Here is a 56,469-nt window from a genome sequence, read left to right as displayed (position 1 = left end):
GGTTGGCCCCCGCCAGCACGTAAAGGATTCCCTGGCCGATCAGGGACAGGCCGACGATTTCGCACAGCAGCTTGAGGATGGAGAAAAACTGGAGCATGGAGGTCTCGTCAGCGGGAAAAGGATAGCACAACGGCCCGCGGCGCTGGAGCCGCACCGCGCCATGGGCGGCGTGGGAGGTTTTCGCTTGCGGGAGCGGGTTCCAGTGGAGAAAATGTAATGGACTTTTGAGAGGGGCCCGCCCAGGACCATGGACTTCGACACCCTGCGCTATTACTTGCGGGCGCGCATGTTCGAGCGGTTGCGCCGCTACGACCAGGCGGAGCGGGAATACCGCACCGCCCTGCGCTACGATCCCCGTTCCCCCAAGGTGGTGAGCGCCCTGGGCTATCTGCTCGCCCGGCGGGAGCGCTACGAGGAGGCCCTGGGGTATTTCGAGGAGGCGGTGCGGCTCAACCCGAAAAACGCCCATCTGCTCTTCGACCTGGGGTTCGTGCGGGAGAAACTGCGCCGCATCCGGCCGGCCATCGAGGCTTTCCAAGCGGCGGTCAGGCTGGATCCCAAGCTGGATCGGGCGTGGTACGGCATGGGCATGTGCTACGCCATGCTGGGCCGGCACGAGGAAGCGGTGGGGGCGTTCCAGCAGGCGGCCGAGCTGCAGCCCATGAACCCCCATGCCTGGTATGCCCTGGGGATGGCCTACCATCATACCCACAAGCCGGACAAGGTCAAAGAAGTGGTGCATCACCTGTTCCGCTTCGATCCCCTGATGACCCGCCAGCTCATCCGGGACGCGGAGCGGGCCGACCTGGCGCACCTGGTGAGGGATTTGAAGGTGTAGGGGAGCCCGTTGCGCAATAGAAAAGGCCCGCGCAAGCGGGCCTTTTCTCGGTGGGGCTGGCCGCCTAGGTCAAGTCGCCCGGGTATCGATGTCCCCCGCCAGGCTCGGATAGCGCACGTGGTCCACCAACTCGATCACCTCCTTATTGGTGTTGGGAGCGATCAGGCTGCCGATGATGGCGGCGATGAAGCCCGCTGGGATGCCGAAGACCCCGGCCGAAATGGGCTGGATGCCGAACCACATGTAGTCCGAGATCGGGCCGGTGACCCCGAACAGGCCCCGCATCCACGGCTGGGTGGTGGCCATGTAGTAGAAGCACACCCCCAGGCCGATCACCATCCCCAGGATGGCCCCCAGCTTGCTCGCCTTCTTCCAGAACACCCCCAGGACCAGGGCCGGGAAGAAGGCGGAGGCGGCGAAGGAGAAGGCCGCCGACACCAGGAACAGGATGTCGGCCGGCTTCTGGGCGGCCACGTAGGCGGCGAGCAGGGCCACGATCAGGAGCAGGGTCTTGGCCACCGCCAGGCGCCGGGAGGTGGGCGCGTTGGGGTCGATCATCTTGTAGTAGACGTCGTGGGAGAGGGCGTTGGCGATGGTGAGCAGCAGCCCGTCCGCGGTGGAGAGGGCCGCCGCGAGTCCCCCCGCCGCCACCAGGCCGGAGATCACGTAGGGCAGCCCGGCGATCTCGGGGGTTGCCAACACCACGATGTCGCCGTGGATGGCGATCTCGGCCCGCTGGATGATGCCGTCGCCATTTACATCCGAGAGGAAGAGCAAGGTCGGGTCCACCGCCTGCCATAGGGACACCCACCGGGGCAACTCGGCGAAGGCCGAGCCCACCAGGTTGGCGTAGATCTCGTATTTCACCAGCACGGCCAGGGCCGGCGCGGTGAGATAGAGCAGGCAGATGAAGAACAGGGACCAGAAGACCGATTGCCTTGCCTCCCTGACGCTCGGCGTCGTGTAATAGCGCATCAGGATGTGGGGCAGGGCCGCGGTGCCCACCATAAGGCAGAAAATGAGGGCCAGGAAATTGCGCCGTTTGACGGCGACGTCCTGTTCGTCCTTGCCGGCGAAGATCTCGGCGTGGCGCTTGAGCGGCGCCGCCCGGGCAGCCAACTTCTCATCCTTTTTCCACTGCTCGACGGCGGCCTCCAGGGTGGCCGGGTACTTCTTGAGCGCTTCCTCGGCCTTGACGATCTCCTCCGCCGGAGCGTTGGCCGCCTTCAAGTCGGCGAGCCGCTTCTCCAGCGCGGCTTTGCCGTCCGCATAGGCCTTAGCGGGGTCCTTTAGCGCCGCCTTGGCCGCCTCGGACTTCTGCTTGAAGATATCCCGGACTTCGTTTTCCTTGGGATCGGCGAGGATCTTGTCTTCGAGCTGGGTCACTTTCTGGAGCTGGTAGCCGTAGACCACCCACGGGGCCGGCACGCCGGTCTGCTTGGCCGCCAACCAGATGGGGGGAATCAGGTAGGCGATGATCAGGATGATGTACTGGGCCACCTGGGTCCAGGTCACCGCCCGCATGCCGCCGAGGAAGGAGCACACCAGGATGCCGGCCAGGCCGACGAACACCCCGATGCCGAACTCCAGGCCCGTGAACCGGCTGGTGATGATGCCCACGCCCATCACCTGGGCCACCACGTAGGTGAAGGAGCAAAGAATGGCGGCGAAGACCCCGATCAGGCGTGGGACGTGACCGCCGTAACGGGCCCCCAGGAAGTCGGGGATGGTGAACTGGCCGAACTTGCGCAGGTAGGGCGCGATGAACAGGGCTACCAGCACGTAGCCGCCGGTCCATCCCATGATGAAAGCCAGTCCATCGTAGCCCAACAGGTAAAGGCTACCGGCCATGCCGATGAAGGAAGCCGCCGACATCCAGTCTGCGCCGGTGGCCATGCCGTTGAAAAAGGCCGGCACCCGCCGCCCGGCCACGTAGTACTCGGCCACGTCCGCCGTGCGGCTCATGATGCCGATGCCGGCGTAGAGGGCGACGGTGGCGAACAGGAAGATGTAGCCGATCACCCGGTTCGGAATGCCCAGGGCTTCCAGAATGGCCAAGACGATCACGAAGGCGATGAAACCGCCGGTGTAGAAGCTGTAGTACTTCTTCAGCGCCTGGTTAAATTGAGCCTGACTCGAGACGGCCATCGGTCATTCCTCCCCTTCCGCGACCCCATACTCCTGGTCGAGCTTGTTCATGTAGCGGGCATAAAACCAGATGATGATCACGTAGATGATCAGGGCTCCTTGGGCGCCCACCCAGAACGGGAACGGGAAACCCAGGATCGTGATGGAACTCAGGCCCTTGGCGAAGAAGCCGATCACGTAGGTGACGAAGAACCAGATGAACAACAGAATTCCTGTAAGCCTCAGGTTCTTGCGCCAGTACTCCCGGTGTCGCTCGGTGAGCTGCATGGGCGTCCTCCTCTTGCGGTCAGTTGAATGAGGCGAAGTAGCTTGATGTTTTTATTGAATCCTAAGCTAGAATAGCTTACAGAATCCTTACGCCCGCCGGACCTTTTCTAGGGCGCCTTAACTTAGCTCTTTCAATGTAGCAACGGCCCGGGGCAAAGGCAAACGGTGGAGCGGGGAGCGCTGGGGGCCTAGGACCGCTGGAGGAGCCGTGAGAATCCTGGTGGTGGAGGACGACCCCGTGCTGGGGGAGGCGATCGAATTCGCCTTGAAAATCTCCAATTACGCGGTGGACCGGGTGGGCACCGGGGAGACCGCCGACCAGGTGCTCAAGCGCCATCCCTTCGACCTGGTGATCTTGGACCTGGGGCTGCCCACCGTGGACGGGTTCGAGGTGCTGCGGCGGCTTAGGGCCCGCTTGAGCGCCACCCCCGTGCTGGTCCTTTCGGCCCGGGACGCGCCGGACGACAAGGCCCGGGTCCTGGACCTGGGCGCCGACGACTACATGGCCAAGCCCTTCAGCGTGAACGAGTTCCTGGCCCGGGTACGGGCGCTGCTGCGCCGCAGCCGGTACAGCCTCCCGTCCCAGATGCTGGGGGAGGGGGTGAGCTACGACGCGGTCACCCGGACCCTGCAGGTGAAGGGCAAGACGCTGCCCCTATCGCCCCGGGAAGTGAGTGTGTTCGAGGTGCTGCTCCAGCACTTCGGCCGGGTGGTGAGCAAGGAGCAGCTTCTGGAGCGGCTCTGCGGTTTCGACGACGGGGTCACGTTCAACGCCATCGAGGTCTACGTGCACCGCCTGCGGAAGAAGCTGGAGAATAGCGGCGTCACGGTGCGCACCTTCCACGGGCGGGGCTACCAGCTCGACCACGGCGACGCCTCTTGAGCGCTCGGGCCTCAGCCGGTCAATCCCGAGACCTGATACTCCAGGGCCAGGCGCGCCTGCAGGGCTTTCGCCTGCCGCAGCGCCTCCTTGAGGATGCGACGCTCGAACCGGTTGAGCGCATAAGGGTTCAAGCGGTTGTTCGGCGGCAGGCCCTCGAGGATTCTCTGGTACTGGTGCTGGAGCCGCAACCGCTGGATGTGGTAGAACGCCTCGACCCAGGCTTCCACTTCGTCCCGGGGGAGGTGCAACTTTTCCGCCGAGCGCCGCAGCCGTTCCGCCGTGTTAGTGGCGGGCACCTGGGTGTGCAGGCTCAAGATGCGAGCGGCGTCCACGAACAGGGTGGCTCCGTTCAGCTTCAGATCGATGGTGTTGCGGTGCTCGCCGCTAGCGTCCACGGCGAAGTCCCGGAAAAAGCCCAGGGGCGGCCGGTTGCGCAGGGCGTTTTCCGCCATCTGGTGCAGGAAACGGCGGTTCGCGCTGGCATGGGGGAGCAGCCACTGCCGCAACTCCAGGGCGAGGCGGGCTTCCCCGTGCAGGGGACGGAAGTCGAAGAAGATGGAGCCGTGCAGCAGGGCTTCCGGGCTGCCGCTGTCGATCCAGGCGGCGAATTTCCCCCGCCACTCCTCCGCGCTCAGGCACCAGTGGGGGTTGCCCGCCATGATGTCGCCGCGGCACAAGGGGAAGCCGCAACGATCCAGGGTCAGGTTGATCCGCTGGGCGATCGGCAGCAGCCGCTCGCGCACCTCCCCTGCGGTCGTACCCCGGGGCACCTCGAAGAGGATCCCGTTGTCCTGATCGGTGCTTAGGGTCTGCTCCAGGCGCCCCTCGCTGCCCAGGGCGAGCCAGCACCAGCGGATCGGCTCCAGGTCCGCGCCGCGGAACTCCAGGTCGATCGCCCGCTGGGTGAGCAGATCGTTCAGCGAGGCGATGAACTGGGTGAGCTGCTCCGCCGCCACGCCCTGGACGAGCATGCTCTGGGCCAGCTTGCGCACCTCGGCGCTGAACTGCTGCAGGCTCTCCAGGCTGTCGGCGTTGCGGATGTCCTGGGAGAGCTGGCGCATGCTCACCCGCTGCAGGCTGAACAGGTCTTTTTCCGAAACGACCCCCACCAGCCGCCCGGCATCCACCACCAGAAGATGGCGGATCCCGTGGCGCACCATGGCCAGGGCCGCCTCGTAGGCGGTGGCGTGGGAAGGCAGGGTGGTGAGGCTGCGGGTCATCACCTGCTCGATGGGGTCGGCGAGGCTCCGTTGGGGCAGGGCGACCCGGCTCAGCAGGTCATGCAAGGTGAATATACCAAGGGGCCCGCCGGCCTGGTCCACCACGATCATGGAGCCGATGCCGTGCCTTTGCATGGTTTCCAGCACCGATCCGATGGAAGCGTGGGGCGGGCAGGTGACGGGCTTGTGGGCGAGGGTGGAGAGCAGGCGGTCCATGGGCGGCAGTTCCGCCGCGCCGGTGCGCCCGCCGGGCGGCGCCGTTTCCTGCCGCGTCTTTTCAGTACCGGACGCGCGCATAGTAGGTCCGCTGGGACGCCTCTCGGGCCTGCCGCAGGGTGTGGATACCCCGCTCGGCGAGGAGCGGAATCATCTTGAGGAACACTTCCGCGGTCACGATGGCGTCCCCGAGGGCCGTGTGCCGGCCCACCACGGGGACTCCCAGCCGTGCGGCGATCGCCTCCAGCTTGTGGTCTTCCTGATTGGGCTGGATCGCGGCGGAGAGGAGCAAAGTGTCCAGCACCGGTTGGTCGAACTTCACCCCCGCCTGGGCTTCCTTCATCTGCAGGAAGCGCAGGTCGAAAGCCGCGTTGTGGGCGACCAGCACCGAGTCCTCGCAGAAGCGATGGAACGCCGGGAGGACCGCCTCGATGGGGGGCTGGCCCCGGAGCATGGACGGGTCGATGCCGGTCACCTTGATGGATTCGGGCGACATGGGCCGGCGCGGGTCCACCAACTGGTCGAATACCTCGTGCAGGAGCAGCCGGCCGTTGACGATGCGCACCGCGCCGATGGAGATGATCTCGTCGCCCGCCGAAGGCTCCAGCCCCGTGGTCTCGGTGTCGAACACGGTGTACTTGAGCTCCGTGAGCCTGCGCTCGTCCAGCGCCGGGCTGGAGGGCTGCTGGCGGAAGAGGTCGAAGTCGTAGTATTCGGGCCGGCTCCCGGCCGGGGCGGGCAGGGCGAAGCCCACGGTTTCCGGGGCGCTGGCCGGGATCAGCAGGCGGAAATACGACTCCTGGGCGGGGCGGTCCCGCTGGTACCAAATCTCCCCGTCGTGGCGTTCGATCACGTCTTTCACCGTAAGGGGCAGGTCCTCGCCTCCCGCGGTGAGGGGCTCGCTCTCCCAGGCGAACACGGTTTCCGCCGAAAGGGGCGCGCCGCGCCACACCAGGTCCAGATGGGCGAGCCGTCCCTCGCCCGCGAGCCGCAGGCGCAGCTCCCACACGCCGAACTCCTCCTTGAGCCGGGCGGCCAGGTAGGCCAGGACCTGGACCAGGGCGAAGCTGTCCACCCGCATCCACAGGTCGGGGGCCAGGATTTCCGCCTTGGCGGCGAGGCCGAGCCGCGTCTCGATACGCCGGCAGGCGGCGGCCACCAGGTCCTCGCCCAGCATGTCCTCCATGACCCATTGCGCCTTCATGGCGTCGGAGAATTCCCGGATGGCGCCCTCGATGCGTTCGGAGAGACGGCTGGCTTCCTGGCTAATGACGGCGATAAAGCGCCCCTGCTGCTCGGCCGGCATGTCGGGAAAGCTCTGCAGCGTCTCCACCGCGGCGCGGATGCTGGCGAGCGCCGCCCGGCTGCCCTCCGTGACGGATTGCAGCAGGGCATCCCGACGGCTGCCCTGTTCCACGGTGCGCGTCACGTCCTCCAGGGTCATGACGAACCCGGTCAGCCCCTCGTTGCCGAGCACCGGCACCACCAGCGCCCGCACGAGTTGCCCCGAGGGAGCGGTGGTGACGAACCGGGCCACCGCATGGGGGCGCTTCTGGGAGAGCAGGCTGTGGATGGTGTCCAGGGCATGGAGGATCAGCGGCCGGTCGATCACGCCGAACACCGAGCGCCCTAGCCCCACCAGGCCGCCGGTCGCCGATCCCGCGGGATTGGCGGAAAGGAGCTGCCGGGCGCGGTTGTTGTAGAGCAGGATCTGCCCCTCAATGTTGCACACGAGCACCCCCTGGGCGAGCTCCGAGATCACCGCCGCCAGGCGGTTTTTTTCCTCCTCCACCGCCCGCTTGGCCTCTTCCACCCGGGCTTCCACCCGTTCCAGCAGGGCGTGGTAGTGCTCGGCGAAGCGGTTGACGCTTTCCACCAGGGCGCGCACGTCGGCAGCCCCTTCGGCGCTCGCGCGATGGGCGGGATTGGCCTCCAGCATGACCTGGAGGTCCTCCCGCAAGCGGCGGATCGGGGTCAGGTAGAGGTTGGAAAGGAGCTCGAGCAGGATCGCCAAGGCGAACAGGACGCCCACGGCCGTCATGGCGAACAGCACCGCCTGGTCCGCCAGCGCCTCCAGCGCCGGGCCCTGCAGCTCGGTGGGGAGCCGCCGCCAGACGAGCCAGCCCAGCAGCCCGGGCAGGCCCATCGCCGCCCCGTAGCAGAGAGCCAGGACGAGGACGAACCTCCCTCGGCTCACGCGGCCTGTTCCCCCAGAAGCTTCTTCACCTGGGCGATCAGCTCCTTGGTGGAGAAGGGCTTGGTGATGTAGGCGTCGGCCCCCAGGGCGAGCCCCTTGGCCACCTCCGTCTCCCGCCCCTTGGCGGTGAGCATCACGATTTTCACCCCCTGCCAGGCGGGGTCCTCTCGCAGCTTCTGGCAGACTTCGAACCCGCTTTTGCCCGGCAGCATCACGTCCAGCAGGATCAGATCGGGGCGGAATTCCTCGACCGCCCGCAACACCTCTTCCCCGTCGGTGGCGACCCGGATCTCGTAGCCGTGCCGCTCCATCAAGAACTCCAGCGAAACGACGATGTTGGGCTCATCGTCGGCGATCAGTATCCGCTTGCCCATGCTTGGCCTCCTCCGTTGCGGCGATTTCCCCTTGTGCGCCGGTTCTCGCGTCGGCTTGTCCAGCCCGCGCGGCCGCGGCGACCCGCTCGGGGGCGAGGGGGATGGTGAACGAGAACGTCGCCCCGCGCCCGGGCGCGCTCTCGACCCACAGCCGTCCCCCGAAATGTTCGATGATCTGGCGGCTGATGGGCAGCCCTAGCCCGGTGCCCGAGGGCCGGGCCCTCATCGTGTCCCCCACCTGCCTGAATTTTTCGAAGATCACTTTCTGGTGCTCGGGACTGATGCCGATTCCGTTGTCGCTCACGTCCACCCGCAGCGTCTTGCCCTCCCGCCTCAAGGTGACGGTCACCCGGCCCCGCTCGGGCTCGCAGAATTTCACCGCGTTGGAGAGCAGGTTTAGCATGACCTGCACCAGGCGGTCCCGGTCGGCGGTGATGCGCGGCACGTTCGCCTCCAGGCGGGTCTCCAGCTTGACCCGCTTCTCCTTAAAGAGCTGGGCCGTGGAGGCGACCGCCTCCTCGATCACCTCCCGCAGGTCCAGCTCCGTGTTGTGCCAGTCAGCGTTGCCGGATTCCAGCTTGGCCAGGTCCAGCACCTGGTTGATGAGCCGGGTCAGCCGCTCGCTCTCCTTGATGATGATGCCGAGGAAGCGGGTGCGCTCGGCCGCGTCCAGGTCGGGGTTGTCATGCAGGATCTCGGTGAGGGCGCGGATCGAGGTGAGGGGGGTGCGCAGCTCGTGGGTGACGGTGGAGATGAAGTCGTCCTTCAGCCGGTCCACCTCCTGCAGGCGCTCGTTGGCCGCCTTGAGCTCGGCGGTCGCCCTTTCCAGCGCCCGGGACTTGCTCTCCAATTGGCGGCTATAGGCGATGATCTGGGAGGTCTCGTCCAGGATGTTCAGGACCTCGTCCATGGTCAGGGGTTCCTCCTTTACCGTGGAGGCCACCATGACCCGGGCCGAGGCCGCGCCGATGGCGCCGGCGAGCAGGGTCTCGGCGTAGTGGACCAGGTCCGCGTCGGCCTGCAGGTCGCTTACGTCCTCCAGCCCGCGCCGGAGGGCGTACTCGCGCAGCGCCTCCTCGGCCCGTCCGGCCCCGAGGAAGCGGCTGAGCACGGGCCGCAGGTCGTCCACGGTGGCCGACCCCCGCCAGAAGCGCGATCCGGTGGACTCCGGGGATTTCTTGAAGGCGTCGACGAACAGGGTCGCCTGGCTGTGCTCCGCCACGCTCGGACGGGTGAGGAGGCTGCCGGCCACGTAGGCGCCGATGTTGGCCAGCATGCTCCAGAAGAGGGAGTGGGTGTTCTGGTCGAGACCCCGCAGGCCGAAAAGCTCCAGGGGTTTCAACAGCTCGATGCCTAAGGGGCCCGCTTCGAGGAAGGAGATGGGTAGCCAGCCGGAACGGGCGAAGGAGGGCAGGAGCAGGGTGTAGGCCCACACCAGGAAGCCCGCCGTGAGGCCGGCGATGGCGCCGGTGCGGGTTCCGCCCTTCCAGTACATGCCGCCGAAGAACGCCGGGGCGAACTGAGCCACGCCGGCGAAGGAGATGAGGCCGATGGACACCAGGGCGTACGCTTCCCCGGCGAGGCGGAAGTAGAGGTAGCCGAGCAGCAGCACGGCGACGATGGCGCCGCGCCGGATGCCGAGCAACAGCCCGGTCAGGTCCGGGCGTTCGGTCAGCCGCAACCAGCGCAGCCGCAGCAGCACCGGCATGACGAGATCATTGCACACCATGGTGGACAGGGCGATGGTCTCCACGATCACCATGCCGGTGGCGGCGGACAGCCCGCCGATGAAGGCGAACAGCGCGAGCGCTTCCTGCTGCTCGGCCATAGGGATGGTGAGCACGAAGGTGTCGGCGTCCACACCCCCGTCGGGAAAGCGCATGAGCCCGCCGAAGGCGATGGGCAGGACGAAGATGTTGATGGCGAAAAGGTAGAGGGGAAAGAGCCAGATCGCCTTCAGCACGTGCTTTTCGTTCACGTTCTCCACCACCGAGATCTGGAATTGCCGCGGCAGGAGCATGATGGAGAGCATGGACAGCACGGTGAGGGAGGCCCAGGTGTCGTAGGTGCCCGCGGCGCCGCCCACCGTGAGCAGGGCGTTCAGCTTGGGCAGCTCCGCTGCCCGGTCGAAGATGTCGGCGAAGCCGTTGTACAGGCCGAAGGTGACGAACAGCCCCACGGCGACGAAGGCGAGCAGCTTCACCAGGGACTCGAAGGCGATGGCCGCCACCATGCCCTCGTGGCGCTCGGAGGCGTCCAGGTGCCGGGTGCCGAAGACGATGGTGAAAGCCGCCAGCAGTAGAGCGATGTAGAAGGCGCTGTCGCTCACCACCGGCTGGGCCGCGCGCGCCGCCGGGGCGGAGACTTCCGGGTAGTGCAGCAGCAGGCTGAAGGTGTTGGACACCGCCTTCAACTGCAGGGAGATGTAGGGGATGATGACGATTACCGCGGTCACGGTCACCAGACCCCCCAGGAGCTGGCTCTTGCCGTAGCGGGAGGAGATGAAGTCGGCGATGGAGGTGATGCGGTTGGCCTTGCTGATGCGGATGATCTTGAGCATCACGAACCACCACAGGGCCGCCATCAAGGTCGGGCCCAGGTAGATGGGCAGGAACCCGATGCCGGTGGAGGCGGCGCGCCCCACGCTCCCGTAGAAGGTCCAGGAAGTGGCGTAGACCGCCAGGGACAGGGCGTAGATGTAGGGGTTGGCGATGACCGAGCGCCCGGCGTCCGCCCGCTTGTCGGCGTAATAGGCGATGGCGAACAGGATGCCCAGGTAGGCGAATGAGGCGATGACGATGACCGAGCCTTGCAGCATCGGCGGAGCTTAGTGCTCCCGCCGGCCCGGACGCGCCTCCACGATCCAGGCCATCAGCCCGATCAGCAGCATCCAGGCGGCGAAGATGTAGGCGAAGAGCAGCGGTATGCCGAAGACCTCGGCGTCGCTGTTGAAGAGGTCGAGGAGGGGGTAGTTGAACAACAGGCAGCCGACGAGGAACACGGCGATCAGCCGCTCCCCGGTCACGTTCTCCCTCATGGCGGCAACCCTTTCGGCGGTGGAGCTTTTTCCAATATTAGCACCTGGTATCCACCCCGCCCCGGCGGGCGGCTTCCGTTCAGGCCTTGGCCTTAGCGTCCATCCAGACTTCGATTCCTTGGGCGTTGAGCTCGATGTCCATGGCGAGGAGCTGCGCCGCGGTCTCCTCCGGCAGAGGACTGCCGCTGGCCTGGGCCTCCTCGAGCAGCAGCTCCCGCAGGCCCTCGGTGAGCACCCGGTGGCGCGCCGGCCCCGCGGAGCGGGCCTGCTCGGCCAGCCGCCGGTACTCCTCCAGCAGCCGGTGCAGGGTGGCCGCGTGCCGCGCCACGTGGGACACCCGGCTGTAGTGGGTGAGAAAAGCATGCCTGGGCTCGAGGCTCGCCAGGCGGTCGATGGAGACATGGGCCGCGTCGGGGTCGAACTGGGCCGGGGTCGAGGTGGGGAAGATGAACTCCGTCCCCTCCCCGTCGAACTCCCGGTAGGAGATGCCGAAGGTGTCGCCGGTGAAGACCGAGCGGGAGCGCGCGTCGTAGATGCAGTAATGGTGCCGGGCGTGGCCGGGGGTGTCGAGAAGAACGAGCTCCCGCCCGGCCAGGGAAAGGCGGAAGCCGTCGGGGGCTTCGATCAGCCGCTCGGCCGGCACCGGCAGCACCTCGCCGTAGAGCCGGCGGAATTCCTCTTCGCCGTAGACTGCCTGGGTGCTGGCCACCAGCTTCCCCGGATCTACCAGGTGGCGCGCTCCCCGGGGATGGACCACGATGGGGGTCCGGGGCAGGGCCAGGGCGAGCTGCCCGGCGCCGCCCGCGTGGTCCAGGTGGATGTGGGTGACCAGGATGTAGTCCACCGCGTGCCGATCCACCCCCAGCGCCTCCAGGGCGGCCAGGAGCCCGGGGACCGAGCGGCTGGTGCCCGTGTCCACGATAGCCGCTCGGCCCCGCTCCACGATGACGTGGATCGCATCCAGGTTGGGCCGGTAATAGCCCGAGTCCACCGCGGCGATGCCATGGTCGTACTGAATCAAGGCGGGCAGCGTCACCGGACAGTGTTTGGAAAAGGAGAAAACCGGCGGGGCGCCCTCGAATGGTACCCCGCCGGAGCAGGGGTCCGCCGGCTCAGCGCGTCGGACGCTCCCGCCGTCCAGGGCCGACCGCGGACGAGACCCGCCGGCTCACTGGGTCACCTTGAGCTGCTCCAGGATCGCCGGATTCTCCAGCGTGGAGACGTCCTGGGTGATCTCCTCGCCCTTGGCGATGGAGCGCAACAGCCGGCGCATGATCTTGCCCGAGCGGGTCTTGGGCAGGTTGTCGCCGAAGCGAATCTCGTCGGGCTTGGCGATGGGGCCGATCTGCTCGCCCACCCAGTTCCTGAGCTGGGCGGCGATCTTCTGCGCCTCCTCGCCCACCGGCCGTGGGCCTTTCAGGACCACGAAGGCGACCACCGCCTCCCCCTTCACCTCGTGGGGCTTGCCCACCACCGCCGCCTCGGCCACCTGGGGGTTCGCCACCAGGGCGGACTCGATCTCCATGGTGCCCAGCCGGTGGCCGGAGACGTTGAGCACGTCGTCGATGCGCCCGATGATCCAGTAATAGCCGTCCATGTCCCGGTTGGCGCCGTCCCCCGCCACATAGAGTTTGCCGCCGAAGTCGCTGGGGAAGTAGCTCTTGACGTAGCGCTCGGGATCGCCCCAGATGGTGCGGATCATGGCCGGCCAGGGACGCCGGATGACCAGGAAGCCGCCCTTGCCTTTTTCCACCGACTGGCCGGTCTCGTCCACGATGTCGGCCATGATGCCGGGCAGGGGCAGGGTGCAGGAGCCGGGCTTGAGGGGCGTCACCCCCGGCAGCGGGGTGATCATGTGGCCCCCGGTCTCGGTCTGCCACCAGGTGTCCACGATGGGGCAGCGCTTGTTGCCCACCGTCTCGTAGTACCACATCCAGGCCTCGGGGTTGATGGGCTCTCCCACGGTGCCCAGGATGCGCAGGCTCGAGAGGTCGTACTTCTTGGGCTGCTCCGCCCCGGCCTTGATGAGGGAGCGGATGGCGGTGGGAGCGGTGTAGAACACCGTCACCTTGTGGTCCTGGATCATCTTCCAGAAGCGCCCCGCGTCGGGGTAGGTGGGCACGCCCTCGAACATCACCTGGGTGGCGCCCACGGCCAGGGGCCCGTAGGTGATGTAGGTGTGCCCGGTCACCCAGCCCACGTCGGCGGTGCACCAGAAGATGTCGCTCGGCTTGTAGTCGAAGGTCCAGCGCATGGTGAGGGCGGCGTGCACCAAGTAGCCGCCGGTGGAGTGCTGCACGCCTTTGGGCTTGCCGGTGGAGCCGGAGGTGTAGAGCAGGAACAGGGGGTGCTCGGCCTCCACCCACTCGGGCTCGCAAGTGTCCCCCTGGCCGTTCACCAGGTCGTGCCACCACAGGTCCCGGGAAGCGTTCCAGGCGATGTTGGCGCCGGTGCGCTTGTAGACGATGACGCTTTTGACCGATTCGCAGCCGCCCATCCCTAGGGCCTCGTCCACCGCGGGCTTCAAGGGGATCGCCCGCCCGCCCCGCATCTGCTCGTCCGCCGTGATCACCGCCACCGCCCTGGCGTCGACGATGCGCTCGTGGAGCGCCTTGGCCGAGAAGCCGCCGAAGACCACCGAATGAATGGCGCCGATGCGGTTGCACGCCTGCATGGCCACCACCGCCTCGATGCTCATGGGCAGGTAGATGACCACCCGGTCCCCCTTCTTGATCTTGAGGGACTTGAGACCGTTGGCGAACTGGCACACGCGCCGGTACAGCTCCTTGTAGGTGACCTTGGTGACCTTGCCGTCGTCGGCCTCGAAGATGATGGCGGTCTTGTCCGGCTGGGTGGAGAGATGCCGGTCCAGGCAGTTGTAGGAGGCGTTGAGCATCCCGTCGCTGAACCAGCGGTAGAAGGGCGCCTTGCTCTCGTCCAGCACCTGGGTGAACGGTTTATGCCACGCGATCTGTTCGCGGGCGATTCGGGCCCAGAATCCCTCGTAGTCTTGTTCGGCCTCCTTGCACAGCGCCCGGTAGGCGTCCATGCCCTTGACGTTGGCCTGCTTCACGAACTCTTCGCTGGGGGGAAAGACCCGCGTTTCCTGGAGCACTGATTCGATTGCAGCCATGGCTTCCTCCTTCAAGGTCATGGAATGATGAAAAATCCTGCCGCCGCTTCTTTCGTTTTAGAGCATTTTAGTGCGGCGCGGTAAGCGCGCGCCACGATCGTCTCCGGCCGGGCGCGGCCTTTTGGCCTATAACCTTAACCCTAATCTTATATAAGACACAAGACTTATCGACTTTTTGTAGCTCCGGTCCGCCAGCGCCATCGTCCCACCATTGGGAAACAGGGACAGGTCATGCGGCGGGGGCGGCGCGCATGTGGTACCCTACGGGGCGTTTTGGGACGGACGCCCGGAGGATTCCGGGTTTCCCACCCGGCCCGGGGAGCGGGGGTCCGCGACGGGCTACGGCTCCCGGGCGGGGGCATGATCAACGGCGGGCCTCCCCGCATTGCACGATAGTGAACCTGGTCAGGTCCGGAAGGAAGCAGCCACAGCTATTCTCTGCAAGTGCCGGGGGTCAGGCTCGCCACCCTTTCATCGCGCCGGTCAAGGGTTGCCGACCGTTGACCGCCTTCCTTCCTCTGCCCCGGGGGCGGAGAGGAAGGGAGCGTTAGGAGAACCAACAAGTGAAAAGAATCCTTGCGTTTCTGGGCGCGGTGCTGGCCGCCCCGGTCTGGGCGGTGGACGGGATCGCCCTCGAAGGGGGGGTGTCGGACTCTTCCAACGCGGACGTGAGCCTCGTGCGGGTGGCGGCCCAATGGGATTGGAAGGTGCACTGGCTAGAGCGGGCGGGCTGGTCCCTGGGAGGCTATTGGGACTTGCAGATCGGCCGCTGGATGAACGATAGCTTGAACAGGACCAACTCGGGGCTGTGGGATATAGGCTTGACCCCCGTACTGCGGCTGCAGTGGGCGGGCGCCGGCGGCTTCATCCCGTACTTGGAGGGCGGCATCGGGGCCCACTTCCTGTCGGAGACTTCGGTGAGCCGGCAGCGGCGCTTCGGGTCCAGCTTCCAGTTCGGCGATCACTTGGGGCTGGGGCTACGCTTCGGGCCGCGCCAGGCCTTCGACCTGAGCTATCGCTTCCAGCACCTGTCCAACGCCGGGATCAAGTCCCCCAACAACGGCATCAATTTCCATCAGGTTCGCTTCGGTTACTGGTTTTAGGGTTTGATCGGTGACGCAAGTCCTGGCCCGCAAATGGCGCCCCCGCCGCTTCGAGGAGCTGGTGGGGCAGGAGCACGTGGTGCGGGCGCTGGCGAACGCCCTGGAGCAGGGCAGGCTCCATCACGCCTATCTTCTGACCGGAACCCGGGGAGTGGGCAAGACCACCCTGGCCCGGGTGCTGGCCAAGGCGCTCAACTGCGAGGGCGGGGTGAGCGCCACCCCCTGCGGGGCGTGCAGCGCTTGCCGGGAGATCGACGCCGGCCGCTTCGTGGATCTGATCGAGCTGGACGCCGCCTCCAACACCCAGGTGGACCACATGCGGGAGCTGCTAGAGAACGCCCTCTACGCCCCGGTGAGCGGCCGCTACAAGATCTATATCATCGACGAGGCGCACATGCTCTCCCGCAGTGCCTTCAACGCCATGCTCAAGACCCTGGAGGAGCCGCCGGAGCACGTCAAGTTCGTGCTGGCCACCACCGACCCCCAGAAGATCCCGGTCACGGTGCTGTCCCGCTGCCTCCAGTTCAACCTGAAGCGCATCCCGGCTCCCCAGGTGGCCGGGCGGCTGCGCCAGGTGCTGGAGGCGGAGGGAATCCCCTTTGAGCCCGCCGCGGTGCAGCTCCTGGCACGGGCGGCCCAGGGGAGCCTGAGGGACGGCTTGAGCCTCCTCGACCAGGCGATCGCCCATGGGGGCGGCCGGGTGCAGGAGGCCTCGGTGCGAGCTATGCTGGGCACGGTGGCGGGGGGCGGCCTCGGCGCCATCCTGGCGGCGGTGAAGGCGGGCGACGGCGCCCGGCTGAAGGCCATCGCCGACGAAATGGAGGCCGCCGGCGCTTCCTTCGAAGGAGCGCTCCAAGACCTGGCCGCCCTGCTGACCCAGGTGGCCCTGGCCCAGGCCGCCCCGGGGGCCTTGGGCGAGGAGGTTCCGGACCGGGAGCAGGTGCTGACCCTGGCGCGCCTCCTCGACCCGGAGGAGGTGCAGCTCTACTACCAGATCGCCATCCACGGCCGCAGCGAGCTCGATCTCGCCCCGGACGAGTACGCCGGGTTCACCATGACGCTGCTGCGCATGCTGGCCTTCGCGCCCCAGGGGGAGGAGACTCCTCCGGCCCGTTCCCTCCCGCCGGCCGCCGGGGAGGCTCCCGCCCCGGCGGCCGCGTCCAGCCGGGCGGCGTACCGGACGGAGGTGGACTGGCCGGCCCTCGTGGCGAGCCTCGGGCTTTCGGGCATGGCGAAGCAGCTCGCCGAGCATTGCGAGCTGGCGGGTCTGAACGACCAGGAGCTCTCCCTTCGCCTGCCGGAGGCCCACCGCTACCTCCTGGACAAGCGCTACGAGGAGCGGGTGGCGGAGGCCGTGCGCCGGCACTTCGGGCGGCCGCTCAAGGTAAAATTCACTTGCGGCGCCGGTGCCGGCCTCTCCCCGGCCGAAATGGCCAACCGGGAGCGGCGCGAGCGCCAGCGGAAGGCCATCGAGGCGATCGAAAAGGACCCCTTCGTGCGCGAGCTGATCGAGAACTTCGACGCGCGACTGGTCGATTCCTCCATCAAGCCGCTCAACTGAAGCCACACGCGGGAGCATACCGATGAAAGGCGGAATCGCCGGGCTCATGAAACAGGCCCAGCAGATGCAGGAAAACCTGAAGCGCGTCCAGGAAGAGCTGGCGAGCCTGGAGGTGGAAGGCCAGGCCGGCGCCGGGATGGTGAAGGTGGTGATGACCTGCCGCCACGACGTCAAGCGGGTCGTCATCGATCCCAGCCTGCTGGGCGGCGAGGACAAGGACATGCTGGAGGACCTGGTGGCGGCGGCGGTCAACGATGCGGTGCGGCGGGTGGAGGCCACAATCCAGGAGCGCATGAGCGCCGTGACCGCCGGCATGGCCCTACCCCCCGGGCTCAAGCTGTTCTGAATCCCCGCCGCCCGCGGCGAAAGGCCTGCCTTTCGCTGGGCGGGGCGCTTTCCGTCCGCCGCGCGCCTCCAGTTTCCGCTTGTTTCCATGAAACCCGTCTCCAGCCTGGAAGACCTGGTGCAAGCCCTGCGCTGCTTGCCCGGGGTCGGACCCAAGTCGGCCCAGCGCATGGCCTATCACCTGCTGCAGAGGGACCGGGAGGGGGCGGCCCGGCTCGCTAAGGCGCTGGAACAGGCCCTCGCCCGCATCCGCCACTGCGAACGTTGCAACAACTTCTCCGAAGAGCCCGTGTGCGAGCTGTGCCGCTCCCGCCGCCGGGACCCCGCTTTGCTGGCCGTGGTGGAGACCCCGGGGGATCTCCTCATGATGGAGCAGGCCCAGTGCTACCAGGGTCTCTACTTCGTGCTGATGGGACGTCTTTCCCCCCTGGACGGGATCGGCCCGCGGGAGATCGGTCTGGATCGGCTGCTCAGGCGGGCCCAGGACGGGGTGGTGCGGGAAGTGATCCTCGCCACCAACTTCACCGTGGAAGGGGAGGCCACGGCCCACTATATCGGCGAGCTGCTGCGCGGCCACGGGCTCAAGATCACCCGCATCGCCCGAGGACTGCCCGTGGGCGGGGAGCTGGAGCACGTGGACGCGGGGACGCTCGCCCAGGCGGTGCGGGAGCGGCGGGGCCTCTGATGGCGGGCGCGGCCCAGGGGGAACGGCTGCAGAAGGTCCTGGCCCGGGCGGGCTTCGGTTCCCGCCGGGAGATCGAGGAATGGATCCGCCAGGGACGGGTGAGCGTCAACAGCCGGCCGGCGGTGCTGGGCGCCCGGGTCAAGCCGGGAGACACGGTGCGCCTCGACGGGCGTACCCTTCGGGTGTCCCCGGCCCAGGAAGTTCGGGTGCTCCTCTACCACAAGCCGGCGGGGCAGATCGTGAGCCGCCGGGATCCGGAGGGCCGCCCGAGCGTGTTCGAGCACCTGCCACCGGCCCGGGGCGGCCGCTGGGTGCCCGTGGGACGGCTCGATTACAACACGGAGGGGCTGCTCATCCTCACCACCTCGGGGGAACTGGCCCACCGCCTCATGCACCCCCGCTACGCGATGGCGCGGGAGTACGCGGTGCGGGTGCGAGGGGCGCTCACCGAGGAGGAAAAGCAGCGGCTCCTCTCCGGCGTGCGGCTCGAAGACGGCATGGCCCGGATCGAGGTCCTGGAAGACGCCGGCGGTTCGGGGAGCAACGTGTGGTACCGGATGACCCTGCGGGAGGGGCGCAACCGGGAGGTGCGGCGGCTCGTCGCCGCGGTGGGCCACGAGGTGAGCCGGCTCATCCGCATCCGCTTCGGCCCTGTCGCCTTGCCTTCCGACTTGAAGCGGGGCCGCTGGCGGGAGCTGGCGCCGGAGGCGGTGGAAGCCCTGCTCCAGGCGGTGGGCTTGCCAGCGCCCTCGCCCCGGACCGACGCCGGCAAGAAGAAGCCCGCAAGCCGCCGGGCCTCCCAGCCCGCCGCTTCCCCGGAGCGGCGGGAACGGTTCCGCCCGGATGGCCGGCGGACTGCCGCCCGGCGGAGCAGACCCCCGCGCCTCCGGGGCTGAATTCCGAATCGGAGATCCGAGAGGGATGACCATGGAGCAAGACCCGAAACTCGCCCATTCGATTCTCGAGCAGGCGGCGGACGCCGTGATCTTCGCCGACGGCGATGGCGTGATCCGCTTCTGGAACCGGGCCGCCGTGGCGCTCTTCGGCTTTGGGGCGGAAGAGGCGCTAGGGGCGAGTCTCGACCTGATCGTGCCGGAGCATTTGAGGCGGGCCCATTGGGTGGGCTTTCGCCGCGCCATCGAATCGGGGACGACCCGGCTCGGCGGACGCGCCACCATCACCCGCGCGCTGCACAAGAGCGGCAAGCGCCTGTACGTGGACATGAGCTTCGCCGTCGTTCGCGGACCCGACGGAAGCGTCGTGGGCTCGGTCGCGATCGCGCGGGATGCGACCGCCCGCTACGAGGAAGAGAAGGCCCGCCGCCAGCCCGCCGCGGTACGATGAAGTTTTATGACGGCGCACGGTCCCCGGGCCGGTAGGGACCGGTCGGGCCACCCTTCCCGAGCCCCTGGCGGAGGTGGGCTAGGGAAGATCATCCCGATGGAGCAGGAACACATGGCCCGCTCCGCTGCTCACCTCCGGCCAGACGAAAGGCAGCTGGGGGAACGAAGCCTCCAGGACGTCCCGGTGATGCCCGATCTCCACCACGAGAACGCCGCCCGGCGCCAGAAACGAGCGGGCCTGCGCCAGAATGCGGCGCACGAAGTCGAGGCCGTCCTCTCCCCCTGCCAGGGCCTCCCGCGGCTCGTGGAGATACTCGGGCGGCAGCGCCTCCATCGACGCCTGGTCCACGTAGGGCGGGTTCGAGACGATCACGTCATAGCGGTTTCCCTCCAGGGACTCGAACAGGTCGGAGCGCAGGAGCCGCACCCGTTCCTTGAGCCCGTAATCCCGCACGTTGCGGGCCGCCACCTCCAGGGCAGCGGCGGAAGCGTCGGAGGCATCCACCCGGGCGCCAGGGAAGGCATGGGCCAGAAGGATGGCGAGGCAGCCGCTGCCGGTGCATAGGTCCAGGGCGGCGCGCACCTCATGGGGATCGGCCACCCAGGGGGCGAGCTGGTCGCGCAGGAGCTCGGCGATGAAGGAGCGGGGGACGATCACCCGCTCGTCCACGTAGAAGCGGAAGTCCCCCAGCCAGGCCTCCCCGGTGAGGTAGGCGGCCGGCCGCCGCTCCTGCACCCGCCGGGAGAGGAGCTCGAGCACCGCGCTTCGCTCCGACGAGGTGAGCCGGGCGTCCAGGAACGGCTCCAGCCGATCCAGGGGAAGATGCAGGGCGTGGAGGATCAGGTAGGCCGCCTCGTCGTAGGCGTCGCTCGTGCCGTGGCCGAAGGCGAGGCCCGCCTCGCGGAAGCGGCTCACGGCGAAGCGCAGCAGGTCACGGACCGTGGCGAGCTCCTGCCGCGCTTCGTCGAACGGAGGGCTCAGGCGAGAAGCCGGCGCAGCGCCCGGCCGTAAATGTCGGCGAGCCGCGCCAGGTCGGCGAGGGGCACGCATTCGTCGATCTTGTGGATCGTGGCGTTGAGCAGCCCCAGCTCCACCACCTGGGGACAGATCCGGGCGATGAACCGGCCGTCGGAGGTGCCACCCGTGGTGGAGAGCTCCGGCTCGATGCCCGCCACCTCCCGCACCGCGGCCTTGAGCGCTTCGGCGAGCGGCCCCGGCAGAGTGAGATAGGGCCGGTTGTAGGGCCTCTCCCACGCGAGCTCGTACTCGAGCCCGTGGGCGTCGAGCACCGCCCGCAGCCGCTCCAAGAGGGATTCCACGGTGCTGGCGGTGGAGAAGCGGAAGTTGAACTGCAGGGTGACCTCGCCCGGGATCACGTTGGTCGCCCCGGTGCCGCCGCGGATGTTGGAGATCTGCCAGGAGGTGGGGGGGAAGAATTCGTCGCCCTCGTCCCACACCGTGCGGGCGAGCTCGGCGATGGCCGGCGCCGCCAGGTGGATGGGATTCCTGGCGAGGTGGGGGTAGGCGATGTGGCCCTGGATGCCCTTCACCGTGAGCGTTCCGGAGAGGGAGCCGCGCCGGCCGTTCTTCAGCGTGTCCCCCACCACCCGGGCGCAGGTGGGCTCGCCCACGATGCAGTAGTCGATCGCCTCCCTCCGTTCCTCGAGCAATTCCACTACCCGAACGGTGCCGTCCACGGCCGGGCCTTCCTCGTCGGAGGTGAGGAGCAGGGCGAGGGAGCCCCGGTGGCGCGGGTGCTCGCTCAAGAAGGCTTCCACGGCGGTCACGAAGGCGGCGATCGCCCCCTTCATGTCCGCCGCTCCACGGCCATAAAGAACGCCGTCGCGGATCGTGGGCCGAAAGGGATCGCTCGTCCATTGCTCTAGAGGACCCGGGGGCACCACGTCGGTGTGGCCGGCGAAACAGAGCACCGGGCCCCCGGTTCCGCGCCGGGCCCAGAGGTTGTCCACGGCGCCGAAGCGCAGCCGCTCCACGCGGAAACCCGCCCTTTCCAGCCGCTCGCCCAGGAGCTGCTGACAGCCGGCGTCGTCGGGGGTTACCGAGGGACGGGCGATGAGCGCTTGGGCAAGCTCGACGGCGGGGTGCATGGGACGGTTCTGGTTTTTGAAGGACGGCCCCGCCCCGAAGCCGGAGCCGGGCCGGGGATGCAGGGGCTCACTTGTCGATCAGGTCGATCTTGATCGGCGGCTCTTCCGGGGCGGCCGCACCCGGTCCTTTGGCGCCGGTCTCGGCCAGGCGGATCTGGCCGTAGTCGATGAGGGCCGCCAGGTTGGTGGGCGAATCGGCGTGGGCCATGGCTTCGTCCCGGGTGATTCTGCCCGCCTGGTACATCTTGAACAGGGCCTGCTCGAAGGTCTGGGACCCCGGCGAGACCGTGGTCTCCATGGCCTCCTTGATGGCGTCGATTTCCCCCTTCTTGATCAGCTCCGAGATGTAGGTGGTGTTGATCAGGATCTCCACCGCCGGCAGGAGTTTCCCGTCCACGCCCCGCACCAGGCGCTGGGAGATGATGGCCTTCAGGCTGATGGCCAGGTCCGCCAGCAAGGCGGTGCGCGCGTCGTGGGGGAAGAAGTTGATGATGCGCGAGAGCGCATGGTAGCTGTTGTTGGCGTGCAGGGTGGACACGCACAGGTGGCCGGTCAGGGCGTAGATGATGCCGTGCTTGAGGGTCTCCCGGTCCCGAATCTCCCCGATCATCAGCAAATCCGGCGCCTCCCGCATGGCGTTGGTGAGGGCGTTGGCGTAGGAGATCGTGTCCATGCCGATTTCCCGCTGGTTGACGATAGACTTGCGGTGCTTGAACACGAATTCGATGGGATCTTCCACCGTGAGGATGTGGCCGGTGCGGTTGGCGCTGCGGTGCTCGATCATGGCCGCCAGGGTGGAGGACTTGCCCGCCCCGGTGGATCCCACCACTAGAATCAGCCCGCGGCGCTCCATGATCAGGTCCTTAAGGATAACGGGCAGGTTGAGTTCCTCCACTGTGGGGATGGTGCTCTTGATGTGCCGGATGACCATCGCCAGATCGCCCCGCTGGCGGAAGATGTTGACCCGGTAGTTGGCCACCTCCGGCAGGCTGAAGGAGAAGTTCATCTCCATGGTGGCCTCGAAGGTGCGGATCTGGTCCTCGGTCATCAGGCCGTAGGCCAGCTTGATCACCTGGTCCGATTCCAGCGGCTTGTCGTTGATCGGCATGCACACGCCGTTGATCTTGATCTGGATCGGCGCGCCCACGGTGAAAAACAGATCCGAGGCCTGTTTCTCGGCCATGAGCTTGAGCAGCGGTGCGATGATCATGGGATGCTCCTTGGGTCTTCAACCGCGCCGCCGCGGCGCGCGCCGCTAGATGCCCCGCAGCAGCTCGTTGATGCTGGTCTTGGCGCGGGTCTTGGCGTCCACCTGCTTGACGATCACCGCGCAGTACAGGCTGTACTTGCCGTCCGGGGAGGGAAGGCTGCCGGAGACGACCACCGAGCCCGCGGGCACCCGCCCGTAGAGAATCTCCCCCGTTTCCCGGTTGAGAATCTTGGTGCTCTGGGAGAGGAAGACGCCGGTGCCGATCACCGCCCCCTCCTCGACGATCAAGCCCTCCACGATCTCGGAGCGGGCGCCGATGAAGCAGTTGTCCTCGATGATGGTGGGGTTGGCCTGGACCGGTTCCAGCACCCCACCGATGCCCACGCCGCCCGCGAGATGGACGTTCTTGCCGATCTGGGCACAGGAACCCACGGTGGCCCAGGTGTCCACCATGGTGCCTTCGTCCACGTAGGCGCCGATGTTGACGTAGGAGGGCATCAGCACCACGTTGGCCGCGATGTAGGAGCCCCGGCGGGCGGCCGCCGGGGGGACCACGCGGAAGCCGCCTTCGCGGAAGTCGCGGGAGTTGTACTCCGCGAACTTGGACGGGATCTTGTCGAAGTAGTTGGTGAAGCCGCCCTTGATGAAGCTGTTGTCCTCGATGCGGAACAGCAGCAGCACGGCCTTCTTGATCCACTCGTGGGTCACCCAGCGGCCGTCGATCTTCTCTGCCACCCGCAGCTTTCCCTTGTCGAGGAGGTCCACCACCTCCATCACCGCTTCGTGAACCTTGGTGGGCACGTTGCGCGGCGTGATCTCGCCGCGGCGCTCGAACGCTTCCTCGATGATGCTCTGGAGTTGTTTCATCGGCAGTGGGTCCTCGGTCGATGACGTTATCATCCCGCGGCGGCGGCCCCGCCGCGGCCCTCGGCGGCGAAGCGGCGGATGCGCTCGGCCGCCTCCACGCAGGCGTCCAGCGGAGCCACTAGGGCCACGCGCACGAAGTTGCGCCCGGGATTGAGGCCGTGGGCCTCCCGCGCCAAGTAGGAGCCCGGAAGAACGGTCACATTATAGTCGCGGTACAGCAGGCGGGCGAAAGCGGTGTCGTCGAAGGGCGTGGGCAGCCACAGGTAAAACCCGGCGTCGGGCCTCCTTGCCCCTAGGGGCTCGAGCCGGGGCAGCACGGCGTCGAACTTGGCCCGATAGAGCCGGCGGTTCTCCTCCACGTGGGTTTCATCCCGCCAGGCCGCGATGCTCGCCGCCTGCACCGCGGGGCTCATGGCGCAGCCGTGGTAGGTGCGATAGCGCAGGTAACGCTCCAGGATCTGCGCGTCGCCGGCGACGAAGCCCGAGCGCAGCCCCGGCGCGTTGGAACGCTTGGACAGGCTGGAGAAGACCACGAGCCCGCGGAAATCCCGGCGCCCCAGCCGGTGGGCCGCCTCCAGGGCGCCCAGGGGCCGGGAGGCGTCGTCGAAGTAGATCTCGGAATAGCACTCGTCGGAGGCGACGACGAAGCCGTGGCGGTCGGAGAGTTCGAACAGGCGGCGCCACTCGTCCAGGCCCATCACGCTGCCGGTGGGGTTGCCCGGCGAGCAGGCGTACACGAGCTGGGTGCGGCGCCACACCGCTTCGGGGAGCTGGGCGAAGTCCAGGGCGAAGCCGTTTTCGGGCAGCAGGTTGAGGAACTGGGGCGTTGCGCCGGCGAGGAGCGTCGCTCCCTCGTAGATCTGGTAGAAGGGGTTGGGGCACACCACGGTGGCGCCGGGGCGCGCGGAATCCACCACCGCCTGGGCGAAGGAGAACAAGGCTTCCCGGCTCCCGTTCACCGGCAGGACCTGGGTCTCCGGGTCGATCTCCGGCAGGGCGTAGCGCCGGGCGATCCAGTCGGCCAGGGCCAGGCGCAAGGCGGGCTGGCCGGCGGTGGTGGGATAGCGGGCGAGGGAGGAAAGGGCTTGCGCCAGCGCTTCCAAAATGAAGGGCGGCGTCGCATGCTTCGGCTCGCCGATGGACAGATCGATGGCCCTGAAGGCGGGGTTGGGGCTCGCCCCCTGGAGCAGAAGCTGGAGTTTCTGGAACGGATAGGGCTGCAGGCGCTCGAGGTGGGGGTTCATCGAGGATCGGGCGTGGGGCGCCGTCGTTGTCGTTAAACCGGCGAATTATATCGGCCGGGTGGCATCGGCGCCAACGCGCGGACCCGCGATCCGGGCGGGCGTTCGGTCAGCCGCGTGTGCTTGCCTCCCGAGGAAACTCCGGCAGCAGGACCGGCGCGGCGGGCTCCCATCCCGCCTTCCGGTGCTCCGCCTCCACTGTGGTGAAGATGCCGCCGCGCACGTAGAAGCGGGCCCGCAGCCGCATGTATCGGGGTTCCGTGGCGGCCACCAGGTCGTCCAGGATACGGTTGGTGACCGCCTCGTGGAAGGCACCCTCATCCCGGTAGGACCAGATGTAGAGCTTCAGGCTCTTCAGCTCGACGCACCGCCGGTCGGGGATGTAATCCAGGATCAGGGTGGCGAAGTCGGGCTGGCCGGTCTTCGGGCACAGGCAGGTGAACTCCGGAATCTCCATGTGGATCAGGTAGTCCCGATCCGGGGCCGGGTTGGGGAAGGTCTCGAGCTGCTTGGAGGGACGTGTGGCCATTCTCGCCTGCTCGTCAATTCAGTTAAAATGCCGGCCATTCTCCAAGCGGGAGTCGCCGCCCGATGGGCCGCCGTCCCGGCGGGTGCAGGCCGCGCTCCCGGGGGGGCGGGCGGCGCCGGCGCGGCGAATGCCCGTTGATTCTCGAACATTATAACGACTGGTCGGCACCCCGTTGCGCCTCGCCCACATCAAGCTCGCCGGGTTCAAGTCCTTCGTCGATCCCACCCATATTCCGCTCCCGGGCCAGTTGGTCGGCATCGTCGGTCCCAACGGCTGCGGCAAATCCAACATCATCGACGCCGTGCGCTGGGTGCTGGGGGAATCCCGGGCCTCCGCCTTGCGCGGCGAGTCCATGCAGGACGTGATCTTCAACGGCTCCCTGGAGCGCAAGCCGGTGAGCCGGGCGGTCGTGGAGCTGGTGTTCGACAACAGCCTGGGCAAGGCCGGCGGGCAGTGGTCCCAATACGCCGAGATCGCGGTCAAGCGGGTGATCGAGCGCAACGGCGAGTCCTCCTACTACATCAACAACCTCCACGTGCGCCGGCGGGACGTGCAGGACATCTTCCTCGGCACGGGCCTGGGCGGGCGTCCCTACGCCATTATCGAACAGGGGATGATCTCCCGCATCATCGAGGCCAGGCCCGAGGAGCTACGGGTGTTCCTGGAGGAGGCGGCGGGCGTGTCTAAGTACCGGGAACGGCGGCGGGAGACCGAGCTGCGGCTAGAAGACGCCCGGGAGAACCTCGCCCGGGTGGACGACATCCGCCAGGAGCTGGAGAAGCAGCTCGAGCGGCTACAGGCCCAGGCCCAGGTGGCGGCTCGCTATCACGAGCTCCAGGCGCGGCTGCGCACCGTCCAGGCCCTGCTTGCCCTCACCCGCAGGCAGGAAGCCGCGGCGGCCCGGGAGCGGCTCGCGCGGGAGATGGAACGCCTGGAGACGGCGCTGCAAGGGGAGATCGCCCGGCTGCGGGAAGCCGAGCGCCACCTGGAGGAAGCCCGGGAGCGCCACTACGGCTTGAGCGATGCGCTCCACGGCGCCCAGGGGGCGTTGTACCAGGCGAACGCGGAAGTGGCCCGGCTGGAGCAGCAGCTCCAGCACCTGCGGGCGAGCCGCAGCCGCATCGAGCAGCAACTGGGCACCACGAGGAATCTTTTGGCCCAGCACGAAGAGCGCCGGGCCAACGCCCAGGCGGGGCTCGCCCATTGGCGGGCGAAGCGGGAGCGGGCCACCGAGGAGGCGCGCCTGCGCCAGGAACGAGCCGAAGGGGAGGGCCGGGACCTGCCCCGGTTGGAAGAAGCCCACCGGGCGGCCCAAGCCCGTTACGGCGAGGCTCAGCGGGAGCGCATGCGGGCCGAGCAGGCCCGGGAAGTGGAACAAACCCATCTGAGCCACGCCGAGAGGGTGCTGGCCCAGTTGGCGGCTCGGCGCGAGCGCCTGGAGGAGGAGTGGCGGGGGCTGCCCCAAGGGAATCCGGACGAAGGCGAGCGCCTGGCGCGGGAGCTGGAGGACATCGACCGCCGGATCGCGCAGCAGGAGGCGGCCCTGGCCCAGGGCATGGAGCGGCTGCCCGCCGCCCAGGCGGCCCTTGAGGCCGCCCGCCAGGGGCTCCAGGCCCAGGAGCAGCGCTTGACCGAGGTGGAGGCCCGGCGGGCGGCGTTGGAAGAGCTCCAGCGGCGGCTCGAGAGCAACGAGAGGCTTACCGCCTGGCTTTCCGTCCAGGGGCTCCAGGGCCGTTCCCGGTTCTGGCAGGCGATCGCGGTGGGCGAGGGCTGGGAAGACGCCCTGGAGGCGGTGCTGCGGGAGCGGCTCAACGCGGTGGCGCTGGAGGCCTTGGACGAGGCCGGTCGCTGGAGCGACGGGCCGCCACCCGGAAAGCTCGCCTGCTTCGAGCCCAGGGCCGAAACGGTGCCTTCTTTGGCCCCGGACCCGGATCCGGCTCCCCGCCTCCGCGCCCAAGTGACTTGCCGGGACGAGGGGGTGGCGGCGGCCCTGGACGACTGGCTGGCGGGGGTTTTCCTGGCGCAGTCCTTGGAGGCCGCCTTGGAGCGTCGGCACCTGCTCCAGCCGGGGCAGGCCTTCGTGCTCCCCGGCGGGCACCTGGTGACTCGGGCGAGCATCACCTATTACGTTCCCGACTCCGGGCTGCACGGGGTGCTGGCCCGGGAGCGGGAGATCGAGGCCCTGGCCCGGGAGGGAATAGCCCAGCGCGCCGCCATCGAGGCGCAGGCCAGGGCCGTCGCCCAGGAGGAGGAGCAGGTGCGGGCCCTGGAGGCGGCCCTGGAGGAAGACCGCTCGGCCCTGGCCGCGGCCCGCCAGCGCCGGCACGAGGTCCAAATGGCGGCCCTCAAGGCGGCCGAGGCGGCGGAGCGGGTGAGGGCCCGCAGCCGGCAAATCGCCGCCGAGCTGGAGGAGATCGACGCCCAGGAGCGGACGGAAAAGAGCCGCCGGGAGGCGGCGATCCAGCGGCTGGAGGAAATCGCGGGAGAGATCGCCGCCGCGAAGCAGGCGGAGAGCGTCCAGGAAGAAGCATGCCGGGCGGCCGAGACCCGCCTGGGGGAACGGCGGCAGGCCCATCAGCAGGCCCTCCACGAAGCCCAGGAGGCTGTCTATCACGAGAAGCTCGCGTCAAGCAAAATCAATGAGCTTGAGGATCTTCTTAGAGTCATAGATCAAGACATGGCGTCGGCCAGGGCCTCCCTGGAAGCCCTCGAAGGAGAACTGGCCGGGTTGGATCCTGCCCCCATCGAGGCCGCTTTGCAGGCCGCCCTGGAGGAGCGCCAGTCCCGGGAGGAGGCCCTCGCCCAGGCGCGGGACGCCTTGGAAGAGGCGAGCGCCCGGTTGCGCTCCCTGGAGGAGAGCCGGCTGACCATCGAGCAGGGGCTCGAGCCCTTGCGCCAGAAGCTCGCCGAGGCCCAGCTCAAGGAACAGGAAGCGCGGCTCACGGTGGCCCAGTTCGAGGAGCAGCTCCGGGGAATGGGCGCCGACGAGGAGGCCTTGGCCGCCCAGTTGGGCGAGAAACCCCGGGCCTCGTCGCTGCAGGGGGAGATCACCCGGCTCAACAACGAGATCGCGGAGCTGGGGGCGGTCAATCTGGCGGCTCTGGAGGAACTCAAGGCCGCCGAGGAGCGCAAAGCCTTCCTGGACGCCCAGTCGGAAGATCTCCGGGCCGCGGTGGAAACCCTGGAGAACGCCATCCGGCGCATCGACCGGGAAACCCGGGAGCGCCTGATGAGCACCTTTGACCAGGTGAACAACCACCTGGCCGAGCTGTTCCCGACCCTCTTCGGCGGGGGGCAGGCCCGGCTGGTCCTCACCGGGGAGGAAATCCTGGACGCTGGGCTCCAGGTCATCGCCCAACCGCCGGGCAAGAAGAACACCTCCATCCACCTCCTCTCGGGGGGAGAGAAGGCCCTCACCGCGCTGGCCCTGGTGTTCTCCCTGTTCCAGCTTAACCCGGCGCCCTTCTGCCTGCTGGACGAGGTGGACGCGCCCCTGGACGACACCAACACCGAGCGCTTCTGCCAACTGGTGAAGCGCATGGCCCAGCAGACCCAGTTCATCTTCATCAGCCATAACAAGCTCACCATGGAGATCGCCCACCAGCTGATCGGCATCACCATGCAGGAGCAAGGGGTCTCCCGGGTGGTGGCCGTGGACGTGGAAGAGGCGATGCGCCTGCGGGACGCTGCTGCCGCCTGAGCGGGCGTGCAATCCCGGCGCCCTGGAGACCGGAGCCGCCGGGCGTTAACATGGAAACGCGATGAGCGAGCTGCAACTGGGACTGCTGGTGGTCGGCGCGCTGGTGGTGGCGGGCGTGTACGTGTTCAACCTAGTCCAGCAGCGCCGGCTGCGCCGCCAGGCCGAGCGCGCCTTCGGCAATCGCCACGAGGACGTGCTGCTCAAGGCCCAGCCGACCCGGGTGGAGCCCCGGTTAGAACCGGTGCCGGTGGCGGAAACGCGAACCGAGCCGAGCCTGGAGCCGGCGCCGGCCTCCGCCGTCCAGCCCGATACGGTCCAGCTCGACGATGACATCGACTTCGTGGCGGAGCTCGCCTTTTCCGCCCCGATCGAACCCGCCGCTCTGGCGCCCCTGGTGCAACGCAAAGCGGAATTCGGCAAGCCAGTCTCGATCGCGGTCTATGACCCCCAGGAAGACGCCTGGAAAGAAGTCCACTTGGGCATGAGAGGGCGCTACGACCGGGCGCGGGTGGCCTTGCAGCTCTGCAACCGGGACGGGGCGGTGAGCGACGTCATGCTGCGGGGCTTCCGGGACGCGGTCCAGGCCCTGGCCCAGGCTCTGGGCGCCCAGGTCGCCATGCCCAATGCCGACGAAGCGGCAGTGCGGGCGGCGCTGCTGGACCAGTTCTGCGCCGAAGTGGATGTGGTGATCGGCATCAACGTGGTGAGCCCCGGGGAGCGCCGCTTCCACGGCGCCAAGATCAAGGCCCTGGCGGAGTCCAACGGTTTGAAGCTCACGGCCGACGGTCGCTACGCCCTCGTGGACGAGCGAGGGGAGGCCCTGTTCAAAGTGGCCGACGTCCAGGCCGTTCCTTTCCGGGCGGAAACCTTGTCCCAGATGTCCACCGACGGGCTCACCCTGGAGCTGGACCTGCCCCGGGTCACGGACGGGCTGGATGCGTTCCGGCAGATGGTGCAGCTCGCCCGCACCTTCGCCACCACCCTGGGGGGCGTCATGGTGGACGACAACCGGGTGGCCTTGACCGACGCCGGCCTGGAAAAGATCCGCCTGGAAATCGCCCGCCTCCAGGCCTTGATGGAGGCGCGGCGCATTCCTGCCGGCGGCGATCTGGCCCTGCGGCTCTTTTCCTAGGCAGGAAAGACGTTTCTTTCGGGACGGGACTTCCGCCAGGAGACATCCATGAAAGCGCCGGCCGAAGCGGTGGCGGAGGCGAAACGGCTCCGGGAGGAGATCGAGCGGGCCAACTACAACTATTACGTCCTCAATCGCCCCACGATCCCCGATGCGGAATACGACCGCCTGTTCCGCCGGCTCCAGGAACTGGAAGCCCGCTATCCGGAGCTGGCTACCCCCGATTCGCCCACCCAGCGGGTGGGCGCGGCGCCCATGGAGGAATTCCCCGAGGTCCGGCACGCGGCGCCCATGCTTTCCCTCAACAACGCTTTCGACGACGAGGAGGTGAAGGCTTTCGACCGGCGGGTGCGGGAGGGGCTTGGGGTCGAGCGAGTGGAATACGAGGTGGAACCCAAGTTCGACGGCCTGGCGGTGAGCCTCACCTACCGGGAGGGCGTCTTGGTCCAGGGGGCAACCCGGGGCGACGGCTACACGGGGGAGGACGTGACCGCGAATCTGCGTACCGTGCGGGCCATCCCCCTGCGGCTTAAGGCGAAGGCGCCGCCCGTGCTCCTGGAGGTGCGAGGCGAAGTGCTCATGTTCAAGGCCGACTTCGAGAGGCTCAACGCGGAGCAGCAGGCCCGCGGGGAGCGCCCCTTCGCCAACCCCCGTAACGCCGCTGCCGGGTCCCTGCGCCAGTTGGACCCCCGCATCACCGCCAAGCGGCCCCTCACCTTTTTCGCCTATGGGATCGGCCGGGGGGAAGGGGAAGGCATTCCCCGGGACCGGCAGAGCCGGCTGCTCGACTATCTGGAAAGCCTGCGGATCCCGGTCTCCCCGATCCGGGAGGTGGTGGCCGGGGTGGAAGGACTGCTGGGTTTCTACCGCAAGCTGCTGGCGCGGCGCGACGACCTGCCCTACGAGACGGATGGAGTGGTGTACAAGGTGGACCGCCTGGACTACCAGGAGCGCTTGGGCTTCGTCTCCCGCGCACCCCGGTTCGCCGTCGCCCACAAGTTCCCCGCCCAGGAGGAGATGACCCAGCTCCTGGACATCGAGGTGCAGGTGGGGCGCACCGGCGCCCTCACCCCGGTGGCCAGGTTGAAGCCCGTGCAGGTGGGGGGTGTCACAGTGACGAGCGCCACCCTGCATAACGAGGACGAGATCCGCCGCAAGGACATCCGCATCGGAGACTGGGTGATCGTGCGCCGGGCGGGGGACGTGATCCCGGAGGTGGTGGCGGTGGTGCCGGAGAAACGGCCGGCCCATACCCGGCGCTTCGTCATGCCGTCCCGTTGTCCCGTGTGCGGCTCGGCCGTGGTGCGGCTCCCGGACGAGGCCATCGCCCGCTGCAGCGGTGGCCTAGTGTGCCCGGCCCAGCGCAAGCAGGCCCTCCTGCACTTCGCCAGCCGCCGGGCCCTGGACATCGAGGGCCTGGGCGAGAAGCTGGTGGACCAGTTGGTGGACACGGGCCTGGTCAAAACCCCTGCGGACTTGTTCCACCTGACCGAAGAGCAGCTCGCGGCGCTCCCCCGCATGGGGCGCAAGTCGGCGCAGAACCTGCTTGAGGCCCTGGAGCGCAGCCGCAGGAACGCCACCCTGGCCCGGTTCATCTATGCCCTAGGCATCCGCCACGTGGGAGAGACCACCGCCCGGGATCTGGCCCAGCACTTCGGCAGCCTGGGGGCCCTCATGAAAGCGAGCGAAGAAGAGATCATGGAGGTGCCGGACGTGGGGCCGGTGGTGGCGAAGAGCATCCACCAGTTCTTCGCCGAGCGCCACAACCGGGAGGTGATCGAGGGGCTGCGGCCTTTCTACGGTCATTGCTGGCGCATGGAGACCCGGCGAGCCGGGGCACGCGAGCTCGCTGGCAAGACCTTCGTGCTGACCGGGACCCTCTCCAGCATGACCCGGGAGGAGGCCAAGGAGCGGATCGAAGCCCTGGGGGGGAAGGTGACCGGCAGCGTCTCCCGCAACACGGATTACGTGGTGGTGGGGACCGACCCGGGATCGAAATACGATCGGGCGCGGGAACTCGGCGTTCCCATCCTGGACGAGGACGCGTTCCTGAAGCTCGTGCGCTCTTAGAGACTAAGGAGGTATTCCATGCTCCCGATCACCAAGGCGGTGTTCCCCGTGGCGGGACTGGGCACCCGCTTCCTGCCGGCCACCAAGGCGAGCCCCAAGGAAATGCTGCCCATCGTGGACAAGCCCCTCATCCAGTACGCCGTGGAGGAGGCCGCCGCCGCCGGGATCACCCAGATGATCTTCGTCACCGGCCGCAACAAGCGGGCCATCGAGGATCATTTCGACAAGAACTACGAGCTGGAGGCGGAGCTGGAAGCCCGGGGCAAGCAGCAGTTACTGGAGCAGGTGCGGCGGGCGATCCCCAGCGGCATCACCTGCATCTACATTCGGCAGGTGGATGCGCTGGGGCTGGGGCATGCCATTCTGTGCGCCCGTCCCGTAGTGGGGGAAGAACCGTTCGCGGTATTGTTGGCCGACGACCTGATCGACGCGCGCCCCCCGGTCCTGCAGCAGATGAGGGAAGTCTTCGAGGAAACCCGCTGCTCGGTGCTGGGGGTGCAGCAGGTGGCGCCGGCGGACACCGGCCAATACGGCATCGTGAAGATGGCCGCAGGCGAGGGGAAAGTCCGGCGCATCCGCGGCATCGTGGAAAAGCCGCCGCCCGGCGCGGCCCCGTCCACCCTGGGGGTGGTGGGGCGCTACATCCTGACTCCCCGGGTGTTCCACCATCTGGAGGGGCTCAAGCCCGGCGCGGGCGGAGAGATTCAGTTGACCGACGGTATCGCTGCCCTGGCCCGGGAGGAGCCCGTGATGGCTTTCGAGTTCGACGGCACCCGCTTCGATTGCGGCAGCAAGCTGGGCTATCTCCAGGCCATGGTGGCCTACGGGCTCAGGCACGGAGAAGTGGGCCAGGCGTTTGCCGGTTACCTGGCCGGGCTCGGGGGCTTTCTGGAAACGCTGGGTGCGGCGCCCGCCCGGGGACGGAAATGAGATAACAAAATCATGATAAGCTAATATAGCTATTTGGTTCCACACACCCTGTTGGAGACGCCGATGCCGAACAAGCTGATGATCGTGATGGTGAACACGGACCCGAGCGACGGCCCCGAGCTGGGGGCGCCGTTCTTCCAGGCCACCGTGGCTGCCGCCATGGACTACGAAGTGGAAGTCATCCTCACCGCCCGGGCGGGGGAGCTGGCGAAGAAGGGCGTGGCGGAAAAGCTCTACGTCAAGCCCGGCTCGCCCAAGAGCGTGTACGATTTCATCAAGGACGCCCACGAGGCCGGGGTGCATTTCAAGGTGTGCACGCCTACCCTGGAGCTGTGGGGGGACGACCTGATTCCCGAGATTGAGGAAACCGTGGGCGGGGCCTACGTGATCGAGCAGGCCATGGACGAGAACGTGGTCACTTTCACCTATTGAGGGCTTAAGCTGGATCCGCAACGCGCCCGCCAGATTCTGAACCAGGCCGAGCTGGTGTGGTCCGCCGAGCAGGTGGGAGCGGCGGTGCGGCGGCTCGCCCGGGAAATCACCGGCGCGCTGGGCGAGCGCTATCCCCTTGTGCTTCCCGTGATGGGCGGGGCGGTGGTGTTCACCGGTCAGCTCCTACCCCTGCTCGATTTCCCCCTGGATTTCGACACCCTCTACGTCTCCCGCTACCGGGGCAGGACCTCGGGGGCTGACGTGCAGTGGCGCATCGAGCCGCCGGAGCGCACCCGGGGGCGCGTGGTGCTGGTGCTGGACGACATCCTGGACGAGGGCGAGACCCTGGCGGCCATCCGGGCCCGGATTCTGGAGGCGGGCGCCCAGGACTTCTACAGCGCCGTGCTGGCGGACAAGGATATCGGCCGGGAGAAACCCGTCCGGGCCGACTTCGTGGGACTGCGGGTGCCCAATCGATACGTTTTCGGTTTCGGCATGGACGTCTACGGCGCCTGGCGCAACCTGCCCGCCATCTACGCCCTGGCGGAAAACTGAGGCAAACTCCCTTTACCGGCGCCGGCCGGCCCGATACCATGCGGCTCCTTGGCCAAATTGTTCGCATCTTCCCGCGAGCCTGAAAGTTTCGTTCACCCATGTTGGCGATCATCGGCGGATCGGGGCTGACCACCCTGCCCAATCTGCAGATCACCGGCCGCAAGGTGGTGCGTACCCCCTACGGGGAGCCTTCCTGCCCCCTCACCTTCGGCACCATCCGGGACCGCCCGGTGGTGTTTCTCGCGCGCCACGGCTACGGCCATACCATCCCGCCCCACGCGGTGAACTACCGGGCCAACCTGTGGGCCCTGCAGGCGGAAAAGGTCCGGGCGGTGGTGTCGGTGGCGTCGGTGGGGGGCATCCGCCGGGATCTCACTCCCGGCGTGATCGCCATTCCCGACCAGATCATCGACTACACCCACGGGCGGGCCTTTACCTTTTACGAGTCCGACGCGACCCCGGTCACCCATATCGACTTCACCCACCCCTATTGCGAGCGGACCCGGGCCTTGTGCATCGAGGCGGCGCGGCGGGCGGGGGAGCCGGTCGTGGTGGGGGGCGTGTACGCCGCCACCCAGGGCCCGCGGCTGGAGACCGCCGCGGAGATCGACCGGCTGGAACGGGACGGGGCCGATATGGTCGGAATGACCGGGATGCCCGAGGCAGCCCTGGCCCGGGAGCTCAGCTTGAGCTACGCGGCCCTCGCGGTGGTGGCCAACTATGCCGCCGGCCGAGCGGACAGCGCCGAGGGCATCCGGATGGAGGACGTGGCCAAGGTGCTCAAAGGGGCCATGGCCCGGGTGCGCAACATCCTGGAGCACGTGGTGGAAGCGTATGGCGATTAGGGAAGTCTTGCGCATGGGCGATCCCCGGCTGCTCGCCCCGGCGCGTCCGGTGGGACGGTTCAATACCCCCGAGCTCCACGCCCTGGTGCAGGATCTCGTCGACACCATGCGGGCGTTGAACGGGGCGGGCATCGCCGCGCCCCAGATCGGCGTGGGGCTCCAGGTGGTGATCTTCGAAGTGACCAGGAACCCCCGCTACCCCGGCGTGGAGGAGGTGCCCTTCACGGTGCTGGTGAATCCCGAGATCACGCCGGTGGACGAAACCCTAGAGGAGGGCTGGGAAGGTTGCCTCTCAGTGCCGGGGATGCGGGGCCTCGTGCCCCGCTACCGCAGCGTCCGCTACCGGGGCCACGACGCCCGGGGCAACCCCATCGACCGGACGGTGAGCGGCTTCCACGCCCGGGTGGTGCAGCACGAGTGCGACCACCTGCAGGGCATTCTCTATCCCATGCGCATCCGCGACTTAACCCAGTTCGGCTTCACCGACGTGCTGTTCCCGGACCTGGCCGGCATTGAAGCGTAGGTCAGGTCTTCAACGCTTCCAGCAGGTCGGTCTCCAGGCGCACCACCGCCTTGTCGTCGCCGAGCTGGCCTCCCGAAATCAGGAAGGTGTCCTCCGCCCGCTCCCCTAGGGTGGCGATGCGGGCGCTCTCCACGTTGACGCCGTGGTCGTGCAGTACCCGGGCTACGCGGGAAAGCAGCCCCGTGCGGTCCCCCGCCACGATGGACAGGATGCGGTGGCGCCCGTAGTCGTCGGGCCGAATGTGCACCTGGGGGACGATGGGGAAGTGCTTCATCTGCCGGCTGACGCGCCCGAGGGGCGGGGGAGGGGCGGCGGGTCCTTCCAGGGCCCGGCTCACCTCGTATTCCAGGTAGCTGGTGAGATCCCGGTAGGACAGGGACTTGTTCTCTGGGTCCAGCACCAGGAAGCTGTCCAGGGCGTAGCCGTGGCGGGTGGTATAGATCTTCGCCTCGGCGATGGAAAAGTTGATCCGGGCGAAACAGTCGCAGAGACGGGCGAAGAGGCGGGGCTGGTCCGGGCAATAGACGAGCACCTGGATACCTTCGGCCCCGGGGGCGAGCCGGGCCTTGACCACCGGGGTCGGCGTGTCCACCCGGTAGTTGAGGACCCGGGTGTGCCAGGCGATCTCCTCCGGGGCGTGGCGTAGGAAGTAGGCCACGTCCAGCTTGGACCATAGGCGCTCATGGGCCCCGTCGGGCACCGCCGCCAGGCGCAGCAGGCGCAGCGCTTCGCCCTGCCGCGCTTCCAGCAGGCTGGCGGGGGGCGGCGCCTGCCCGGAGAGGTGTCGCCGGGTCAGGTGGAAGAGATCCTCCAGCAGCTTCGCTTTCCACGCGTTCCACACCTTGGGACTGGTACCGCGGATGTCGGCCACGGTGAGCAGGTAAAGGGCCGTGAGCCGCCGGTCGGTGCCGACCAGCCGGGCGAAGCGGGCGATGACTTCCGGGTCCGAGAGATCCTGCTTCTGGGCGGTGTGGGACATTACCAGGTGGTGGCGCACCAGCCATTCCACCAGCTCCGCGTCTTCCGGGGGGAGAGGATGGCGGCGGCAGAAACGCCGCGCCTCGAGGGCGCCCAGGCTGGAGTGGTCGCCGCCGAGCCCCTTGGCGATGTCGTGGAACAAGGCGGCCAGGTACAGCACCTCGGGCCCCTCGAACTCGGCCATGAGGCGGCTGCAGAGGGGGTATTCGTGGGCAAATTCGGTGACCGCGAAGCGCCGCAGGTTGCGCACCACCATGAGGATGTGCTCGTCCACGGTGTAGACGTGGTAGAGATCGTGCTGCATTTGGCCCACGATGCGGCCGAAAGCCGGGATGTAGAGCCCGAGCACCCCGTAGCGATTCATGCGGCGCAGCTCCCGGGTGACGCCGGCCGGCTGGCGCAGGATCTCCATGAAGAGCCCCGGGCTGTCCGGGTCCCGGCGCAGCCGCGCCCCCACCTGTCCCACCGCACGCCACAAGGCCCGCAGCGTCTGGGCGTCCCGGCCCTGGATTTCCCGATGCTGCTGCAAGAGGAGGAAGCTCTCCAGGATGGCGCTGGGATGCCTGAGGAAGACATCCGGGTCCCGCGCCTGGAGCAGCCCGTTCACCACCTGGAAGCGCTCGTTGAGCACTTGGGGCTCTCCGGGCGGCGGCGGGTCGACCCGGGCCTCCAGGTCGAGGAGCAGGATCACGTTGAGCTGGGCCACCACCCGGGCGGCCCGGTAGTAGCGTTGCATCAAGAGCTCTCCCGCCCGCCGCACTCCCCGATCGGTGAGCCCCAGCTCCCGGGCCAGGGCCGTCTGGAAGTCGAAGAGCAGCCGATCCTCCCGGCGCCCGGCCAGGTAATGGAGCCGGATGCGCAGGTCCTTGAGCTTCGCTTCCTGGCGCCGCAACTGCCGCGCCTCTTCCCCGGAGAGGAGGCCCTTCTGCGCCAGGTCCCGCCAGCCCTTGCCCAGGGCGCAGACTTGGGCGATCCACAGGATCGTCTGCAGGTCCCGCAGCCCTCCCGGGCTCTCCTTCAGGTTGGGTTCCAGGTTGGTGGAGGCGTCGTGGTAGCGCTGGTGGCGCTGCTCCTGCTCCAAGCGCTTGCCCCGCAGGAACGCCGCCGGGTCCAGGGTGGCCGCGAGGGCCGATTTCAGCCGGCGGAACAGGGCCCGGTTGCCCGCCAGCAGGCGCGCCTCCAGGAGGGTGGTTTCGATGGTGATGTCCCGACGCGCCTCCTCCAGGCACTCGTCCACGGTGCGCACGCTGTGGGCCGTGTCCAGGCCCACGTCCCACAGGGCGCCCACCAGCCGCTCCAGGGCCGGGGCGAGGGCCGCGTCCGCCGGCGCGGGCAGCAGCACCAGCACGTCCACGTCGGAATAAGGGAACAGCTCTCCTCTACCGTAGCCGCCCACCGCCGCGAGGGCCAGGGTGGGAGGCATGGCGAGCCGCCGCCACAGCTCCCGCAATACCCGGTCCACCAGCCGGGCGTGCCGGCGCAAGGCCCGATCGGGGTGGGGGCGCTGCCGGTAGGCTTCCCGCAACCGCTCCCGCTCCGCCGCCAGCTCCCGTTTCAGGTCGGCGAGGAGCGCCGCCGGGGCCGTGGCATCGGCGCGGGCGGCCATGGGCTCAGTCGAGGGGGGGCTCAGGCGGGGCGCCAGGGGAGAGGGTCAGGACTTCGTAGCCCCGCTCGGTCACCAGCACCGTGTGCTCCCACTGGGCGGAAAGGCTGTGGTCCTTGGTGACCACGGTCCAGCCGTCCGCGAGCTGGCGCACCCCGGGCTTGCCGGCGTTGATCATGGGCTCGATGGTGAAGATCATCCCGGGCACGAGCTTCATCCCGGTGCCCGGGCGCCCGTAGTGCAGCACCTGGGGTTCCTCGTGGAACTTGCGCCCGATGCCGTGGCCGCAGAACTCCCGCACAACGCTGAAGCCGTGGCTTTCGGCGTGGGCCTGGATCGCGTGCCCGATGTCCCCCAGGTGGCGCCCCGGGGCCACCGCCCGGATGCCGCGCCACATGCACTCGTAGGTGACCTGGCACAGCCGCCGGGCCAGGATCGAGGGCTCCCCCACGAAGAACATGCGGCTGGTGTCGCCGTGGAACCCGTCCCTGATCACCGTGACGTCGATGTTGACGATATCGCCGGCTTTCAGCTTGCGGTCTCCGGGAACCCCGTGGCACACCTGGTGATTGACGGAGGTGCAGATGGACTTGGGGAAGGGGGGATAGCCCGGCGGGGCGTAATTGAGGGGTGCGGGGACGGTCTTCTGCACCTTGACCATGTACTCGTGGCACAGAGTGTCCAGCTCGCCAGTGGACACGCCCGGTTTCACGTAAGGGGTGATGAAATCCAGCACCTCAGCCGCGAGGCGCCCGGCGAGGCGCATAGCCTCGATTTCCTCCGGGGTCTTGATCACGACCCCGCTGCGCGCCGGCATGTCCATAAAGCGAAATCCTCGGCCCTTCGAACGAGGGCCCATTCATCCGTTGGCAAGCGAGTAGGATAGAAGATCGACTCGGCGGTGACAATGAAAAGCGTTTTTGCCTTGAGGCGTGCGGATTTTTGATGTTAAAATTCAAAATTCGTTCAATATCTTGTTTATGGAACGAAATTCCCACACCCGCCCCGCGAGGGTGCTCGGCGCGGCCGAGTCGACCGGGCGGGTGGAGGCTCAACCCTTGCCTACGGAGCGCAAATGTCGATCACCATGCGTCAAATGCTGGAGGCGGGCGTCCATTTCGGGCACCAGACCCGCTTCTGGAACCCGAAGATGGCACCCTATATCTTCGGCCACCGCAACCGCATCCACATCATCAACCTGGAAAAAACCCTGCCCCTCTACCTGGAGGCTACCGCCTACGTGCGACGGCTTGCCGCCAACAAGGGCACCATCCTCTTCGTGGGGACCAAGCGCCAGGCCCGGGAAATCGTCCGCGAAGAGGCGATCCGCTGCGGCAGCCCCTACGTGGACTACCGCTGGCTGGGCGGGATGCTCACCAACTTCAAGACGGTGAAGCAGTCGGTGAAGCGGCTGCGGGAGCTGGAGGCCATGGTGGAGGACGGCTCCATGGAGCGGCTGCCGAAGAAGGAGGCGCTGCGGCTCAAGCGGGAGCTGGACAAGCTGGAGCGCAGCCTCGGCGGCATCAAGGACATGAATGCGCTTCCGGACGCCCTCTTCGTGGTGGACGTGGGATTCCACAAGATCGCGGTGTCGGAAGCCAACAAGCTGGGCATCCCGGTGGTGGCGGTGGTGGATACCAACCATTCGCCGGAGGGCATCACCTACGTGATCCCGGGTAACGACGACTCGGCCCGGGCGATCCGGCTCTATGCCCGGGGCATTGCCGACGCCGTCTTGGAAGGGCGCAGTCAAATCATCAAGGAGCTGGTCGAGGACGAGTTCGTCGAAGTCGACAATCCCGAGGCGACGCCGCAGGAAGAATGACAAAGGACGAGACGGAGAGGGGGCGGAAAGCCCCCTTTTTTTGAGATCTGCAGCCGCGGGCGACCTGGGGCCGCCCGCGATCCAGGAAGGTCAGGAGCGAAACATGGCGGAAATCACCGCAAGCATGGTCAAGGAACTGCGCGACAAGACCGACGCGCCCATGATGGAGTGCAAGAAAGCCCTCGCCGAGGCGGGCGGGGACATGGCCAAAGCGGAAGAGATCCTGCGCATCAAGCTGGGCAACAAGGCCACCAAGGCCGCCGGCCGCCTCGCCGCCGAAGGCATCGTCGCCGTGCATTTGAATCCCGACGCCCGGCTCGGGGCCATCGTCGAAGTCAATTGCGAGACAGATTTCGTGGCCAAGAACCAGGACTTCCAGTCTTTCGCCAATCAGCTTGCGACCCTGGTGGCACAGAGCAATCCTGCCGACGTGGAGGCGCTCTTGCGCCTGCCCATGAACGGGGCCACGGTGGAGGAGGCGCGCAAGGCGCTGGTGGGGCGCATCGGGGAGAACATTTCCGTGCGCCGCTTCGCCCGGCTCGTGGCGAAAGGCCGGCTCGCCTCCTACGTCCACGCCGGGGCCAAGATCGGCGTGCTGGTGGACGTCGCGGGCGGCGACGAGGCTCTGGCCAAGGATCTGGCGATGCACATCGCTGCGTCCAAGCCCATCGCCGTCTCCCGCGAGCAGGTTCCGGCGGAGCTGATCCAGAAGGAGCGGGACATCGCCGCCGCCAAGGCGGCCGAATCGGGCAAGCCCGCCCCCATCGTGGAGAAGATGGTGGAGGGCGCGGTGCAGAAGTTCCTCCGGGAAGTGACGCTCCTCGGACAGCCGTTCGTGAAGGATGACAAGCGCACGGTGGAAGCCCTGCTCAAGGAGAAGGGCGCCTCGGTGGCGGGGTACGTCCTCTTCGTCGTGGGGGAGGGCATCGAAAAAAAGCAGTCTGACTTCGCCGCTGAGGTGATGGCCCAGGCCGCTCAAGCCCGCTGAGCCCCGCCGATGGACGCCCCCGCGTCGCGCCCGGTCTACAAGCGCATCCTGCTCAAGCTGAGCGGGGAAGCGCTCATGGGGGAAGACAGCTACGGCATCAACCGCGCCACCATCGAGCGCATCGTCTCCGAGATCAAGGAGGTGGCGGTGCTGGGGGTGCAGATCGCGGTGGTGATCGGCGGCGGCAACATCTTCCGCGGGGTGGCCCCGGCCGCGGCCGGCATGGATCGGGCCACCGCCGACTACATCGGCATGCTCGCCACGGTGATGAACGCCTTGGCGCTGCAAGACGCCATGCGCCGGGTGGGTCTGCCGAGCCGGGTGCAGTCGGCCCTCAATATCGAGCAGGTGGCGGAGCCCTACATCCGCGGCAAGGCCATGCGCTACCTGGAGGAGGGCAAGGTGGTGATTTTCGCCGCGGGCACGGGCAACCCGTTCTTCACTACCGACACGGCGGCGGCGCTGCGGGGCATGGAAATGAACGTGGACGTGGTGCTGAAGGCGACTAAGGTGGACGGGGTCTACACCGAGGACCCGATGATCCACCCCGACGCCATGCGCTACCAGCGCCTGACCTTCGACGAGGCCATCATCCGCAACCTCAAGGTGATGGACGCCACCGCCCTCACCCTGTGCCGCGACCAGAAGCTGCCGGTCAAGGTGTTCAGCATTTTCAAGCCGGGGGCGCTGAAGCGCGTGGTGATGGGCGAGGACGAAGGAACCCTGGTCGAGTGCTGATGCCCGCCTCGTCCGCAAGCCAGAAGGAACGAGCCATGATCGCCGACGTGAAAAAGACCGCAGATCACAAGATGCACAGGAGCGTGGAGGCCTTGAAGGCCGAGTTCTCCAAGGTGCGCACGGGGCGCGCCCACACGGGCCTGCTGGAGCACATCACGGTGGATTACTACGGCGCCCCCACGCCCCTCAACCAGGTGGCCAACCTGACCCTGCTGGACGCCCGCACCATAGGCGTCACCCCCTGGGAAAAGAACATGCTGCCCAAGATCGAGAAAGCCATCCGGGACTCGGATCTGGGGCTCAATCCGGCCACGGTGGGAGACACGGTGCGGGTGCCCATGCCGCCCCTCACCGAAGAGCGCCGCCGGGAGCTGATCAAACTGGTGCGGCACGAGGCGGAGAGCGCCCGGGTGGCGATCCGCAACGTACGCCGCGACGCCATCGCCCAGCTCAAGGAGCTGCTCAAGGAGAAGAAGATCTCCGAGGACGAAGAGCGGCGCGCCCAGGACGAGATCCAGAAGCTCACCGACCGCTATATCGCCGAGGTGGACAAGGTCCTGCAAGGGAAGGAAGCTGACCTGATGGCGGTCTAGGCCGGGGCCGTTTCCCCGCGACCCATGAAAGGAGCCCGATGAGCGAGCACCAGAGCAGCACGCTGAGCATCCCGCCGGTGGGCGCCATCCCCCGGCACATCGCCGTGATTATGGACGGCAACGGCCGCTGGGCGCGCCGGCGCTTCCTGCCCAGGGTGGCCGGCCACCGCAAGGGAATGGAGGCGGTGCGCGCGACGGTGCGCGCCTGCGGCGAGCTGGGGGTCGAGTACCTCACCCTGTTCGCCTTCAGCAGCGAGAACTGGCGGCGGCCGAAGGAGGAGGTCAACTTCCTCATGCAGCTTTTCGTCAGCATGCTGGAGCAGGAGGTGGTGAAACTGCACGAGAACGGCATCCGGCTGAAGGTCGTGGGCAGCCGGGAGGGGCTGGAGGAGCGGCTGGTGCGGCTGATCGAGCAGGCGGAGGCCCTCACCCGGAGCAACCGGCGGCTCACCCTCACCGTGGCGGTCAACTACGGCGGGCGCTGGGACATCATGCAAGCGGTCCAGCGCATGCTGCAAGCGCGGCCGGAGCTGGCGACCCGGTTCGCGGAAACCGACCTCACGCCCTATCTGGCCATGAGCTACGCGCCGGAGCCGGATCTGTTCATCCGCACCGGGGGGGAGCAGCGGGTGAGCAACTTCCTGCTGTGGCAGCTCGCCTACACCGAGCTGTACTTCACCGACATCCTGTGGCCCGACTTCGACGCTCGGGCGCTGCACGAAGCGATCCTCTGGTATCAGCAGCGGGAGCGGCGCTTCGGCCGCACCAGCGAGCAATTGGCCGAAACCCTGGAGCGGCGCAAACCGGCTTAGGAGGCTTCCCGGCGTGGGACGCCGACCCGCCCCATCCGGCGCTTTGACCCCGACCCTTGCGTCTCGAGTCCTCACGGCAGCCGGGCTGCTCGGCCTGTTCCTGGCCGCTCTGTTTTTCTTCCCGTACCCCGCCTGGACCGCCCTGATCGCCAGCGCCGTCGCCCTGGCCGCATGGGAATGGGGCGCCCTCGCGGGGGCGGCGGCGGTCTCCAGGCTCGTCTATGCCCTCGGCATCGGTGCCCTGGTGGCCCTGTTGGGCTGGACGGGGGCAGGCCCAGGGTCACCGATCCCCTGGGCGGTGTTCACCGCCGCAACCCTGTTCTGGCTGGTGGCGGTGCCCGCCTGGTTCGCCCGGGGCTGGCCGCGGCTTCCTCTCCCCGTGCTGCTCGGTGCCGGCGCCCTGGTGCTGGTGCCGGCGGGCGTGGCCGCAGTGGTCCTGAGGGGGGGGAGCCCAGCCGAGCTGCTGCTGGTGCTGGCCGCGGTCTGGGTAGCCGATAGCGCCGCTTACCTGGTGGGGCGGCGTTGGGGACGGCGCAAGCTCGCCCCCGTCATCAGCCCCGGCAAGACCTGGGAGGGATTGATGGGGGCCCTGGTCGCGGTGGCCCTGGGCGCCATCCTGGTCCAGACGGCGGGGGCGGTGCGCGTGTTCTGGGCTGAAGGCCTTTGGATTACACTGCTACTGGTGGCCCTGGCGGCGGTGAGCGTGCTGGGCGATCTGTTCGAGTCCGCCGTCAAACGGCACGCGGGCGTGAAGGACAGCGGCACCCTTCTTCCCGGCCACGGCGGCGTATTGGACCGGGTCGACAGCCTGACAGCGGCGTTGCCGGTGGCGGGCCTGCTCGCGGGGCTGGCCCGCCCTATCGGCGGCCCTTGAGGACCATGGAACCGATCGGCGAACCCCTGCAGCCGACTCCTCTCCCTTCCTTTCCGGGTGAACGACTCGACCGGACGCCCCGGAGCGTGGTGGTGCTCGGCTCCACCGGCAGCATCGGGCTCAATACCCTGGACGTGGTGGCCCGTAACCCCGAGCGGTTCCGGGTGCTGGCGCTGGCGGCGAAGCAACGGGTGGATCGGCTGTTCGATCAGTGTCGGGCCTTCCGCCCTGCCTACGCGGTGCTGCGCGAGCCGGGCGACGCCCAACGCCTGGCGGGGTTGTTGCGGGACGAGGGCCTCGCCACGGAAGTGCTCTGGGGAGAAGAGGCGTTCGCCCAGGTGGCCGGGGCGCCGGAGGCGGACGTGGTGGTGGCGGGGATTGTGGGGGCGGCCGGGCTCAAGTCCGCCATGGCGGCCGCTTGCGCCGGGAAAACGGTGCTGCTCGCCAACAAGGAGGCCCTGGTCATGGCGGGCGGCGTCTTCATGGAGGCGGTGCGCCTCCACGGCGCCACGCTCCTTCCGGTGGACAGCGAGCACAACGCCATTCTCCAGGCGCTGCCGGGCGCCCGCAGGACTAATCTCGACGCCGCCGGCGTGCGCCGGCTCTGGCTCACCGCTTCCGGCGGGCCGTTGCGCACCCTGCCGGCCCAGGCGTTCTCCTCGGTCACGCCGGAGCAGGCGTGTGCCCATCCCAACTGGGCCATGGGGAAGAAAATCTCGGTGGACTCCGCTACCTTGATGAACAAGGGCCTGGAAGTGATCGAGGCGTGCTGGCTGTTCGACGTGGCGGTGGACCGGGTGCAGGTGGTGGTCCATCCCCAGAGCATCATCCATTCCATGGTGGAGTACCGGGACGGCTCGGTGATCGCCCAACTGGGCTACCCGGATATGCGCACCCCCATCGCCTATGCCCTGGGCTATCCGGAACGCATCGACGCGGGCGTGCCCCTGGTGGACGTGGTGGGTTTCGGCCGGCTCGAGTTCGAGGCGCCGGACCTGGAACGCTTCCCCTGTCTTGCCCTCGCCTACCGCGCCATCGAAGCCGGGGGCAACGCGCCGGCCGTGCTGAACGCCGCCAACGAAGTGGCGGTCGAAGCGTTTTTGGAGCGGCGGATTCCCTTTACCGCGATCCCGGACCTGATCAACTATGCGCTGGATCGGGTGCCGCCGGCGGCGATTCGCTGCCTCGAAGACGTGCTGGGCGCCGACCGCGCGGGGCGGGAGGCCGCCCGGGATCGTCTGGTTTCTCTTGTATAATCGATTTTTTTGATCCAGGGGCGCACGCGCGGCCTCGTTGCGGTATGCCAGACTTTCTGCTCACCCTCGTCGCCTTTCTCCTCGCCCTGGGCGTCCTGATCGTATTCCACGAGTTGGGGCACTACGCTGTCGCGCGCTGGTGCGGCGTGAAGGTGCTCCGGTTCTCGGTGGGCTTCGGAAAGCCGCTCCTCGTCTGGCGCGCCGGGCGCGACCGGACCGAATGGGTGATCTCGGCCTTTCCCCTGGGCGGCTACGTCAAGATGCTGGACGAGCGGGAAGGCCAGGTGCGGCCCGAAGAGCGCCACCGGGCGTTCAATCGCCAGTCGGTGTACCGCCGTTTCGCCATCGTGCTGGCGGGGCCGCTCGCCAATTTCCTGCTGGCCGTCGCCCTCTACTGGCTGCTGTTCCTCACCGGGGTGCCGGGGGTGAAGCCCGTGTTGGGGCCGGTGGAGCCGGGTACGGCCGCAGCCGTGGCGGGGCTCGCCGAAGGGGACACGCTGGTCGCCATCGACGGCAAGCCGGTCGCCACTTGGCAGGACGTGCGGCTGCGGCTCCTCGACCGGGCCCTGGGACGGGACAAGCTGGCGCTGGAGGTGGAAACCGCCGAAGGCCAGCGGGTGGCGCGCTCCCTGGATCTTTCCGCCCTCGGCGCCGAAGATCTGGACGCGGAGCTGCTCGCCCGGCTGGGGCTTGTGCCTTACCGCGCGAGCGGCGTCGTGAGCGTGGGGCGGGTCTTGAGCGGCGGGGCCGGGGCACGGGCGGGGCTTCGGGAGGGCGACGTGATCGAGGCCATCGATGGGGAGCCGGTCCGCCGGGCCGACCAGGTGGTGAAGAAGGCCCAGGACAACCCCGGCCGCGCCCTGGAATTCGAGCTGCTGCGCGGCGACGCCCGGGTGCGGGTCACGGTGGTTCCCGAGCCGGTGGGGAAGGGCGGCGAAACGACCGGCCGCATCGGCATCGAGGTCCGCACCCAGTCCGAGTCCGCCCGTTCCCTAGTGGTGATCCAGCGCTATGGGCCGCTGGAGGCGATGGGCCGGGCGGCGGCCAAGACCTGGGACACGACGGCCCTCACGCTGCGCATGCTCTGGCGCATGCTCCTTGGCGAGGTTTCGTGGCGCAACGTGAGCGGCCCCATCACCATCGCCGATTACGCGGGCCAGTCCGCCCAGCTCGGCTGGATACCCTACGTGAGCTTCATCGCGCTGGTGAGCGTGAGCCTGGGCGTGCTCAACCTGCTGCCGATTCCCGTGCTCGATGGCGGGCACTTAATGTATTATATCGTCGAGATTTTCAAGGGCCGTCCCGTTTCTGAAAAGGCCATGGAGCTCGGGCAGCAGGTCGGCGTGGCGCTGCTGTTCGTCCTCATGGCTTTTGCTTTATACAATGACCTCAATCGACTCTTGTCGGGCTGAGAACGGATGAAGCGCAGGCTCCTCGGCCTCATGGCCGCAGCCCTGATCTCCTTCTCGGCCCACGCCTTCGAACCGTTCGTGGTGCGCGACATCCGCGTGGAAGGAATCCAGCGGATCGAGGCCGGCACCGTCTTCAGCTACCTGCCCCTCAAAGTGGGCGACACGGTCACCCAGGAAAGAGCCTCTGCGGCCATTAAGGCCCTGTACGGCACCGGTTTCTTCAAAGACGTGCGGCTGGAGCGCGACGGGGACGTGCTGGTGGTCTTCGTGGAAGAGCGCCCCGCGATCTCCCAGATCGATTTCATCGGGGTGAGGGAATTCGATCTGGAGCAGTTGCGCGCGGCGCTGAAGCAGGTGGGGCTGGCGGAGGCGCGCATCTTCGACCGGGCGCTGCTGGAACGTGCCGAGCAGGAGCTCAAGCGCCAGTACCTGAGCCGGGGCAAATACGGCGTGCAAGTGAGCACCACCGTCACTCCCCTCGACCGTAACCGGGTGGCCATCACCTTCACCGTGGACGAGGGGGAGGTGGCCAAGATCCGCCAGATCAACATCGTGGGCAATCGGGCGTTCTCCGAGTCCCAGTTGCTCGGCCTGTTCCAGCTCACCACTCCCGGCTGGATCACTTGGTACACCAAGAACGACCAGTACTCCCGGCAGAAGTTGTCGGCGGACCTGGAGACCCTGCGCTCGTTTTATCTGGACCAGGGCTACCTGGAGTTCGGCATCGACTCCACCCAGGTCTCCATCACGCCGGACAAGCGGGACATTTACATCACCATCGCCATCACGGAAGGCTCCCGCTACACCGTCTCGGACGTGAAGCTGGAGGGCGACCTGCGCATCCCGGAAGAGGAGCTGCGCAAGCTCGTGAAGATCAAGCCCGGGGAAGTGTTCTCCCGGGCCAAGGTGACCGAATCGAGCAAGCTCATCACCGATCGCCTGGGCGACGAAGGCTACGCCTTCGCCAACGTGAACGCGGTGCCCCAGATGGACAAGGACAAGAAGGAGGTGGCCTTCACTTTCTTCGTCGACCCTGGGCGCAGGGTCTACGTGCGGCGGATCAGCATCCAGGGCAACACGCGCACCCGGGACGAGGTGATTCGCCGGGAGCTGCGCCAGCTGGAAGGGGCGTGGTATTCGGCGCGCAGAATCGAGGAGTCGAAGAAGCGCCTCGATCGCCTGGGGTATTTCAAGCAGGTGAACGTGGAGACGCCGGCGGTTCCGGGCACCACCGACCAGGTGGACGTGGTCTTCACGGTGGAGGAGCAGCCAACCGGGGCGCTGCTCCTGGGGGCCGGGTTTTCCAGCTCGGAGGGCCTGGTGCTGAGCGGGTCCATCTCCCAGAACAATTTCCTGGGCACCGGCAACGCCCTGTCGTTGCAGGTGAACTCAGGCAAGGTCAACACCGTGTACGCGCTCTCGTTCACCCAGCCCTACTGGACCGTGGACGGCGTGAGCCGCGGCTTCGACATCTTCAAGCGGGACGTGGATTCCACCTCCCTGGACGTGGGTAGCTACAAGACCTCCACCCTGGGTCTCAACTTCCGGCTGGGGGTTCCAGTCACGGCCGACGACACCATCCTCTTTGGGCTAGGGGCGGAGAATACCGAGGTGAGCGTTTTCGCCGACAGCCCCCAGCGTTTCGTCGACTTCGTCAACACCTTCGGCGAGAGCAACACCAACTTCCCGTTCACCGTAGCCTGGCAGCGGGACACCCGGGACAGCGCCTTCTTCCCCCGCTCGGGGCGCTTCCAGCGGGCGGGCGCGGAGGTTTCCCTCCCCGTGGGCGACCTGCAATACTACAAGCTTTCCTATCAGCAGCAGTGGTTCATGCCCCTGGGGCGCACCTGGAGCCTGCTGCTGCGCGGGGAGGTGGGCTACGGCGACGGGTACAACGACAAGCCGCTGCCCTTCTACAAGAATTTCTTCGCTGGCGGCATCAACACGGTGCGCGGTTTCGAGACTGGGTCGCTGGGCCCGCGGGACGTGAACGACGAGGCCCTGGGGGGCAACAGGATGGTGGTGGGGAGCGCGGAAGTTTTCTTCCCCTTTCCCGGCTTCCGCGACGACAAGACCGCGCGCATGAGCGTCTTTCTCGACGCCGGCGCGGTGTACGGCGACGAGGCCAAGGCGGGAAGCGAGGGCGTCAGATTTTCCACCGGCGTGAGCGTGAGCTGGCTCTCGCCCGTGGGGCCGCTGCGCCTCTCCCTGGGCTTCCCGCTCAACGCGAAGGACACGGACAAGAAGGAACCGTTCCAGTTCCAGTTGGGACGCACTTTCTGAGAAGGACCAGCTATGAGGATGAAAGCAAGGACGGCCCTGGCCGCGCTGGCCCTGGTGCTGGGCGCCGGCCCGGCCTGGGCCGCGGAGTTGAAGATCGGCACCGTCCACGTGGAGCGGATCTTGCGGGAATCGACGCCTGCGGTGCGCGCCCAGAAAAAGATCGAGCGGGAGTTCAGCGCCCGCGACCAGGAGATCCAGAAGATGGTCAAGCAGGCGCGGGACCTACAGGCCTCCCTGGAAAAGGACGGGGTCACCCTGCCCGAGTCCGAGCGGACCAAGAAGGAGCGGGACCTGGCCAACCTCAACCGGGACTTGCAGCGGGCCCAGCGGGAGTTCCGGGAAGACTTGAACTTGCGGCGCAACGAAGAAACGGCGCAGATCCTGCAGAAGGCGGACCGGGTGATCAAGCAGATCGCCGAGCAGGAAAAATACGACCTGATCCTGCAGCAGGAGGCGGTGGTCTACCGCAGCCCGCGCATCGACATTACCGACAGGGTCATCAAGGCCCTGGACGCGGAGAAATAGGTTCGGCCCGGGCCTTTCACGAAGGCGCCCTCCGACCGATAAGAAGGCGAGAGCCCATGGCGGCAGAAACTTCCGGCGTATCCGGTGCCCCCCTGTCCGAGCTGGTGGCGCGCTTCGGCGGCGAGCTGATCGGCGACGGGCAAGCGCGCGTGCGCCAGGTGGGCACCCTGGAGGGGGCCGGCCCCGACCAGATCGCCTTCTTCAGCAACCCCCGCTACCGTTCCAGCCTGCGCTCGACCCGGGCGGGCGCGGTGATCCTCTCGCGGCCCTTCGCCGGAGAGACCTCCCGCCCCCGGATCGTGGCCGACAACCCCTACGCCTATTACGCCAAGGTGGCCGCCTACCTCAACCCGCCCCCCAAGGCCGTTCCGGGCGTGCACCCGTCCGCGGTGGTGGACCCCACTGCCCGAGTGCCGGCTTCGGCCACGGTGGGCGCCTGCGCCCGGATCGGGGCCGGCGCCGCCCTCGGGGAGGGGGCCCGGGTGCTGGACGGCTGTTCCGTCGGGGAGCGGGTGAGCATCGGGGAAGAGACCCTGTTGTACCCGGGCGTGGTGGTCTACCACGATTGCGTGATCGGCCGGCGCTGCATCCTGCACGCGGGCGCGGTGATCGGGGCGGACGGCTTCGGCATGGCGCTGGAAAACGGGCGCTGGCTCAAGATCCCCCAGCTCGGGCGCGTGGTGATCGGCGACGACGTGGAGATCGGCGCCAACACCACCATCGACCGGGGCGCGATCGAGGACACGGTGATCGAAGACGGGGTAAAGATCGACAACCAGGTGCAGATCGGCCACAACTGCCGCATTGGCGCCCACAGCGCCATCGCCGGATGCGCCGGCATCGCCGGGAGCACCCGGGTGGGCCGCCATTGCCGCATCGGCGGCGCAGCCATGATCCAGGGCCACATCGAGATCGCGGATCACACCGATGTCTCCGGCGGCACCACCATCCTCAAGTCCATCGACACGCCGGGCGTCTACACCTCCATCTTTCCCTTTCTTCCCCACCGGGAATGGCTCAAGAACGCCCCTCACCTGCGCCGCCTAGAGGAGATGGCGCGGGAGCTCAAGGAGCTGAAGGCGCGGCTTGCTCGGCTCGAAAGGAACGCACCTTGATTTCTCTCGACATTCACGAGGTCATGAAGTACCTGCCCCACCGCTATCCTTTTCTGCTGGTGGATCGGGTGCTGGAGCTGGAGCCGGGCAAGCGCATCCGGGCACTCAAGAACGTTACCATCAACGAGCCTTTCTTCCAGGGGCATTTCCCCCACCATCCCATCATGCCGGGGGTGCTGATCATCGAGGCCTTGGCCCAGGCGGCGGCGACCCTGACCCTGCACTCCATGGGGCACGAGCGCAGCGACAGCTCGGTGTACTACTTCGTGGGCATCGACGCCGCCCGCTTCAAGAAGCCGGTCACCGCCGGGGATCAGCTCGTCCTGGAGGTGGAGATCCTGCGCCAGGTGAAAGGGGTCTGGAAGTACGCGGCGCGGGCCAGCGTGGACGGCCAGGTGGCCACCGAAGCGGAGCTCATGTGCACCGTGCGCTCCCTGTAACGGCACGGGAGTTGCGGAGGCGAGGGGCGAGACCGTGAAGGAATCATCCACCGGCCGGGCGGCCATCCATCCCACCGCCCTCGTGGACCCGGGCGCCCGGCTGGCGCCGGACGTGACCGTGGGGGCGTACAGCGTGATCGGTCCCGGCGTGGAGGTGGGCGCCGGGACCTGGATCGGGCACCACGTGGTCATCACCGGCAAGACCCGCATCGGCGAGCGCAATCGCATCTTCCACTTCTGCTCCCTGGGGGAGATCCCCCAGGACAAGAAGTACGGGGGCGAAGAGACCCGGCTGGAAATCGGCGACGACAACACGATCCGCGAGTTCTGCACCTTCAACGTGGGCACCGCCCAGGACGCGGGCGTCACCCGGCTGGGCCACCACAACTGGATCATGGCCTACGTGCATCTCGCCCACGATTGCCAAGTGGGCGATCACACGGTGTTCGCCAACAATGCCCAGGTGGCGGGACACGTGCACGTGGGGGACTACGCCATCCTGGGGGGCTTCACCGTGGTGCACCAGTTCGTGCACATCGGCGCCCATTCCCTCACGGGAATGGGAACGGTGCTGCTCCAGGACCTGCCCCCTTACGTGACCGCCTCGGGCAACCCGGCCAAGCCCCATGGGATCAACGCGGAGGGGCTGCGCCGGCGGGGTTTCTCTGGCGACTCCATCTTGGCCGTCAAGCGGGCGTACAAGACCCTGTACAAGGCGGGCCGCACCCTGGAGGAGGCGCGGGCCGAGCTGGTGCAGCAGGCCGCTTCCCATTCGGAGCTGGCCGTCCTGGTGGATTTCCTCGGGCGCGCCTCCCGCGGCATCATTCGCTAGCCTCCATGAGGGCGTCAGAGTCCCGGCTGCGCATCGCGATCACGGCGGGCGAGCCCTCCGGGGACGCCCTGGCGGCCCCCTTCGTCCAAGCCCTCCGGCGCCTTCACCCGGACGCGCATTTCTATGGCATCGCCGGCCCGCGCATGATGGAGGCCGGGGTGGAGGCCCTCTTCCCCATGGAGAAGCTCTCGGTCATGGGCTACGCGGAGGTGCTGCGCCACTATTTCGAAATCGTGGGCATCCGGCGCAAGCTGCGGGACCGGCTACTCGCGGATCCCCCCGACCTCTTCGTCGGCGTGGACGCGCCCGACTTCAATCTGGACCTGGAGATCGCCCTGAGGGCGCGGGGAATCCGCACCGTGCAGTACGTGGGCCCCACCGTGTGGGCGTGGCGGGCAAAGCGGATCCACAAGGTGGCCCGGGCCGCCGATCGCGTGCTCGCCCTGTTTCCCTTCGAGGAGCCTCTTTACCGCGACCACGGCATTCCAGTGACCTACGTGGGCCACCCCCTGGCGGACGCGATTTCCGAGACGCCGGACCGGGCGGCCGCCCGCGCCCGACTGGGCCTGCCCCAGGATCGGCTGGTGGTGGCGCTGCTTCCGGGCAGCCGGGTCTCGGAGCTCGACTACATGGCGGATCTCTTCGTCGACGCGGCGGTGTGGCTGCGACGAGCGCGTCCCGGGGTCCAGTTCGTCGTGCCCCTGGTCAACCGGCAAACCGCCGAGCGCTTCGAACGGGCGGCGGCCCGCGCCGGGGACGTGGATGCCCTGGGCATGCGGCTGCTTCCGGGGCAGGCCCACGCCGCCATGGCGGCCGCGGACGGGGTGATCGCCGCCTCCGGCACCGCCACCCTGGAGACCGCCCTGCACAAGCGTCCCATGGTGATCACCTACAAGATCTCGCCCCTCACCTGGCGGCTGGTGAAGAACCGGGGCTACCTGCCCTACGTGGGGCTGCCCAACATCCTAGCGGGCAAGTTCGTCGTGCCGGAGCTCATCCAGGACGCCGCCACGCCCGAAGCCCTGGGCCAGGCGCTGCTCGACCAGCTCGACGATCCGGCGCGGCTCGAAAGCATCCGCCGGGAATTCACCGCCCTGCACCGGATCCTCAAACGGGACAACGCCAACGCGGCGGCCCGGGCGGTGCTCGACCTCCTGGACAGGCCATGAAGCGAATTCTGCCGGTGATCGCGGGCGTGGACGAAGCGGGCCGGGGTCCCCTGGCGGGACCCGTCTATGCCGCCTGCGTGGTGCTCGACCCGCACCGCCCCATCGCCGGCCTGCGGGACTCGAAAAAGCTCGCCCCCGGGCGGCGGGCGGCGCTGGCCGAGGCCATCCGCCGCTCGGCCGCGGCCTGGGCCCTCGGACGCGCCGAGGTGGAGGAAATCGATCGGCTTAACATCCTCCAGGCGAGCCTGCTGGCCATGGCGCGGGCGGTCGCGGCCTTGGGCGTGCGCCCCGACCGGGTGCTGGTGGACGGCTGCCACTGCCCCCCCGTCGAGCTGGCGGTGGAGGCGATCATCGGAGGCGACGATCGCGTTCCCGAGATCGCCGCCGCCTCGATCCTGGCCAAGACGGCCCGGGATGCGGAAATGGTGCGGCTCGACGCCCTTTATCCCCTCTACGGCTTCGACCGGCACAAGGGCTATCCGACGCAAGAGCACTTGGCGGCCCTCGGCCGCCACGGGGTGAGCCCGGTGCACCGGAGAAGCTTCGCGCCCGTGCGGGCCCTGCTGGAGGCGGCGCCGGCCGGGGAGCCCGCGGATTGCGATTGAATCCAACCAACAACGAGGAGTCGATCCCATGCGAGTCGCCATCTTCCTGCACATCCTGTCGGCAGTGGTATGGATCGGGGGCATGTTTTTCGCCTACATGGCGCTGCGCCCGGCGGCTGTGGAGACCCTGGAGCCGCCGGCCCGGCTCAAGCTCTGGGCGGCGGTGTTCCGCCGCTTCTTCCTCTGGGTGTGGGCGGCGGTGATTCTGATCCTCCTCTCCGGCTTCCACATGGTGGGAGAGATCGGGGCGCTGCCGGGTTATATCCTCGCCATGATGGTGATCGGCATCGTGATGGCGGTCATTTTCTTCTACGTCTATTTTCTCCCCTTCACCGCCCTCAAACGGGGCTGCGCCGCCGGAGACTGGCAGGCGGCCGGGGCGGCCCTGTCCCAGATCCGCGTCCTGGTGGGGATCAACCTGGCCCTGGGGTTGATCAACGTGGCCGTGGCGACCCTGGGCCCCCTGGCCTATGACATGGGTTGAAGGCCGCCTCAAGACGGGTCTTTCCGCCGGCCCCCTCAACTCCTAAGCTCGTCCAGGGCGGCGAGAAGGGCTTCTTTCTCCCGTTGCGGGTGGAACAGAGGCCGGCGTGCCGCGCAGGCGGCGCGCAGGGCCTCGTAGTAGCCGGGATCCCGGTCGGCGCGCAGGAGCGCTTGAGCGAGGGCCCGCTCGTCGCCCACCGGAAAATAGCCGGGGTAATCCTCCCCCAGCATGCCCACGTTGCCGGGAATGCGAGAGGCGATGACCGGCACCCCCGACATCACGGCTTCGGCGATCACGTTGGCGCCTCCTTCCATGAAGGAGCTCACCACCATGAGCCAGGAGGCGGCCAGCGTTCGCCGCGCCTGCCCGTGGGGCAGCTCCCCGAGCCAGCGGTAGCGGGGTTCCCGGGCCATGAGGGCCTGGGCCTCCCGGGCGAATTGGGGCGCTAGGGCGGCGCCTAGTTGCATCACGTGGATCGGCACGGCGGAGGGGATATGGGCCAGGGCCTGGGCAGCGCGGAAGGGATCCTTTTCCTCCCGCAGGTGCCCGACGACGCATACCGCCCGGCCGGGCAGACGCCAGCGCACCGCGAGGGGCGAGGCCGATTGATAGACCACCCGCACTTTGGGCCGGAGGACCGGCTCCAGCTCGTCGGCCCCCCGCTCCTGTAGCACTACCAAGCGGGTGGCGAGATGGAGGGATTCCTGGGCCTCGGAATCGGTGCGGATGTCCCGATAGAGGTCGGTGCCGGTCAAGGCCAGCACCAGGGGGCGGCGGGGAAAGGCCTCGCGGAAGGCGCGGATCGCGGGATGGCTTTTCCGTGCGTGCAAGGCCAGCATGAGCTCCGCGGGTTCGCCCGTCCAGCGGCCGTAAACCCGGACGTCATGGCCCGCTTCCCCCAGGAAGCGGCGCCAGCGCGCCGCCGTCCGGCGGTTGCCGGTGCGGCGGGTAGCCGCCGAGGGAGTGACGATGGCGATTCTCAAGGGCAACAGGGGCGGATTAAACTTGGACCCATGAATCTCCCGCAGCCCATGACTATAGCAGAGGAAGCAGGCGCTCTCAGTGCCGCGCTTCAGGACGCCCGGGCCCGGACCCTGGCGCTCACCGCCGACCTGGAGGGCCCACGGGAGCTGGGGCCCCAGCTTCCCATCGTGAACCCTCCCCGCTGGGAGCTGGGGCACGTGGCCTGGTTCCAGGAGCGCTGGTGCCTGCGGCGGCGGGGCGAGGGGCTGGCGCCCTCCATCCTGCCCCAGGCGGACGCCCTGTACGATTCCATGGCCGTCGCTCATGACCGGCGCTGGGGCTTGCCCCTCCTCACCTGGCGGAAAACCCTGGAGTACCTGGAGCGGGTGCTGGAGGCAGTGCTGGAACGCCTCGCCCGCGGTCAGGCGGACCCCTATTTCGTGCGCCTCGCCCTCTACCACGAGGACATGCACGGGGAGGCTTTTTTCTACACGCGCCAGACCCTGGGCTACGAGGCGCCCCCGGTGGGGGCGCCGCCCCCGCCGGTGCAAACCGCTCCCGTCCAGGGCGACGTGGAAGTTCCCGGCGGCGTGTTCCACCTTGGTGCCTTTCCACAGCAGCCCTTCGCCTTCGACAACGAAAAGTGGGCCCATGCCGTGCGGTTGCGGCCTTTTCGCATCAGCCGCACGGCAGTGACCAGCGGGGAGTTCCTCGCCTTCGTCGAGGAGGGGGGCTACCGGCGCCGGGAATTGTGGTCCGAGGCGGGCTGGCGCTGGCGCGAGTCGGTCCGGGCGGAACATCCGGTGTACTGGGAGAAACGGGATGGCCAGTGGCTCGAGCGGCGCTTTGCCCGCTGGCGGCCCCTGCGCCCGGAGGTGGCGATGCTGCACGTGAACTGGTACGAAGCGGAGGCCTATTGCCGCTGGGCCAGGCGGCGGCTGCCCACCGAAGCGGAGTGGGAAATGGCAGCGGCGTGGAGCAAGGGAGCGAGGTTTCCCCACGAAAAGCGCCGATATCCATGGGGCGGCGAGCCTCCCGATGCGGGCCGCGCTTGTCTGGACGGGTGGTACCGGGAGCCGGCGGACGTGGGAGCCTTTCCCGCGGGCGACAACCCCATAGGCTGCCGGCAGATGCTGGGCAATGTGTGGGAGTGGACCGCCGATTGGTTCCTGCCTTATCCCGGTTTCGTGCGTGACCCCTACAAGGAGTATTCCGAACCCTGGTTCGGCGATCACAAAGTGCTGCGGGGCGGCTGCTTCGCCACCCGCGCCCGGCTGGTCCACAACCTGTGGCGCAACTTCTACACGCCGGATCGCCGGGACGTGTTCGCGGGCTTTCGTACCTGCGCGATGGACTGAATGCCGCCAAGCCGGGTCGTCCGCTCCAGGGATAATCCCGCCTTCAAGCGCCTGGCGAAGCTCATCGACTCCGGCCGCCAGCGCCGGGAAACGGAGCGCATCGTGCTGGAGGGCGTGCGCCTG

General features: G+C 67.9%; 53 protein-coding genes and 1 other RNA gene (2 of these 54 only partly in view). 35 read left to right on the top strand and 19 right to left on the bottom strand.

The annotated features are described in order from the left end of the window. Nucleotides 1–97, bottom strand: partial view of a hypothetical protein gene (locus ACUVYZ_RS07245; protein WP_439933636.1) — the 5' end (the start) only. Its footprint begins 251 nt before the window's first position; 97 of the gene's 348 nt are visible here — the first part of the coding sequence; its start codon is at nt 95–97; the stop codon falls past the left edge of the window. A 150-nt stretch (nt 98–247) separates the two neighbouring features. On the opposite strand from ACUVYZ_RS07245, the gene ACUVYZ_RS07240 reads away from it, so the two are divergent. Continuing rightward, the gene (locus ACUVYZ_RS07240) at nt 248–838 is read left to right on the top strand and encodes a tetratricopeptide repeat protein (RefSeq protein ID WP_439933637.1); all 591 of its coding nucleotides are present in this window, start codon (nt 248–250) and stop codon (nt 836–838) included. Nucleotides 839–907: 69 nt separating this feature from the next. Here ACUVYZ_RS07240 and ACUVYZ_RS07235 read toward each other — a convergent pair whose 3' ends face one another. Then, on the bottom strand, nt 908–2,986 hold the full coding sequence (locus tag ACUVYZ_RS07235; RefSeq protein ID WP_439933638.1) for a VC_2705 family sodium/solute symporter: 2,079 nt from the start codon (nt 2,984–2,986) through the stop codon (nt 908–910). A gap of 3 nt (nt 2,987–2,989) precedes the next feature. Then, nucleotides 2,990–3,253 (bottom strand): DUF4212 domain-containing protein, encoded by a 264-nt coding sequence (locus ACUVYZ_RS07230; RefSeq protein WP_439933639.1) that lies wholly within the window; start codon nt 3,251–3,253, stop codon nt 2,990–2,992. 208 nt (nt 3,254–3,461) lie between these two features. Here ACUVYZ_RS07230 and ACUVYZ_RS07225 point away from each other — a divergent pair, with 208 nt between their 5' ends. Next, nucleotides 3,462–4,136: a response regulator transcription factor gene (locus ACUVYZ_RS07225; RefSeq protein WP_439933640.1), complete on the top strand. Its 675-nt coding sequence runs from the start codon at nt 3,462–3,464 to the stop codon at nt 4,134–4,136. Nucleotides 4,137–4,147: 11 nt separating this feature from the next. Here the strand turns inward: ACUVYZ_RS07225 and ACUVYZ_RS07220 are convergent, their stop codons facing one another. The 7 genes from ACUVYZ_RS07220 to acs all read right to left on the bottom strand — a co-directional run bounded on the left by ACUVYZ_RS07220 (nt 4,148) and on the right by acs (nt 14,313). Beyond that, nucleotides 4,148–5,572, bottom strand: a complete 1,425-nt coding sequence (locus ACUVYZ_RS07220) for a putative nucleotidyltransferase substrate binding domain-containing protein (protein ID WP_439933641.1) — start codon at nt 5,570–5,572, stop codon at nt 4,148–4,150. A gap of 61 nt (nt 5,573–5,633) precedes the next feature. Continuing rightward, a complete protein-coding gene (locus ACUVYZ_RS07215; RefSeq protein ID WP_439933642.1) occupies nt 5,634–7,769 on the bottom strand; it encodes a 3'-5' exonuclease in 2,136 nt (711 codons plus the stop codon). Next, nucleotides 7,766–8,143, bottom strand: a complete 378-nt coding sequence (locus ACUVYZ_RS07210) for a response regulator transcription factor (protein WP_439933643.1) — start codon at nt 8,141–8,143, stop codon at nt 7,766–7,768. The genes ACUVYZ_RS07215 and ACUVYZ_RS07210 overlap by 4 nt, the downstream gene beginning before the upstream one ends. After that, a complete protein-coding gene (locus ACUVYZ_RS07205; protein ID WP_439933644.1) occupies nt 8,112–10,961 on the bottom strand; it encodes an ATP-binding protein in 2,850 nt (949 codons plus the stop codon). Before ACUVYZ_RS07205 ends, ACUVYZ_RS07210 begins: the two co-directional genes overlap by 32 nt. A gap of 9 nt (nt 10,962–10,970) precedes the next feature. Continuing rightward, nucleotides 10,971–11,180, bottom strand: coding sequence for a hypothetical protein (locus ACUVYZ_RS07200; RefSeq protein WP_439933645.1), 210 nt, complete (start codon nt 11,178–11,180; stop codon nt 10,971–10,973). A gap of 79 nt (nt 11,181–11,259) precedes the next feature. Beyond that, a complete protein-coding gene (locus ACUVYZ_RS07195; protein ID WP_439933646.1) occupies nt 11,260–12,201 on the bottom strand; it encodes an MBL fold metallo-hydrolase in 942 nt (313 codons plus the stop codon). Between the two features lie 147 nt (nt 12,202–12,348). After that, a complete protein-coding gene (acs, locus tag ACUVYZ_RS07190; protein ID WP_439933647.1) occupies nt 12,349–14,313 on the bottom strand; it encodes an acetate--CoA ligase in 1,965 nt (654 codons plus the stop codon). Between the two features lie 369 nt (nt 14,314–14,682). Between acs and ffs the strand changes: the two genes are divergently transcribed. From ffs to ACUVYZ_RS07155, 7 genes are all read left to right on the top strand, one after another. Next, nucleotides 14,683–14,781: signal recognition particle sRNA small type (gene ffs / locus ACUVYZ_RS07185), an RNA gene on the top strand. 95 nt (nt 14,782–14,876) lie between these two features. Further along, entirely contained in the window at nt 14,877–15,416 is a 540-nt protein-coding gene (locus ACUVYZ_RS07180; protein ID WP_439933648.1) for an acyloxyacyl hydrolase, read from the top strand. 10 nt (nt 15,417–15,426) lie between these two features. Continuing rightward, the gene (gene dnaX / locus ACUVYZ_RS07175) at nt 15,427–16,977 is read left to right on the top strand and encodes a DNA polymerase III subunit gamma/tau (protein ID WP_439933649.1); all 1,551 of its coding nucleotides are present in this window, start codon (nt 15,427–15,429) and stop codon (nt 16,975–16,977) included. A 22-nt stretch (nt 16,978–16,999) separates the two neighbouring features. Beyond that, nucleotides 17,000–17,323, top strand: coding sequence for a YbaB/EbfC family nucleoid-associated protein (locus ACUVYZ_RS07170; protein ID WP_439933650.1), 324 nt, complete (start codon nt 17,000–17,002; stop codon nt 17,321–17,323). Nucleotides 17,324–17,410: 87 nt separating this feature from the next. Continuing rightward, nucleotides 17,411–18,007 (top strand): recombination mediator RecR, encoded by a 597-nt coding sequence (recR, locus tag ACUVYZ_RS07165; RefSeq protein WP_439933651.1) that lies wholly within the window; start codon nt 17,411–17,413, stop codon nt 18,005–18,007. After that, nucleotides 18,007–18,903: a pseudouridine synthase gene (locus tag ACUVYZ_RS07160; protein WP_439933652.1), complete on the top strand. Its 897-nt coding sequence runs from the start codon at nt 18,007–18,009 to the stop codon at nt 18,901–18,903. Before recR ends, ACUVYZ_RS07160 begins: the two co-directional genes overlap by 1 nt. A gap of 31 nt (nt 18,904–18,934) precedes the next feature. After that, nucleotides 18,935–19,351, top strand: a complete 417-nt coding sequence (locus ACUVYZ_RS07155; RefSeq protein WP_439933785.1) for a PAS domain S-box protein — start codon at nt 18,935–18,937, stop codon at nt 19,349–19,351. 78 nt (nt 19,352–19,429) lie between these two features. Here the strand turns inward: ACUVYZ_RS07155 and prmB are convergent, their stop codons facing one another. From prmB to queF, 6 genes are all read right to left on the bottom strand, one after another. Then, nucleotides 19,430–20,332 carry a 50S ribosomal protein L3 N(5)-glutamine methyltransferase gene (gene prmB / locus ACUVYZ_RS07150; RefSeq protein WP_439933786.1) on the bottom strand — a complete coding sequence of 301 codons (903 nt, stop codon included), beginning with the start codon at nt 20,330–20,332 and terminating at the stop codon, nt 19,430–19,432. Beyond that, on the bottom strand, nt 20,329–21,459 hold the full coding sequence (dapE, locus tag ACUVYZ_RS07145; RefSeq protein ID WP_439933653.1) for a succinyl-diaminopimelate desuccinylase: 1,131 nt from the start codon (nt 21,457–21,459) through the stop codon (nt 20,329–20,331). The genes prmB and dapE overlap by 4 nt, the downstream gene beginning before the upstream one ends. 67 nt (nt 21,460–21,526) lie before the next feature. Beyond that, the gene (locus ACUVYZ_RS07140; RefSeq protein WP_439933654.1) at nt 21,527–22,669 is read right to left on the bottom strand and encodes a PilT/PilU family type 4a pilus ATPase; all 1,143 of its coding nucleotides are present in this window, start codon (nt 22,667–22,669) and stop codon (nt 21,527–21,529) included. A gap of 45 nt (nt 22,670–22,714) precedes the next feature. Continuing rightward, the gene (dapD, locus tag ACUVYZ_RS07135) at nt 22,715–23,536 is read right to left on the bottom strand and encodes a 2,3,4,5-tetrahydropyridine-2,6-dicarboxylate N-succinyltransferase (protein WP_439933655.1); all 822 of its coding nucleotides are present in this window, start codon (nt 23,534–23,536) and stop codon (nt 22,715–22,717) included. Nucleotides 23,537–23,565: 29 nt separating this feature from the next. Further along, nucleotides 23,566–24,780: a succinyldiaminopimelate transaminase gene (dapC, locus tag ACUVYZ_RS07130; RefSeq protein ID WP_439933656.1), complete on the bottom strand. Its 1,215-nt coding sequence runs from the start codon at nt 24,778–24,780 to the stop codon at nt 23,566–23,568. A 106-nt stretch (nt 24,781–24,886) separates the two neighbouring features. Then, on the bottom strand, nt 24,887–25,306 hold the full coding sequence (gene queF, locus ACUVYZ_RS07125) for a preQ(1) synthase (protein ID WP_439933657.1): 420 nt from the start codon (nt 25,304–25,306) through the stop codon (nt 24,887–24,889). A 172-nt stretch (nt 25,307–25,478) separates the two neighbouring features. Here queF and smc point away from each other — a divergent pair, with 172 nt between their 5' ends. From smc to def, 8 genes are all read left to right on the top strand, one after another. Further along, a complete protein-coding gene (smc, locus tag ACUVYZ_RS07120; RefSeq protein WP_439933658.1) occupies nt 25,479–29,006 on the top strand; it encodes a chromosome segregation protein SMC in 3,528 nt (1,175 codons plus the stop codon). A 61-nt stretch (nt 29,007–29,067) separates the two neighbouring features. Beyond that, a complete protein-coding gene (locus ACUVYZ_RS07115; protein ID WP_439933659.1) occupies nt 29,068–30,138 on the top strand; it encodes a cell division protein ZipA C-terminal FtsZ-binding domain-containing protein in 1,071 nt (356 codons plus the stop codon). Nucleotides 30,139–30,186: 48 nt separating this feature from the next. Continuing rightward, nucleotides 30,187–32,208 carry an NAD-dependent DNA ligase LigA gene (gene ligA / locus ACUVYZ_RS07110; RefSeq protein WP_439933660.1) on the top strand — a complete coding sequence of 674 codons (2,022 nt, stop codon included), beginning with the start codon at nt 30,187–30,189 and terminating at the stop codon, nt 32,206–32,208. A gap of 18 nt (nt 32,209–32,226) precedes the next feature. Then, nucleotides 32,227–33,138 (top strand): UTP--glucose-1-phosphate uridylyltransferase GalU, encoded by a 912-nt coding sequence (galU, locus tag ACUVYZ_RS07105; protein WP_439933661.1) that lies wholly within the window; start codon nt 32,227–32,229, stop codon nt 33,136–33,138. Nucleotides 33,139–33,201: 63 nt separating this feature from the next. Then, nucleotides 33,202–33,570, top strand: coding sequence for a DsrE/DsrF/DrsH-like family protein (locus ACUVYZ_RS07100; RefSeq protein WP_147798263.1), 369 nt, complete (start codon nt 33,202–33,204; stop codon nt 33,568–33,570). A 9-nt stretch (nt 33,571–33,579) separates the two neighbouring features. Next, on the top strand, nt 33,580–34,125 hold the full coding sequence (locus tag ACUVYZ_RS07095; RefSeq protein WP_439933787.1) for a hypoxanthine-guanine phosphoribosyltransferase: 546 nt from the start codon (nt 33,580–33,582) through the stop codon (nt 34,123–34,125). Between the two features lie 98 nt (nt 34,126–34,223). Further along, entirely contained in the window at nt 34,224–34,970 is a 747-nt protein-coding gene (locus ACUVYZ_RS07090) for an S-methyl-5'-thioinosine phosphorylase (RefSeq protein WP_439933662.1), read from the top strand. Continuing rightward, the gene (gene def / locus ACUVYZ_RS07085; protein ID WP_439933663.1) at nt 34,960–35,493 is read left to right on the top strand and encodes a peptide deformylase; all 534 of its coding nucleotides are present in this window, start codon (nt 34,960–34,962) and stop codon (nt 35,491–35,493) included. The genes ACUVYZ_RS07090 and def overlap by 11 nt, the downstream gene beginning before the upstream one ends. Nucleotide 35,494: 1 nt before the next feature. On the opposite strand, the gene ACUVYZ_RS07080 is transcribed toward def, so the two are convergent. Continuing rightward, nucleotides 35,495–38,077, bottom strand: a complete 2,583-nt coding sequence (locus tag ACUVYZ_RS07080) for a [protein-PII] uridylyltransferase (RefSeq protein ID WP_439933664.1) — start codon at nt 38,075–38,077, stop codon at nt 35,495–35,497. A 4-nt stretch (nt 38,078–38,081) separates the two neighbouring features. Further along, nucleotides 38,082–38,891, bottom strand: coding sequence for a type I methionyl aminopeptidase (map, locus tag ACUVYZ_RS07075; protein WP_439933788.1), 810 nt, complete (start codon nt 38,889–38,891; stop codon nt 38,082–38,084). Nucleotides 38,892–39,149: 258 nt separating this feature from the next. On the opposite strand from map, the gene rpsB reads away from it, so the two are divergent. The 16 genes from rpsB (at nt 39,150) to ACUVYZ_RS06995 (ending at nt 54,025) form a co-directional block, all read left to right on the top strand. Continuing rightward, complete coding sequence (gene rpsB, locus ACUVYZ_RS07070; RefSeq protein ID WP_439933665.1) at nt 39,150–39,899, top strand: 30S ribosomal protein S2; 750 nt, start codon at nt 39,150–39,152, stop codon at nt 39,897–39,899. A gap of 103 nt (nt 39,900–40,002) precedes the next feature. Then, nucleotides 40,003–40,887, top strand: coding sequence for a translation elongation factor Ts (gene tsf / locus ACUVYZ_RS07065; RefSeq protein WP_439933666.1), 885 nt, complete (start codon nt 40,003–40,005; stop codon nt 40,885–40,887). Nucleotides 40,888–40,896: 9 nt separating this feature from the next. Then, nucleotides 40,897–41,625 (top strand): UMP kinase, encoded by a 729-nt coding sequence (gene pyrH, locus ACUVYZ_RS07060; protein WP_439933667.1) that lies wholly within the window; start codon nt 40,897–40,899, stop codon nt 41,623–41,625. A gap of 35 nt (nt 41,626–41,660) precedes the next feature. Then, nucleotides 41,661–42,218, top strand: coding sequence for a ribosome recycling factor (gene frr, locus ACUVYZ_RS07055; RefSeq protein ID WP_439933668.1), 558 nt, complete (start codon nt 41,661–41,663; stop codon nt 42,216–42,218). A 38-nt stretch (nt 42,219–42,256) separates the two neighbouring features. Further along, entirely contained in the window at nt 42,257–43,030 is a 774-nt protein-coding gene (locus ACUVYZ_RS07050) for an isoprenyl transferase (RefSeq protein ID WP_439933669.1), read from the top strand. A gap of 13 nt (nt 43,031–43,043) precedes the next feature. After that, a complete protein-coding gene (locus tag ACUVYZ_RS07045; protein WP_439933670.1) occupies nt 43,044–43,904 on the top strand; it encodes a phosphatidate cytidylyltransferase in 861 nt (286 codons plus the stop codon). 5 nt (nt 43,905–43,909) lie between these two features. After that, nucleotides 43,910–45,160 carry a 1-deoxy-D-xylulose-5-phosphate reductoisomerase gene (ispC, locus tag ACUVYZ_RS07040; protein WP_439933671.1) on the top strand — a complete coding sequence of 417 codons (1,251 nt, stop codon included), beginning with the start codon at nt 43,910–43,912 and terminating at the stop codon, nt 45,158–45,160. Between the two features lie 44 nt (nt 45,161–45,204). Continuing rightward, nucleotides 45,205–46,572: an RIP metalloprotease RseP gene (gene rseP, locus ACUVYZ_RS07035; protein WP_439933672.1), complete on the top strand. Its 1,368-nt coding sequence runs from the start codon at nt 45,205–45,207 to the stop codon at nt 46,570–46,572. 6 nt (nt 46,573–46,578) lie between these two features. Further along, the gene (bamA, locus tag ACUVYZ_RS07030; RefSeq protein WP_439933673.1) at nt 46,579–48,855 is read left to right on the top strand and encodes an outer membrane protein assembly factor BamA; all 2,277 of its coding nucleotides are present in this window, start codon (nt 46,579–46,581) and stop codon (nt 48,853–48,855) included. Nucleotides 48,856–48,873: 18 nt separating this feature from the next. Next, the gene (locus tag ACUVYZ_RS07025) at nt 48,874–49,380 is read left to right on the top strand and encodes an OmpH family outer membrane protein (protein ID WP_439933674.1); all 507 of its coding nucleotides are present in this window, start codon (nt 48,874–48,876) and stop codon (nt 49,378–49,380) included. Between the two features lie 56 nt (nt 49,381–49,436). After that, the gene (gene lpxD, locus ACUVYZ_RS07020) at nt 49,437–50,495 is read left to right on the top strand and encodes a UDP-3-O-(3-hydroxymyristoyl)glucosamine N-acyltransferase (RefSeq protein WP_439933675.1); all 1,059 of its coding nucleotides are present in this window, start codon (nt 49,437–49,439) and stop codon (nt 50,493–50,495) included. Further along, nucleotides 50,492–50,935, top strand: a complete 444-nt coding sequence (gene fabZ, locus ACUVYZ_RS07015) for a 3-hydroxyacyl-ACP dehydratase FabZ (RefSeq protein WP_333840122.1) — start codon at nt 50,492–50,494, stop codon at nt 50,933–50,935. Before lpxD ends, fabZ begins: the two co-directional genes overlap by 4 nt. A 34-nt stretch (nt 50,936–50,969) precedes the next feature. Next, nucleotides 50,970–51,767, top strand: a complete 798-nt coding sequence (gene lpxA, locus ACUVYZ_RS07010; RefSeq protein WP_439933676.1) for an acyl-ACP--UDP-N-acetylglucosamine O-acyltransferase — start codon at nt 50,970–50,972, stop codon at nt 51,765–51,767. A 5-nt stretch (nt 51,768–51,772) separates the two neighbouring features. After that, a complete protein-coding gene (gene lpxB, locus ACUVYZ_RS07005; protein WP_439933677.1) occupies nt 51,773–52,936 on the top strand; it encodes a lipid-A-disaccharide synthase in 1,164 nt (387 codons plus the stop codon). Further along, nucleotides 52,933–53,541 (top strand): ribonuclease HII, encoded by a 609-nt coding sequence (rnhB, locus tag ACUVYZ_RS07000; protein WP_439933678.1) that lies wholly within the window; start codon nt 52,933–52,935, stop codon nt 53,539–53,541. Before lpxB ends, rnhB begins: the two co-directional genes overlap by 4 nt. A gap of 28 nt (nt 53,542–53,569) precedes the next feature. Then, nucleotides 53,570–54,025 (top strand): CopD family protein, encoded by a 456-nt coding sequence (locus tag ACUVYZ_RS06995; protein WP_439933679.1) that lies wholly within the window; start codon nt 53,570–53,572, stop codon nt 54,023–54,025. Nucleotides 54,026–54,060: 35 nt separating this feature from the next. Here ACUVYZ_RS06995 and senB read toward each other — a convergent pair whose 3' ends face one another. Beyond that, the gene (senB, locus tag ACUVYZ_RS06990) at nt 54,061–55,014 is read right to left on the bottom strand and encodes a selenoneine biosynthesis selenosugar synthase SenB (RefSeq protein WP_439933680.1); all 954 of its coding nucleotides are present in this window, start codon (nt 55,012–55,014) and stop codon (nt 54,061–54,063) included. Nucleotides 55,015–55,056: 42 nt separating this feature from the next. On the opposite strand from senB, the gene senA reads away from it, so the two are divergent. Together senA and ACUVYZ_RS06980 are read left to right on the top strand one after the other, a co-directional pair. Next, nucleotides 55,057–56,346 (top strand): selenoneine synthase SenA, encoded by a 1,290-nt coding sequence (gene senA / locus ACUVYZ_RS06985; protein WP_439933681.1) that lies wholly within the window; start codon nt 55,057–55,059, stop codon nt 56,344–56,346. Beyond that, a protein-coding gene (locus ACUVYZ_RS06980) for a TrmH family RNA methyltransferase (RefSeq protein WP_439933682.1) crosses the window boundary here: on the top strand, nt 56,347–56,469 show its 5' end (the start). The gene runs 693 nt beyond the window's last position; the window shows 123 of its 816 coding nt (coding positions 1–123); the start codon lies at nt 56,347–56,349; its stop codon lies beyond the right edge, outside the window. It begins immediately after the preceding gene.

The sequence above is a fragment of the Pelomicrobium sp. P1 genome (assembly GCF_052805615.1).
The sequence above is the reverse complement of the archived record's forward strand: the minus strand, read 5'-3'. Positions and strand labels throughout refer to the sequence as shown.

Coding starts and splice junctions, on each gene's coding strand:
- ACUVYZ_RS07205 (WP_439933644.1), bottom strand. CDS start 10,961: ATGCTGCAAGGCTCGGTCATCGTCATCGCCTCATTCGCCTACCTGGGC.
- ACUVYZ_RS07220 (WP_439933641.1), bottom strand. CDS start 5,572: ATGGACCGCCTGCTCTCCACCCTCGCCCACAAGCCCGTCACCTGCCCG.
- dapD (WP_439933655.1), bottom strand. CDS start 23,536: ATGAAACAACTCCAGAGCATCATCGAGGAAGCGTTCGAGCGCCGCGGC.
- rseP (WP_439933672.1), top strand. CDS start 45,205: ATGCCAGACTTTCTGCTCACCCTCGTCGCCTTTCTCCTCGCCCTGGGC.
- acs (WP_439933647.1), bottom strand. CDS start 14,313: ATGGCTGCAATCGAATCAGTGCTCCAGGAAACGCGGGTCTTTCCCCCC.
- ACUVYZ_RS07025 (WP_439933674.1), top strand. CDS start 48,874: ATGAAAGCAAGGACGGCCCTGGCCGCGCTGGCCCTGGTGCTGGGCGCC.
- rpsB (WP_439933665.1), top strand. CDS start 39,150: ATGTCGATCACCATGCGTCAAATGCTGGAGGCGGGCGTCCATTTCGGG.
- ACUVYZ_RS07050 (WP_439933669.1), top strand. CDS start 42,257: ATGAGCGAGCACCAGAGCAGCACGCTGAGCATCCCGCCGGTGGGCGCC.
- ACUVYZ_RS07100 (WP_147798263.1), top strand. CDS start 33,202: ATGCCGAACAAGCTGATGATCGTGATGGTGAACACGGACCCGAGCGAC.
- dapE (WP_439933653.1), bottom strand. CDS start 21,459: ATGCACCCCGCCGTCGAGCTTGCCCAAGCGCTCATCGCCCGTCCCTCG.
- dapC (WP_439933656.1), bottom strand. CDS start 24,780: ATGAACCCCCACCTCGAGCGCCTGCAGCCCTATCCGTTCCAGAAACTC.
- map (WP_439933788.1), bottom strand. CDS start 38,891: ATGCCGGCGCGCAGCGGGGTCGTGATCAAGACCCCGGAGGAAATCGAG.
- ACUVYZ_RS07230 (WP_439933639.1), bottom strand. CDS start 3,253: ATGCAGCTCACCGAGCGACACCGGGAGTACTGGCGCAAGAACCTGAGG.
- ACUVYZ_RS07155 (WP_439933785.1), top strand. CDS start 18,935: ATGGAGCAAGACCCGAAACTCGCCCATTCGATTCTCGAGCAGGCGGCG.
- def (WP_439933663.1), top strand. CDS start 34,960: ATGGCGATTAGGGAAGTCTTGCGCATGGGCGATCCCCGGCTGCTCGCC.
- ACUVYZ_RS07140 (WP_439933654.1), bottom strand. CDS start 22,669: ATGATCATCGCACCGCTGCTCAAGCTCATGGCCGAGAAACAGGCCTCG.
- senA (WP_439933681.1), top strand. CDS start 55,057: ATGACTATAGCAGAGGAAGCAGGCGCTCTCAGTGCCGCGCTTCAGGAC.
- ligA (WP_439933660.1), top strand. CDS start 30,187: ATGAAAGCGCCGGCCGAAGCGGTGGCGGAGGCGAAACGGCTCCGGGAG.
- tsf (WP_439933666.1), top strand. CDS start 40,003: ATGGCGGAAATCACCGCAAGCATGGTCAAGGAACTGCGCGACAAGACC.
- frr (WP_439933668.1), top strand. CDS start 41,661: ATGATCGCCGACGTGAAAAAGACCGCAGATCACAAGATGCACAGGAGC.
- ACUVYZ_RS07080 (WP_439933664.1), bottom strand. CDS start 38,077: ATGGCCGCCCGCGCCGATGCCACGGCCCCGGCGGCGCTCCTCGCCGAC.
- ACUVYZ_RS07235 (WP_439933638.1), bottom strand. CDS start 2,986: ATGGCCGTCTCGAGTCAGGCTCAATTTAACCAGGCGCTGAAGAAGTAC.
- lpxB (WP_439933677.1), top strand. CDS start 51,773: ATGAGGGCGTCAGAGTCCCGGCTGCGCATCGCGATCACGGCGGGCGAG.
- ACUVYZ_RS07170 (WP_439933650.1), top strand. CDS start 17,000: ATGAAAGGCGGAATCGCCGGGCTCATGAAACAGGCCCAGCAGATGCAG.
- ACUVYZ_RS07160 (WP_439933652.1), top strand. CDS start 18,007: ATGGCGGGCGCGGCCCAGGGGGAACGGCTGCAGAAGGTCCTGGCCCGG.
- lpxD (WP_439933675.1), top strand. CDS start 49,437: ATGGCGGCAGAAACTTCCGGCGTATCCGGTGCCCCCCTGTCCGAGCTG.
- pyrH (WP_439933667.1), top strand. CDS start 40,897: ATGGACGCCCCCGCGTCGCGCCCGGTCTACAAGCGCATCCTGCTCAAG.
- ACUVYZ_RS07200 (WP_439933645.1), bottom strand. CDS start 11,180: ATGAGGGAGAACGTGACCGGGGAGCGGCTGATCGCCGTGTTCCTCGTC.
- ACUVYZ_RS07115 (WP_439933659.1), top strand. CDS start 29,068: ATGAGCGAGCTGCAACTGGGACTGCTGGTGGTCGGCGCGCTGGTGGTG.
- queF (WP_439933657.1), bottom strand. CDS start 25,306: ATGGCCACACGTCCCTCCAAGCAGCTCGAGACCTTCCCCAACCCGGCC.
- ACUVYZ_RS07210 (WP_439933643.1), bottom strand. CDS start 8,143: ATGGGCAAGCGGATACTGATCGCCGACGATGAGCCCAACATCGTCGTT.
- recR (WP_439933651.1), top strand. CDS start 17,411: ATGAAACCCGTCTCCAGCCTGGAAGACCTGGTGCAAGCCCTGCGCTGC.
- galU (WP_439933661.1), top strand. CDS start 32,227: ATGCTCCCGATCACCAAGGCGGTGTTCCCCGTGGCGGGACTGGGCACC.
- ACUVYZ_RS07090 (WP_439933662.1), top strand. CDS start 34,224: ATGTTGGCGATCATCGGCGGATCGGGGCTGACCACCCTGCCCAATCTG.
- ACUVYZ_RS07240 (WP_439933637.1), top strand. CDS start 248: ATGGACTTCGACACCCTGCGCTATTACTTGCGGGCGCGCATGTTCGAG.
- ispC (WP_439933671.1), top strand. CDS start 43,910: ATGGAACCGATCGGCGAACCCCTGCAGCCGACTCCTCTCCCTTCCTTT.
- bamA (WP_439933673.1), top strand. CDS start 46,579: ATGAAGCGCAGGCTCCTCGGCCTCATGGCCGCAGCCCTGATCTCCTTC.
- rnhB (WP_439933678.1), top strand. CDS start 52,933: ATGAAGCGAATTCTGCCGGTGATCGCGGGCGTGGACGAAGCGGGCCGG.
- ACUVYZ_RS06995 (WP_439933679.1), top strand. CDS start 53,570: ATGCGAGTCGCCATCTTCCTGCACATCCTGTCGGCAGTGGTATGGATC.